The organism is Streptomyces sp. CBMA29 (assembly GCF_014596445.1).
In the GTDB taxonomy this organism is placed as follows: domain Bacteria; phylum Actinomycetota; class Actinomycetes; order Streptomycetales; family Streptomycetaceae; genus Actinacidiphila.
Genome location: NZ_MECL01000028.1, coordinates 56,736 through 107,465, shown reverse-complemented (window position 1 = coordinate 107,465; position 50,730 = coordinate 56,736). Strand labels below are relative to the sequence as shown.

General features: G+C 71.1%; 37 protein-coding genes and 1 pseudogene (1 of these 38 cut by a window edge). 13 read left to right on the top strand and 25 right to left on the bottom strand.

What is annotated here, in order from left to right:
• Nucleotides 1-514 (bottom strand): annotated as a pseudogene (locus BGM09_RS04510) (FUSC family protein); the annotation flags it as partial.
• Between the two features lie 125 nt (nt 515-639).
• Here BGM09_RS04510 and BGM09_RS04505 point away from each other — a divergent pair.
• Together BGM09_RS04505 and BGM09_RS04500 are read left to right on the top strand one after the other, a co-directional pair.
• A complete protein-coding gene (locus BGM09_RS04505; RefSeq protein WP_188280069.1) occupies nt 640-1,236 on the top strand; it encodes an HD domain-containing protein in 597 nt (198 codons plus the stop codon).
• A gap of 172 nt (nt 1,237-1,408) precedes the next feature.
• Nucleotides 1,409-2,389 carry a helix-turn-helix domain-containing protein gene (locus BGM09_RS04500; RefSeq protein WP_188280068.1) on the top strand — a complete coding sequence of 327 codons (981 nt, stop codon included), beginning with the start codon at nt 1,409-1,411 and terminating at the stop codon, nt 2,387-2,389.
• A 519-nt stretch (nt 2,390-2,908) separates the two neighbouring features.
• Here the strand turns inward: BGM09_RS04500 and BGM09_RS38750 are convergent.
• Nucleotides 2,909-3,205, bottom strand: coding sequence for a hypothetical protein (locus tag BGM09_RS38750; RefSeq protein WP_317452527.1), 297 nt, complete (start codon nt 3,203-3,205; stop codon nt 2,909-2,911).
• Between BGM09_RS38750 and BGM09_RS38745 the strand changes: the two genes are divergently transcribed.
• Nucleotides 3,189-3,812 carry a thaumatin family protein gene (locus BGM09_RS38745; RefSeq protein WP_317452526.1) on the top strand — a complete coding sequence of 208 codons (624 nt, stop codon included), beginning with the start codon at nt 3,189-3,191 and terminating at the stop codon, nt 3,810-3,812. The two genes, BGM09_RS38750 and BGM09_RS38745, sit on opposite strands and share 17 nt — an antisense overlap.
• Here BGM09_RS38745 and BGM09_RS04490 read toward each other — a convergent pair.
• Complete coding sequence (locus tag BGM09_RS04490; protein ID WP_188280066.1) at nt 3,785-4,582, bottom strand: alpha/beta fold hydrolase; 798 nt, start codon at nt 4,580-4,582, stop codon at nt 3,785-3,787. The genes BGM09_RS38745 and BGM09_RS04490 overlap by 28 nt on opposite strands.
• A 116-nt stretch (nt 4,583-4,698) precedes the next feature.
• Nucleotides 4,699-5,937, bottom strand: a complete 1,239-nt coding sequence (locus tag BGM09_RS04485) for an alginate lyase family protein (protein ID WP_188280065.1) — start codon at nt 5,935-5,937, stop codon at nt 4,699-4,701.
• A gap of 505 nt (nt 5,938-6,442) precedes the next feature.
• Between BGM09_RS04485 and BGM09_RS37410 the strand changes: the two genes are divergently transcribed.
• Complete coding sequence (locus tag BGM09_RS37410; protein ID WP_223186292.1) at nt 6,443-6,814, top strand: YciI family protein; 372 nt, start codon at nt 6,443-6,445, stop codon at nt 6,812-6,814.
• Nucleotides 6,811-8,067: an RNA polymerase sigma factor gene (locus BGM09_RS04480; RefSeq protein ID WP_317452525.1), complete on the top strand. Its 1,257-nt coding sequence runs from the start codon at nt 6,811-6,813 to the stop codon at nt 8,065-8,067. Before BGM09_RS37410 ends, BGM09_RS04480 begins: the two co-directional genes overlap by 4 nt.
• A gap of 71 nt (nt 8,068-8,138) precedes the next feature.
• Here the strand turns inward: BGM09_RS04480 and BGM09_RS04475 are convergent, their stop codons facing one another.
• From BGM09_RS04475 to BGM09_RS04460, 4 genes are all read right to left on the bottom strand, one after another.
• A complete protein-coding gene (locus BGM09_RS04475; protein WP_188280063.1) occupies nt 8,139-11,216 on the bottom strand; it encodes an alpha-mannosidase in 3,078 nt (1,025 codons plus the stop codon).
• A 177-nt stretch (nt 11,217-11,393) separates the two neighbouring features.
• Entirely contained in the window at nt 11,394-12,392 is a 999-nt protein-coding gene (locus BGM09_RS04470) for a LacI family DNA-binding transcriptional regulator (RefSeq protein ID WP_188280080.1), read from the bottom strand.
• A gap of 61 nt (nt 12,393-12,453) precedes the next feature.
• Nucleotides 12,454-13,467, bottom strand: a complete 1,014-nt coding sequence (locus tag BGM09_RS04465) for an ROK family protein (RefSeq protein ID WP_317452524.1) — start codon at nt 13,465-13,467, stop codon at nt 12,454-12,456.
• Nucleotides 13,464-15,158 (bottom strand): class I mannose-6-phosphate isomerase, encoded by a 1,695-nt coding sequence (locus tag BGM09_RS04460; RefSeq protein WP_317452523.1) that lies wholly within the window; start codon nt 15,156-15,158, stop codon nt 13,464-13,466. The genes BGM09_RS04465 and BGM09_RS04460 overlap by 4 nt, the downstream gene beginning before the upstream one ends.
• Nucleotides 15,159-15,393: 235 nt before the next feature.
• On the opposite strand from BGM09_RS04460, the gene BGM09_RS04455 reads away from it, so the two are divergent.
• The 5 genes from BGM09_RS04455 (at nt 15,394) to BGM09_RS04435 (ending at nt 22,897) form a co-directional block, all read left to right on the top strand.
• Nucleotides 15,394-16,731, top strand: coding sequence for an ABC transporter substrate-binding protein (locus BGM09_RS04455; RefSeq protein WP_188280062.1), 1,338 nt, complete (start codon nt 15,394-15,396; stop codon nt 16,729-16,731).
• The gene (locus BGM09_RS04450) at nt 16,728-17,681 is read left to right on the top strand and encodes a carbohydrate ABC transporter permease (protein ID WP_188280061.1); all 954 of its coding nucleotides are present in this window, start codon (nt 16,728-16,730) and stop codon (nt 17,679-17,681) included. Before BGM09_RS04455 ends, BGM09_RS04450 begins: the two co-directional genes overlap by 4 nt.
• Before the next feature lies 1 nt (nt 17,682).
• Complete coding sequence (locus BGM09_RS04445; protein ID WP_188280060.1) at nt 17,683-18,492, top strand: carbohydrate ABC transporter permease; 810 nt, start codon at nt 17,683-17,685, stop codon at nt 18,490-18,492.
• 14 nt (nt 18,493-18,506) lie between these two features.
• A complete protein-coding gene (locus BGM09_RS04440) occupies nt 18,507-19,712 on the top strand; it encodes a glycoside hydrolase family 76 protein (RefSeq protein ID WP_188280059.1) in 1,206 nt (401 codons plus the stop codon).
• Between the two features lie 71 nt (nt 19,713-19,783).
• A complete protein-coding gene (locus BGM09_RS04435; protein ID WP_188280058.1) occupies nt 19,784-22,897 on the top strand; it encodes a glycoside hydrolase family 38 C-terminal domain-containing protein in 3,114 nt (1,037 codons plus the stop codon).
• An 85-nt stretch (nt 22,898-22,982) separates the two neighbouring features.
• Here BGM09_RS04435 and BGM09_RS04430 read toward each other — a convergent pair whose 3' ends face one another.
• The 5 genes from BGM09_RS04430 to BGM09_RS04410 form a co-directional block, all read right to left on the bottom strand.
• Nucleotides 22,983-24,524 (bottom strand): glycoside hydrolase family 88 protein, encoded by a 1,542-nt coding sequence (locus BGM09_RS04430; protein WP_188280057.1) that lies wholly within the window; start codon nt 24,522-24,524, stop codon nt 22,983-22,985.
• Between the two features lie 47 nt (nt 24,525-24,571).
• On the bottom strand, nt 24,572-26,965 hold the full coding sequence (locus tag BGM09_RS04425) for a polysaccharide lyase 8 family protein (RefSeq protein WP_188280056.1): 2,394 nt from the start codon (nt 26,963-26,965) through the stop codon (nt 24,572-24,574).
• Between the two features lie 167 nt (nt 26,966-27,132).
• Nucleotides 27,133-28,461, bottom strand: a complete 1,329-nt coding sequence (locus BGM09_RS04420) for an SGNH/GDSL hydrolase family protein (protein ID WP_223186291.1) — start codon at nt 28,459-28,461, stop codon at nt 27,133-27,135.
• 128 nt (nt 28,462-28,589) lie between these two features.
• Nucleotides 28,590-29,102, bottom strand: a complete 513-nt coding sequence (gene msrA / locus BGM09_RS04415; RefSeq protein WP_188280055.1) for a peptide-methionine (S)-S-oxide reductase MsrA — start codon at nt 29,100-29,102, stop codon at nt 28,590-28,592.
• 215 nt (nt 29,103-29,317) lie between these two features.
• Nucleotides 29,318-30,127 (bottom strand): phosphatase, encoded by an 810-nt coding sequence (locus BGM09_RS04410; protein WP_188280054.1) that lies wholly within the window; start codon nt 30,125-30,127, stop codon nt 29,318-29,320.
• 306 nt (nt 30,128-30,433) lie between these two features.
• Between BGM09_RS04410 and BGM09_RS04405 the strand changes: the two genes are divergently transcribed.
• Nucleotides 30,434-31,639 (top strand): PstS family phosphate ABC transporter substrate-binding protein, encoded by a 1,206-nt coding sequence (locus tag BGM09_RS04405; RefSeq protein WP_317452522.1) that lies wholly within the window; start codon nt 30,434-30,436, stop codon nt 31,637-31,639.
• 61 nt (nt 31,640-31,700) lie between these two features.
• Here the strand turns inward: BGM09_RS04405 and BGM09_RS04400 are convergent, their stop codons facing one another.
• From BGM09_RS04400 to BGM09_RS04375, 6 genes are all read right to left on the bottom strand, one after another.
• Entirely contained in the window at nt 31,701-35,792 is a 4,092-nt protein-coding gene (locus BGM09_RS04400; protein WP_188280053.1) for a discoidin domain-containing protein, read from the bottom strand.
• A gap of 231 nt (nt 35,793-36,023) precedes the next feature.
• On the bottom strand, nt 36,024-37,532 hold the full coding sequence (locus tag BGM09_RS04395; protein ID WP_317452521.1) for an alpha-N-arabinofuranosidase: 1,509 nt from the start codon (nt 37,530-37,532) through the stop codon (nt 36,024-36,026).
• Nucleotides 37,533-37,690: 158 nt separating this feature from the next.
• On the bottom strand, nt 37,691-38,626 hold the full coding sequence (locus tag BGM09_RS04390) for a carbohydrate ABC transporter permease (protein WP_188280052.1): 936 nt from the start codon (nt 38,624-38,626) through the stop codon (nt 37,691-37,693).
• On the bottom strand, nt 38,616-39,533 hold the full coding sequence (locus BGM09_RS04385) for a carbohydrate ABC transporter permease (RefSeq protein ID WP_188280051.1): 918 nt from the start codon (nt 39,531-39,533) through the stop codon (nt 38,616-38,618). The genes BGM09_RS04390 and BGM09_RS04385 overlap by 11 nt, the downstream gene beginning before the upstream one ends.
• A gap of 5 nt (nt 39,534-39,538) precedes the next feature.
• Nucleotides 39,539-40,819, bottom strand: a complete 1,281-nt coding sequence (locus tag BGM09_RS04380; protein ID WP_188280050.1) for an ABC transporter substrate-binding protein — start codon at nt 40,817-40,819, stop codon at nt 39,539-39,541.
• 90 nt (nt 40,820-40,909) lie between these two features.
• Nucleotides 40,910-41,953, bottom strand: coding sequence for a LacI family DNA-binding transcriptional regulator (locus BGM09_RS04375; protein WP_188280049.1), 1,044 nt, complete (start codon nt 41,951-41,953; stop codon nt 40,910-40,912).
• A 295-nt stretch (nt 41,954-42,248) separates the two neighbouring features.
• Between BGM09_RS04375 and BGM09_RS04370 the strand changes: the two genes are divergently transcribed.
• The gene (locus tag BGM09_RS04370; protein WP_188280048.1) at nt 42,249-44,123 is read left to right on the top strand and encodes an arabinofuranosidase catalytic domain-containing protein; all 1,875 of its coding nucleotides are present in this window, start codon (nt 42,249-42,251) and stop codon (nt 44,121-44,123) included.
• An 85-nt stretch (nt 44,124-44,208) separates the two neighbouring features.
• Here the strand turns inward: BGM09_RS04370 and BGM09_RS04365 are convergent, their stop codons facing one another.
• Complete coding sequence (locus BGM09_RS04365; RefSeq protein WP_223186290.1) at nt 44,209-46,509, bottom strand: FUSC family protein; 2,301 nt, start codon at nt 46,507-46,509, stop codon at nt 44,209-44,211.
• 307 nt (nt 46,510-46,816) lie between these two features.
• Here BGM09_RS04365 and BGM09_RS04360 point away from each other — a divergent pair, with 307 nt between their 5' ends.
• The gene (locus BGM09_RS04360) at nt 46,817-47,023 is read left to right on the top strand and encodes a cold-shock protein (protein ID WP_188280047.1); all 207 of its coding nucleotides are present in this window, start codon (nt 46,817-46,819) and stop codon (nt 47,021-47,023) included.
• Between the two features lie 87 nt (nt 47,024-47,110).
• Here the strand turns inward: BGM09_RS04360 and BGM09_RS04355 are convergent, their stop codons facing one another.
• From BGM09_RS04355 to BGM09_RS04335, 5 genes are all read right to left on the bottom strand, one after another.
• The gene (locus BGM09_RS04355) at nt 47,111-48,088 is read right to left on the bottom strand and encodes a MurR/RpiR family transcriptional regulator (RefSeq protein ID WP_188280046.1); all 978 of its coding nucleotides are present in this window, start codon (nt 48,086-48,088) and stop codon (nt 47,111-47,113) included.
• Nucleotides 48,089-48,141: 53 nt separating this feature from the next.
• The gene (locus BGM09_RS04350; protein ID WP_188280045.1) at nt 48,142-48,564 is read right to left on the bottom strand and encodes a cyclophilin-like fold protein; all 423 of its coding nucleotides are present in this window, start codon (nt 48,562-48,564) and stop codon (nt 48,142-48,144) included.
• Nucleotides 48,565-48,618: 54 nt separating this feature from the next.
• The gene (locus BGM09_RS04345) at nt 48,619-49,110 is read right to left on the bottom strand and encodes a hypothetical protein (protein ID WP_188280044.1); all 492 of its coding nucleotides are present in this window, start codon (nt 49,108-49,110) and stop codon (nt 48,619-48,621) included.
• A 74-nt stretch (nt 49,111-49,184) separates the two neighbouring features.
• Nucleotides 49,185-49,937, bottom strand: a complete 753-nt coding sequence (locus BGM09_RS04340) for an amino acid ABC transporter ATP-binding protein (protein WP_188280073.1) — start codon at nt 49,935-49,937, stop codon at nt 49,185-49,187.
• A gap of 22 nt (nt 49,938-49,959) precedes the next feature.
• Nucleotides 49,960-50,730: the 3' portion of an amino acid ABC transporter permease gene (locus BGM09_RS04335; protein ID WP_188280043.1), read on the bottom strand. It continues 210 nt past the right edge of the window; the window shows 771 of its 981 coding nt (coding positions 211-981); its start codon lies off the right edge, out of view; the stop codon is at nt 49,960-49,962.

Sequence of the window (50,730 nt, the reverse complement as noted above, 5' to 3'; positions counted from 1 at the left end):
GCAGCGGTTCGCGCCGGGGCGCGGGCCACAGCAGGCCGACGGCGATCACCGACGCCGCCCCGGCCAGCAGCCAGCCCGCGAGCCGGTCGGGCAGCGCGCTCACCGGGGCGGGCAGCGTCACCGGCAGCACGAAGGCGACCAGCAGCGCGGTCGAGGCGCTGGCCAGCACCGAGCTGACGACCCCGGCGAACAGGACGAGGAAACCGACGACGAGGGTGACCAGGACGGCCGGCCACGTCGTCCGCGACGCGAGCGTCCCGACGGTCACCAGGACCGCGCCCGCCGCCACCAGCCCGGTCTGCGCGGCGAGCCGTTGGCTCATGGCGCCGCTGAAGTCGACGAAGAGCAGGCCGGACAGCGCGCCGAACGAGGCGAAGGTGGCCATGGCCGGGTTGCCGACGACCTTGTCGCACAGGGCGAACAGGGCGGGCATGACGATCGCGGCGCGTCCGGCGCGGCGCAGCGCGGACAGGTCCGCGTCGCGGGTGCGGAGCCGGTTCAGGACGTTCAGCACGGCGGCGCCCCGTGTCGTCGTGCCCGCCGCGCGGCGTCCGGTTCTGTGGTCATCAGCAGAGCATCGCACTGCGTACGGCCGCCCGCGGGCCCCCGTCGCGGGGTGTCGGGTCATACGCTGCGGAAGTGAATCTTCCCACCGCCGAGAGCGTGCGCGCGCTGCACGAGAAGTACGCTCCGACCCGCGAGTCCCTGTCCCTCGTCCGCACCCACTGCGAGATCGTGGCGCGGATCGCCCTCGACCTGGCCGCGCGTTCGCCCGAGCCGGTCGACACCGGGCTCGTCGAGACCGGTGCGCTCCTGCACGACATCGGTGTCTACCGGCTGGGCGACGACGCGTACGTCCGGCACGGTGTGCTCGGCCATGAACTGCTGCGCGCGGAGGGCCTGCCGGAGGAACTGTGCCGTTTCGCCTCCCACCACACCGGTGTCGGGCTGACGCGCGCCGACATCGAGCGGCAGCGGCTGCCCATCCCGCCCGGTGAGTACGTCGCCGGGTCCGTCGAGGAGCGGCTGGTGATGTACGCGGACAAGTTCCACTCCAAGTCCAGCCCGCCGAAGTTCCTGGACGCCGCCGCGTACGCCGGGAAGGTGGCGCGGTTCGGCCCGGACAAGGTGGTCGCGTTCCGTGCGCTGGTCACCGAATTCGGTGAGCCGGACCTCGAACCGCTGATCGCCGAGTACGGGCACCGCGTCCGGCGCGGTGACGTGCAAAGGACCTGACCGCGGGGTGTGCCGGGACGGCGGCCGGCCGGACGCCGTGCGGGGCTCGCCGGGGGCGCATGGCAAACTCACCGGGGTCGCCGACGCGGCGCCGTACGTTCCGCTTTCCGGGACGGCCGGGGCGGGCACGACGTCGGCGGCGCGATGTCGCGGTGCGGAAGTAGGTGTGGCGATGCTGGCGGAGACGGTCTTCCGCAGCGAGGACCTGGCGGTCGAGGACCGATTCGACGCCTGGCGCGAGTGCATGAACCGTACGCACGCCCCGATGCGGCTGGAGAGCGAGTGCGCGGCCGACTTCACGGCGCATCAGCGGCTGATCGGGCTGGGCGCGGTGTCGGTCTGGCCCGCGACCTTCGAGCAACTGGTCTTCCTGCGCACCCCGAAGCTGATCCGGCAGTCCGACCCCGAGGTCTACCACCTCTCGCTCCTGCTGAGCGGTGAGGCCGGGGTGACCTGGGGCCGGGAGGAGAACTCCTACGCCGCGTTCGACATCCACACCAACGACTCCTCGCGGCCGTACGAGATCTGGACCGGGCACGGGTCGATCTCCTCGGTGGGCGTCGAAATCCCCAAGGTGCTGCTGCCGCTTCCGCAGCACCGGCTGGACAAGGTGATCGGGCGGCACATCACCGGACGCGAGGGCGTGGGCGCGCTGCTCGCGCAGTTCCTCACCCAGCTCGCCGCGGACACCGTGCCGTACGCGCCCTCCGACGGTCCTCGGCTGGGCGCCGTGCTGGTCGACCTCGTGGCGGCGCTCCTCGCGCACGCCCTGGACGCCGAGGCGGCGCTGACGCCGGAGACGCGGACCCGGGCGCTCACCTTGCGGGTGAAGTCCTTCATCCGCCAGAATCTGCACGACCCGGAGCTGACGCCTCGTCATATCGCCGCGGTGCACCACATTTCGCGCAGTTACCTGCACCGGCTCTTCCAGGCGGAGGCCGAGACCGTCGCCTCGTACATACGCCGCTTGCGGCTGGAGGGCGCGCGTCGCGACCTCGCCGATCCGGCGCTGCTGGAGACGCCGATCCATCTCATCGCCGCCCGCTGGGGCTTTCCGCGGGCGGCCGACTTCAGCCGCGCCTACCGCGCCGTGCACGGAGCGGCGCCCACCGACCACCGGCAGCAGTCCGTACGTCCGCGTGCGGGTTCCTAGGGCGTGTCCGCAAAGTCTCGTCCGGCGGCCGGTGTGGACGCATTGCCAAGACGTCAGGCGACCGGCTGCTAACGACAGGCCGGCGCCATGACCGGCAGGCTGGCCCGTGCACGCCCCCGGTCGGGCCCGTCACCCGCGGACCCCGGCCACGGGGCGGCCCGCCCGTCGCCCGTGAGGGCGGTCCACCACGGGCGGTTCGCCGACAGACAGGAACCGATCATGCGCATCGACCCGCCGAAGGCCGCCCGCCGCCGCGCCAACTGGGTGCCGTTGCACGACGACGAGACCTAGGCGGTCGCGGTCCGGGTGACAGGGGCGGGAGCCACGGGGGTGTTCCCGCCCCTCGCCATGCCGTCGCCGGACGGTTTGTGTTATCCGGCCGCGTCCCACGGGGTCTCCGACGTGTACCGATGCACGTGGCACGGCTGGAGGCGGCACGATGGGACGCAGGCGGCGGACGAGATCCGTACGGGGCTGGTGGGGGCTGGTCGTGGCCGCCGTGGTCGCGAGCGGGGTGGTCTACTCCTGGCCGTCCTCGCCGGGCGGTGACGGCTCCGCGAGTACGGAGGCGGTGACGCGCCAGGCCGCGGCTTCGGCTCCGGCGGCCCCGACCGTGTCCGGGTCGCCTTCGGCCTCCGCGCCCCGCGCGACCGCCTCGCCGTCGCCGACCGCGCGCCCCTCGCACCGGCCGAGTCCCAAGCCGTCGTCGCCGAAACCGTCCGCGCCGAAGTCAGCGGCGGCCGGGGGCGGTTCGGGCGGCGGGCGGACGATCACCGTCGTCAACCGTACGCAGGAGACGGTGTGGGCGATCGTCACCGGCACCGCCGCGTATCCGAACGGCCGTGAGCTGCGGCCGGGGCAGAGCACGTCCCTCACCGTGGGCAACAAGTGGGGCGGCCGGATCTGGGGCCGTACCGGCTGCGCGTCCGGCGGCCAGGGCGCGTGTCTGACCGGGGACTGCACGTCGCAGTGCGCGGGCGCCAACCCGCCCACCACACTGGGTGAGTTCACCTTCGACGCGTACGCGGGGCTCGACTTCTACGACGTGAGCATGGTCGACGGCGCGAATCTGCCGATGTACATCAACATCTCGCACACCGTGACCGCCGATCCGGTGAGTGCGACGGGCTGTTACAAGGGCGCGTGCACCAAGCCGGTGGACTGCCCCAGCGCCATGCGGGCCATGTCGGGCGGCCAGGTCGTCGGCTGCAAGCCGCCGTGCGCGGCCTTCGGCGGGGACACCTACTGCTGCCAGGGCGCGTGGGCCGGGCGGGAGAACTGCGTGCCGTCGAAGTGGCCGGTGGACTACACGCAGGTGTTCAAGAAGGCCGCGCCGTACGCCTATTCGTACGCCTTCGACGACGCGGCGACGATGTCGTGCAAGGGGCGGTGCGACTACCGGGTGACCTTCGGCGTCACCTGAGACGCGCGCGGGGCCTCACCCCACCTCTCCCCCAGAAAGTCCTTCAGCAGTTGGGTGACGGCGGCGGGCCGTTCCATGCTGGGCAGGTGTCCGGCCCAGGGCAGTTCGAGGTGGCCGGCGTCGGCGAGCAGTCCGGGCAGCCGGGCGGCGATCCGCCGGAAGTCCGCCAGGTCGTGGGCGCCGGAGACGACGAGGGACGGCGCCCGTACCGCCGCGAGGTCGCACGGCGGGCGGAGCTGGTCGAACTCCGCGGCGGCGAGCTGCACTTCGTAGGCGTTCCGCTGCTGGACGCGTACGGCCTGCCGGGTGGCCTCGTCGCCCTCGGGGCCGATCCAGGTCTCGACCATCAGCTCGACGGCGCCCGCGAGGTCGCCCGCCGCCAGCAGCGCCTCCTCGCGTTCGTCCAGCGCGTCGAGCTCGGCGGAGGCTTCGTGCCCGGCCATTCCCGGACACAGCAGCACCGTCGCGGCGACCCGCTCGGGGTGGCGCGCGGCGATCTCCAGCGAGGTCTTGCCGCCGTAGGAGGAGCCGACGAGCGCCGCCTGCCCGATGCCGAGCGCGTCGAGGAGCCCGATCACGTCGTCGGCGTTGTTGTACGGCGCGTCCGGCGCGGGGGTCAGGCCGAAGCCGCGCAGGTCGGGGCGGACCACGCGGTAACCCGCGTTGACCAGCGGCTGCCACTGCGGGTCCCACATCCGCCGGTCGCAGATCCCGGCGTGCAGGAGTACCAGTGCGGGGCCGTCGCCCGCCGTGTCGTGAGAGAGAGTCATCCGGCAGACGGTACGCACCGCGCCGCGTGATTCCCTCCGGTTTTCGCCCTCCGCGACGAGGGCCGCGCATCCCGATGGGGGTGCGCGGCCCTCGCGTGATTCGGCGTATCCGTCGGTCAGTTGGGGTTCTCGGCGTTCGTGAGGGTCTCCCAGGCCACGAAGAGGTTGTTGGAACCCGCCGGCCGGTTGTTCTGCGTGAGGGTCTGCGTGTTGGTCATCGCGACCCCGCGCCGGGTGTGCAGCGCGTTGAATCCGGTCTCGGTGATCGGGCCGAGGCCGCGGTTGACACTGCCGTTGCACAGCCAGCTCGGCGGCGCCGTACCCAGTTCGTACTTGGACTGGAAGCCGAGCGCCTGCCGCAGCCGCTCGCCGACGTCCGTGCCGTACAGGTCGTCGCCCTGGATGCGGCTGGTCTCGGCGATGTGCGAGATCGCGGAGATGCCGTAGCCGGTGTGCGTGAAGTCGCGGCAGGTCTCCTGGGTCAGCCCGTCGACGAAGGTGGACTGGCCCTGCCAGTAACTGACGATCTTGGCCTTGGTGTCGAGGTTCTGGCTCGGCACCGTCTTGGGCAGCGCTCCGTCCGCGGCGATGTAGACATAGGCCGCCGCGCGGGTGCGGAATTTGGCCATCGCCTTGTCGTAGTCGGTCTTGTCGTCGAGGAAGACGGAGATGCCGACGGCGGCCTCCATCATCGACAGCTCCCAGTTGCCGTTGCTGTTCGAGCCGTTGATGATCTCGGGCAGGTAGACGTTGCGGAGCATGGTGCCGAAGCGCCCGGCGTTCGGCCAGCCGCCGGTGTAGGTCGACTTGATGATGTCGGCGGCCTTGGGCCATGACGAGCCCGCCCAGCCGGTCTGCAACGGGGCGTTGCTGTTGGTGTGCTGGGTGATCGTCGCCGACCACGCGTCCATCAGCTTGATGGACTCCTGCGCGTAGCGCGCGTCACGGGTGAAGTACCAGGCCAGGGCGTCGGTGTAGGCCGCTATCGCGTCCTCTCGCTCGTCCGTGCAGCCGTTGTTGGGGTTGGAGTACGAGCCGCACTCGACGTTCGCACGCGGCTTGGGCGTACGGGTCAGCGAGGCGTATGAGCTGGCCATCATCTGGTTGTACGCGCTCTTCCACGGCTCGGCGTTGGCCTGCACCTTGGCGCGGGCGAAGTCGAGCTGGGCGGCGGAGACGGTCACTCCGGGGTGGACGAAGGCGGCCGGTGCGGCGCTGGCGCGCTGGGCGCCTCCGGGCCAGGCGGAGAAACCGGTTACAAGGGCCGCAGCCGCACAGGCGGCGGTGACCAGCAGAACAGGACGCCGTACGCGGCGGCGGTGGCGCGCGGGCGAGGGCGTGGGGGTGCCTGCCATGCGGTGACCATCCGATCTTGAGTGGGGGCTGTTCGCGAGCGGGGCGTTCCCGGGTGTGCGCGTTGGTGAGCGCGTGTTCCCCGGCGTGCACCCGCATGTTCTTGAGTGTGAACTGAGCTTGCATTTCTGAACACTTGACTGACCGCAGACCATAGGTACGGACTAATCCCTCCGTCAAGCCCCTGCGCCGGGCGGGCGGCGTCATCGACGAAGAAAACGGTTCCACTCGTTTCGGGGCCGGGAAAGTGTTGTCCGGCATGTCCGCTCCTGCGCCGGTTCGGATCTCTTTCGCGCACCGGTCGGAGCGGCGACGGGCTTCTCGACGTCCGGCTGCGAGAATTTTTCGGAGCTGGCCGAAATTCGATGGGCCGCCGATGTCAAGAAGCCGTCCGCGGCTCCGACTGTGTGGTGCACGGACCCGGAAGGGGTTCGGCGTACGGCACACACGTACGACATACGCGCGGGGCATCCGTGGATGGCGTCCGCGCGGGACGAAGGAGTAGCGATGAAGTTTCTGCTGATCATGCACATGAACCCGGCGGTGTGGAACGCGCTGACCGAGGAGGAGCGCAACGAGGTCATGGGCGGCCACGACGCCTTCATCAACACGGTCACCGAGTCCGGCGAGATGATCCTCACGCAGGGCCTGGCCGACATCTCGCAGAGCGCCGTCGTGCGGGTACGCGATGGGCAGCGGGTCGTCACCGACGGGCCGTACCTGGAGACCAAGGAGTACCTCGGCGGCTTCTACCTGATCGACTGCGAGAACCGAGAGCGCGCTCTGGATCTCGCCGCGATGATCCCCGACGCGAAGGTGGAGGGCCTGGGCATCGAGGTGCGCCAGGTGATGTTCTCCAGTGGACAATTGGAGATGTGAGCACCGACACCGTGACCGAGGACCTGCTGCGCGAGCTGACGCCGCAGGTCCTCGGTGTGCTGGTCCGCAGGCACGGCCAGTTCGAGGAGTGCGAGGACGCCGTGCAGGAGGCGGTGCTCGCCGCGGCCGTGACGTGGCCGGCCGACGGTGTGCCGGAGCATCCGCGCGGCTGGCTGATCACCGCGGCCTCCCGCCGGCTGATCGACCAGATCCGCGGCGACCACGCCCGCAGGGCGCGGGAGACGGCCGCGGCGGCCCGGTCCCCCGAGCGGGAGGCGGGCGTCAGCCCTGGTCCCGGCGGGGACGGCGCGCCGGAGGGTGACGACACCCTGATACTGCTGTTCCTGTGCTGCCACCCGGCGCTGACGCCCGGCTCGCAGACCGCCCTGACACTGCGCGCGGTCGGCGGTCTGACCACGGCGGAGATCGCCCGCGCGTTCCTGGTGCCCGAGGCCACCATGGCCGTACGGATCAGCCGGGCCAAGCAGCGGATCAAGGCGGCGGGCAGCCGCTTCACCCTGCCGGAGGCACGTGAGCGCGAGGAGCGGCTGCGGGTCGTCCTGCACGTGCTGTACCTGATCTTCAACGAGGGCTACACCGCGTCCTCCGGGGCCGCGCTGCACCGCGCCGACCTCGCCCACGAGGCGATCCGGCTGACCCGTATGGTCGATCGGCTGCTGCCCGAGGACGGCGAGGTCGCCGGTCTGCTCGCCCTCATGCTCCTCACCGACGCGCGCCGCGCCGCCAGGACCGGTCCCGGCGGCGACCTGATCCCGCTGGACGAGCAGGACCGTACGCTCTGGGACGCCGGCCTGATCGCCGAGGGCACCGCTTTGATCAGTACGGCCATGGCCCGCTCGGCGCTCGGGCCGTATCAGCTCCAGGCCGCCATCGCCGCGACGCACGCCGCCGCGGAACGCACCGAGGACACCGACTGGCACCAGGTGCACACCCTGTACAAGATCCTGGAGCGGATCGCGCCCAACCCGATGGTCACCCTCAACCGCGCCGTCGCCCTCGCCGAGGTCCAGGGGCCGCAGGCCGGGCTCGACCTGCTGGCCACCCTGGACGACGACGCCCGCGTCGAGGGCCACCACCGGCTCCACGTCGTCCGCGCACATCTCCTGGAGCGCTCCGGCGACCTCCCGGCCGCCCGCGAGCACTATCTCCTCGCCGCCCGCGGCACGGCCAGCCTCACCGAGCGCCGCTTCCTGGAGTCACGCGCGAGCCGTCTGAAGCCGGGCGCGCACTGAGCGGGTGACAGCGGGGTACGGCGACCGCGTACCGACGGGCGGGCCAGCGCTCGGGGGTCAGCGCTCGGGCGTCAGTGCTCGGCCGGGGGCGGCGCGGTGTCCGTCGAGGGGGTCAGGCGGAGGGTGACGATCTCGAACGGCCGCAGGCGCAGGGCCACGGCGCCGTCGCGGATCTCGGCGGGCGGCTGGTCGGCCAGCGGGCGTTCCAGCAGGTCGCAGGGGGTGGCGGCGCGAAGGGCGAAGCCAGGGGTCAGGGTGGTGCGGGTCCGGGCGCCGTGGGCTTCGTAGAGGCGTACGACGATGTCGCCGCTCGCGTCGTCGGCGAGCTTCACGGCGCTGACGACGACGCCCTCCTGGTCGACCGTCGCCAGCGGGTCGACCGCGGTGGCGCCCGGCACGCGGCGCTCGGGCAGGTGGATGGCGTACCCCTCGCGGACGGCGTCGCCGATGGACGCGCCGGGAAGCAGGGCGTAGCGGAAGCGGTGGACGCCCTGGTCCGTCTGCGGGTCCGGGAAGCGGGGCGCGCGCAGCAGGGACAGGCGCACGGTGACGGCGGCGCCGGGGGCGCTGCCGCCGGTGGAGCGGGTGACGTCGTGGCCGTAGGTGGAGTCGGTGACCAGGGCCACGCCCCAGTCGGGCTCGGCGAGGTGCAGGAACCGGTGGTTGCACGCCTCGAAACGGGCGGCGTCCCAACTGGTGTTGGTGTGGGTGGGCCGGTAGACGTGGCCGAACTGGGTCTCGGCCGCGTAGCGGTCGGCGTGGACGTCGAGCGGGAAGGCCACCTTCAGGAACTTCTCCGTCTCGCGCCAGTCGACCTCGGTGGAGACGTCGAGGCGCTTGTGCCCGGCGGTGAGGGTGAGGTCCTGCACGGCGCGCGAGAGGCTGAACGAACGCTCGACCCGGACGGTGACGGCGTGGGCCGTCGCGGCGGTCACCTCGACGCGGTCGGCCGCGGTCAGGTCGGTGACGGTGTTGCGGTAGTACGCGTCCACGTCCCAGGCGTCCCACATGTTGGGGAAGTCGGGGTGGAGCTGGAGCAGGTTGGCCGGGCGTCCCTCGGGGAGGGTCTCGCGGTCCGCGGCGAGGTCGTGGACCGACACCACCAGCCCGCGGTCGTCGATCTCGACCCGCAGCAGGCCGTTGTCCAGTACGTGGCCGCCGCCGGGGCGGGCCGAAGCGGTGACCGTCCCGTCGGCGCCGGTGTCGGCGACGCGCGCGGCGCCCCCTGCCGGGACACCGCCGCGGGCGTGCGGGGCCGCGTTGAAGACCAGGGCCCCCTCTCCGTCCTGCGACGGCGCGCCAGCCAGGGCGAGTTGGGCGGCGTCGATGATCGACCGCAGCTCCACCGCGAGGGCGGCGTACGTCGCCTCGGCCTCGCGGTGCACCCACGCGATGGACGAGCCGGGCAGGATGTCGTGGAACTGGTGCAGCAGCACCGTCTTCCAGATCCGGTCCAACTCCTGGTACGGGTACGGCGATCCGGCCCGTACGGCGGCGGTCGCGGACCACAGCTCCGCCTCGCGCAGCAGATGCTCGCTGCGGCGGTTGCCCTGCTTGGTGCCGGCCTGGCTGGTCAGCGTGCCGCGGTGCAGTTCGAGGTACAACTCCCCGACCCAGACCGGCGGTTCCGGGTACTCGGCGCGGGCCTTGGCGAAGAACTCCGCCGGGGACTCCCACTCCACCCGGGCCGAACCCTCCAGGTCGCGCAGCCGGGCGGCCTTGGCGATCATCTCGCGGGTCGTGCCACCGCCGCCGTCGCCCAGCCCGGTCGGCGCCAGCGACCGCCCGGCCATGCCCTTCTCCCTGAAGTTGCGGGCGGCGTGGGCGACTTCGCGGCCTTCCAGGCCCGCGTTGTAGGTGTCCATCGGCGGGAAGTGCGTGAAGACCCGGCTGCCGTCGATGCCCTCCCAGGCGAAGGTGTGGTGCGGGAAGGAGTTGGTACGGCTCCAGGAGATCTTCTGGGTCAGCAGCGCACTCGACCCGGACGCCCGGATGATCTGCGGCAGCCCGGCCGCGAAGCCGAAGGTGTCCGGCAGCCAGACCTCGTCGCTCTCGATGCCGAACTCGTCCAGGAAGAACCTCTTGCCGTGCACGAACTGACGGGCCATCGCCTCGGAGCCGGGCATGTTCGTGTCCGACTCGACCCACATTCCGCCGGTGGGCACGAACCGCCCGTCGGCGACGGCCTGTCGGACCCGGGCGTAGACCTCGGGGCGGTGCTCCTTGATCCAGGCGTACTGCTGTGCCTGGGACATGGTGTAGACGAAGTCGGGCTCGTCCTCAATGAGGGCCGTCATGTTCGCGGTGGTGCGGGCCACCTTGCGGACGGTCTCGCGCAGCGGCCACAGCCACGCGGAGTCGATGTGCGCGTGACCCACCGCGCTGATCCGGTGGGCCGAGGCGTGCGCGGGCGCGGCCAGTACGTCGGCCAGCAGGGCTCGGGCCGCCTCGGCGGTGCCGCCCACGTCCTGGAGGTTGATCGCGTCGAGCGCCCGTTCCACCGCGCGCAGGATGTCCCAGCGGCGGGCCGAGTCGGCGGGCAGCTCCGGCATCAGCTCGCCCAGCACTTCGAGGTCCTGCACGAGTTCCCAGACCGTGCGGTCGAGCACGGCCAGGTCCATCCGGCCCAGGACGTACTGCGGCGCGCGGCCCGCCGTCTCCTTGTCGCCCAAAGCGGTCGGGCGGAAGGGCGGGTTGTCCAGCACGATCGGGTTGGCGGCGGCCTCGACGTGCAGCAGGATCTGCTCGCCACCGGTGACGGGATCGCCGACACGCACCCACTGATTGCGCGGGTTCAGGCCCTTCACCGGGGTACCGTCCGGCCGGTAGACCAGGCCCTCGCACTGGAAACCGGGGGTGTCCCGCTCGAAGCCGAGGTCCAGCAGCGCCTCGACGGTGCGGCCCGCCCACGCCTCGGGCACGGTGCCGCTGACGGTGAGCCAGCTCGTCCCCCACGGCGGACCCCACGGCTCGCCGGGCGCGATCGGCCCGCGGGCCGCGGCGATGCCTTCGGCCACCGGGACCGGCTCGTCGGGCGCGTCCCAGATGCCGACGGTCAGCGGCACCCGTTCCCCGTACACCGCGGGGCGGATGCGCTCGTTGAGGACGCGTTCCAGGCGGGACTCGATGAGGCTGCGGTCGTCGTGCATGTACGGGCTCCGGGGTGTGGTGGGCGGCCGGGTCGAATGGCTGACGGGCGGGGCGGAGACGGGCGGGGCGGAGACGGGCGGGGCGGAGACGGGCGGTGCTCGGCGGGCGGCGGGATCGCAAGGCTCCGGGCGGACAACGCGCATGTTCCCAGGGCACGTTGGGCGCGCGGCGCGCGGCTAGGACACCTCCGGGCCGCGGTCCTCACCGTGGGCGATGATCGTGGTGCGCACCACGACCCGGCGCGGCGGCAGCGCTCCGGCGCCCTGGCGGGCCAGGCGCTCGCCGAGCAACTGGGCGGCGCGGCGCCCGATCTCGTCGGGGTCGTAGTCCACCACCAGCACCGGCACGCTGAGCACGTCGGCGAGGTCGAAGTCGTCGAACCCCGCGAGCGTCGCGCCGGCGCCGTGGTGCCGCAACGCCCGGTACGCGCCCAGGGTGTTGCGGTTGTTGGTGCAGAACACCGCGGTGGGCGGGGCGGGCAGCGCGAGCAGTTCGGCCGCCGCCGCCTCGGCCGAGGCGAGATCCTCCTGGCCGCGCTTGACCAACGCGTCGTCGGGGTCGATGCCCGCCTCGTGGAGGGCCGCGCTGTAGCCGCGGTAGCGCTCGGAACCGGTGTACACCGACGGCGGGTTGCCGAGGAAGCCGATCCTGCGGTGTCCGGCCGCCAGCAGTCGGCTGGTCGCCGCGTACGCGCCGCCGAAGTCGTCGACCAGGACGCAGTCCGCCTCGAAACCGGCCGGGGGCCGGGCGACGGTGACCACCGGCAGGGAGGTGGGCAACTCCTCGGCCAGATACGCCTGGTCGGCCCCCGCCGGTACGAGGATCACGCCGTCGACCCGGCGCGCGGAGAAGTCCCGGACGGCGTCGCGCTCGCGGCCCGCGTCTCCGGCCGTGTTGGTGATCATCACCCGCAGGCCCTCCTCGGCGACCGCCACCTCGATGCCGAGCGCGAGCCGGGCGTAGAAGGGGTTGGCGAGGTTCGTGACGATCAGGCCGATGGTGCCGGTGCCCTGTCCGTGCCGGAAGTTGCGGGCCAGAGCGTTGGGCCGGTAGCCGAGCTGCCGTACCGCGGCCTCGACGCGTGCGCGTTTGCCCGCCGACACGCCGGTGTCGCCGCGCAGGACGCGGGACACGGTCATCGCGCTGACCTCGGCGAGGGTGGCGACCTGTTTCATGGTCGGTGGTGCGGTGGTGAGCGGCGCGCCGGCCACGGTGGTCTCCCTCTCGGCTCGTTGACTAGAGAATAGAGGCATCGTTGTCTTCCGGAACCTCGGCCGCGTACCGCGCCGCGCCGATCAGCCCGGCTTCGGCCGGCCGGGCCGCGGGCAGCGGCGGCGGGAGGTCCGCGGGGAGCCCCGCGCTCAGTGCCGGGCCGATCAGGTCCCAGGAGCCGGTCATCGAACCGCCCACCACGAGCGCGGTGGCACCGAAGCGGCGCAGCCACGGGTCCAGGGTCTCACCGAGGACGGCGAAGGCGTCGTCCAGCACCCGCCGGGCGGCGCCGTCCCCGCCCCTGGCCTCGGCCGCGATCTCCCGTACGTCCAGGTCGCGCCCCGACGCCTGCCGGTAGGCCGCGATCAGGGCCCGCCGGGACACCCGGTCCTCCAGCGGGGCGCCGTGGTGGGTGAGCAGGTCGGCGCGGCCTTCCGGCGGTACGGTCGGGCCGTCGTTGACGGCCGCGCCGTCGTGCAGGAAGGCGGAGCCGACGCCGGTTCCGAGCGTGATGCCGACGACCCTGGCGTGTCCGCGTCCCGCGCCCTCCGCCCACTCGCCGCGCAGGAACGCCTCCGCGTCGTTGAGGAAGACCACACCGGTGCGGGACGGCAGACCGGCCCGCAGCAGAGCGCCGAGGTCGGTGCCTTCGAGCGCGTCGAATTTGCCGACGCCCCGGTAGCGGGCGATGCCCCGGGCGTAGTCGAACGGGCCGGGCAGCGCGACGCCCCAGCGGGCGGGGGGCGCCGGCGGCAGGGCGTGGGCGGCGCGCAGCACGGTGGCGGTGATCCGGTCGGCGCCCGCGTGGCCGTCGAGGGGTTCGCGGTGGGAGGCGAGCACCCGGGAGCGCGCGCCGCCGAGCCGCACGAGGGCGGCGGTCACATGCGTGCCGCCGATCTCCAGGACGGGGACCGACCGGCCCGGGTCCGCGCCCCTGGCGTCGGTGTCCGCGCCGTCCTGCGCACCGGAGTTCGCCTGCGTCCCGGCGCCGGGACGGACGTCTCCCCCGGCGCCGGTGCTCCCTCCACGCTCGCTCACTTCACGAACGCTTTCACGATCCTGGTCTCGCCCGCACCCGTGCCGGTCAGGGTGTACGCGCCGACCGCGGCCGGTATGACCAGTGTCTCGGCGTATCCCAGACGGTGCCGCGCGCCGGATTCGGTGCGGACCACGACGCCCTCGCCCTCGACGACGTTGATCACGTGGAAGCGGCCTTCGGTGCTGTCCGGGGCGGTGACGGCGCCCTGGACGGAGAGCCGGTGGACCACGAAGAACATCTCGGGGAGCTGCCCGATGACCTCCTCGCGCCAGCCGTCGCCCTTGCGCACCGCCTGCGGGGCCTGGACGAGGTCCCGGCCGACGGCCTCACCGGTCCGCTCGGTGTCGAGGTTGCGGAAGGCGTGCTCGACGTGGACGGCGCGCTGCCGGTCCTGGGCGTCGCGGCGCAGCCAGTCGTAGAACCGCAGCGAGTAGAGGTACGGGGTGGCGCTGACCTCCAGCACGACATTGCCCTTGCCGCTGCCGTGCGGGGTGCCGCCGGGGATGAGGAAGAGCTGGTGCGGGGTGGCGGGGAAGGTCTGCACGAACTCCTCGATGGCGAAGGCGTTCCCGCCGGAGTCGGCGTCGTGGGCCCGGCCGCGGAATTCCTCGACGTCGGCGTCGCCGCGCAGGCCGAGGTAGACGGTGTTCTGCTCGCTGCCGACCATCAGGTAGTACGTCTCGTGCTGGGTGTACGGCCAGCCGAAGACGTCCTTCATGTAGTCCGGCCGCGGGTGGCAGTGCACGGAGAGATTTCCGCCGGCCACGGTGTCGAGGTAGTCGAAGCGGATGGGGAAGGAACTGCCGAACATGTCGTGGACGCGCGGGCCCATGACCCGTTCGGGGTGCAGCGCCACGAGGAGCTGGAAGGGGATCTCGACCTGGGCGGTGTCGTCGCCGATGAGGATCCCGGACTCGGGTGCGATGAGTTCGTAGCCGAGCGCGGTGTTCGGGCCCTCGGGGTGGAAGCCGAGTTCGCGGCGGGCCCACTGGCCGCCCCACGGCGTGGTGTTGAAGGTCGGGCGGGTACGGAAGGGGCGGCCGGTGAGGTCCGCGGCGCTGGCGCGCAGGGCGGCGCCGCTCAGTGACACCGGCCCCGCGGGGTCCTGGAGGTCCAGCCAGCGGTCGATGCGGTGGGCGAGGCCGTCGCGGTGCCGGTCGAGGACCGGCCAGTCGATGTAGAACAGCCGACGATTGCGCGCCGTGCCCTCCCGCTGCCCGAGGTTGGTAACGGTACCGGCGGTGACGGCCGCCTCGGCGTACCGCTTGGGCAGATCCGCGTACCAGAGGACGTCGTGTGCGACGAGCGCGGCGCCGGGGCCGTAGACGACGGTGAGTCCGTCGCCGGCCTCCGGGGTGGGCAACGGGCCGAAGAAGTCGGCGAGAGTCGCCTCGGACAAGGCGGCGAAGTGCGGGTCGTCGGCCAGCGGTCCTGACGCGCCGAGCGCTTCGATCTCCGACCAGGGGGCCAGGTGGGAGCGGATGTCCACAAAGGACAGACCGGGGCCGGCCGCCCCGAGGCCCGCGCGCACGGCGTCCCAGTCGAGCGCCCATGGGCCGTCCACCGCCAGGACGCCTCTGGGCTCCGGCAGTTCGGCCAGGGCCGCCTCCCAGCCGCGCCGGGCCCATGCCCCGACGGCGTCGTAGCGCGGATTGGGCTGGTAGGGCAGGCCACTGCCGTCGTGGTGCACGGGGACACCTTTCGTCGTTCGGGTCACTCAGTACGGTATCGGTACCATAACCCATTGCCAGCGATCGGCCTCGATCGGTCGACCATCAATGGCATCCCACGCGGCATTTTCGGGTTTCCGGCAGATGAACCCTTGCCACCCCTCATTGTTACCGTTACCTTCAAGGCGGTCGTGCACCCGGCGGCTGTTTCCAGCCGGGGTCGCACAGGACGGCAGATGACGGAAGGACAGGTCGATGCAACCTGGCCGCGCTGATGACAGGGCGGAGCCCGACGGCTCGACGAGCCCCCCAGACGGTCCCACCCGCCGCGGAGTGCTGGCCGGCGCCGGGGGCCTCGCACTGGCGGCGGCGCTCGCCGGCTGCGCCCGGGGCAGTTCCACCACGAGCGTGCCCGGCGCGGCGAATCTCTACAACGACAACGCCACCTGGTCCGACGGCTACAAGAAGGCCGGCGCGGTGCTCAAGCGGATCAGCGGTTACGACCTGCGCCCGCTGTCCAACGCCTCCACCACCTCCTACCAGGAGGTGGTCCACACCTCGGTACAGACCAACCGGGCCGCCGACGTCGTCAAGTGGGCGTCGGGCTATCCGCTGTACTCGCTGGCACGCTCCGGCGGGCTGACCGAACTCGGCGCCCCGTGGGAGGCCGCGGTCCAGCGCGGCTGGGTCTCCACCGAGCTGAAACCGGCGGTCAGTTACGAGGGCAAGGTGTACGGCATCCCGCTGTACCAGTCGTCGTACGTGTTCTTCTACGCCAAGCCGGTGTTCACCAAGTACGGACTCCACGAGCCGGCCACCTGGGCGGAGTTCACCCACAACGCCGAGGTGCTGAAGAAGAACGGTGTGACGCCGTTCCTCGCCACGCAGAACGGCGTCTGGCCGGCGTTCGAGTGGTTCGAGGAACTGGTCAGCAAGATCGACCCGGACTTCTACACACGGCTCGTCAACGGACAGGCGAAGTACACCGACGACACCGCGGTGGAGGCGCTGACGCTCTGGCGGGACTTCTACGCCAAGGGCTGGATGACCGCGCCCGACTTCGACGGCGCCAACGGCCCGGCGCGGATGAAGGCCGGGAAGCTGGCGATGTTCCTGCACGGCACCTGGGAGTCGGCCGCGATCGGCGCCGCCGGGCTCACACCGGGCACCGACTACGGCGCGTTCATCATGCCCACGGTGCACGACGGCACCAAGCCGTCGGTGATCGCCGAGTCGGGGGTCTTCGCGGTGCCGAGCCGCGCCGCCAACCACGACGGCGGGATCGCCGCCGTCTCCCACTGGCTGGACCCGAGGGTGCAGCGGGTGTGGTCGGACTTCCTCCAGGACAGCTCGGCGAACCCGACGGTGCCCGCGTCCAATCCGGTGATCGAGGGCGTGCAGCAGGACATCAAGCGCAATCGCCGGACCCTGCTCACCCGCTACAACGAGGCGAGTCCGCCCAATCTGATCCAGGGGAACATCCTCGACCTGGGCAATTTCATGATCCATCCCAGCGCGGTCCGCTCGACGCTCGGCTCGATGCAAAAGCGCGCGGACAAGGAATGGGACATCTGGCGGAAGGGCGGCTCATGAGTGTGACGACCGATTCGATCCGTGCGCGGCGCGGGCTGCCGAGCGGCGGTCCGAAGCCGCCGCCCGCGGCGAAGGGACGGACCGCGGCGCAGCTCAAGGAACGGCTGATGGCCGGCGGTTTCCTGCTGCCCGCCGCCTTGTTGGTGACCGCGGTCCTGCTCGCGCCGTTCTGCTACACGCTCTATCGCAGCTTCTTCAGCGACTACACCCACTCGACCTTCAACGGGTTCGCCAACTACCGCGCCTTCTTCACCGACCCGAACCTGCTCAAGTCCCTGGAGAACACCCTGATGTGGGTGGTGGGCGCGATCGTGCTGCCCACCGGCATGGGTCTGCTGATCGCGATGCTCACCGACGCGACCCGGTGGAGCCGCGCGGCCCGGCTCGCGGTGACCATCCCGTACGCGATCTCCGGTTCCGCGGTCGCGGTGGTGTGGAATTTCATGCTCACCAGCGACGGAGCGGTGAACGGCGCGCTCAGGGGGCTTCATCTGGGCGGCCTGACCGGCACCTGGCTGCTGAGCTGGCCCGGCAACACGATCGTGATGATCATCGCGAGTTCATGGCAGGCGACCGGCGTCGCGGTGATCCTCTTCATGGTCGGACTCCAGGGCATCGCGCCGGACACGCTGGAGGCGGCGGCGCTCGACGGCGCCGGGCCGTGGGCGCGGTTCCGCCATATCGTCCTGCCGCAGTTGCGTCCGGTGTCGATCATCGTCATCGGGATGAGCCTGGTGAACGGGCTCAAGGCGTTCGACCTGATCTTCGTCCTCACCCAGGGCGGTCCCGGCCGGGCCACCGAGACGCTGGCGGTGTCCATGTACCAGGAGACCTTCCTGTTCCTGCGGCCGGGCGCGGGCGCCGCCATCGCCGTACTGCTGACGGTCATCGTGCTGCTGGCGTCCTGGACGTATCTGCGCCGCCAAGTACCGACCCAGGGCAAGGTGTGACATGAGCAGAGTCATCCGCAACACCGTCGTCGTCCTGGTGGCGCTGCTCTGGTTCGTGCCGACGTATCTGCTGCTGGTCAACGGGCTGACGTCGGTGGGGAGTTACTCGGGCAGCCCGCGCTGGTACCCCAACAGCTTCGGTCTGTTCTCCAACATCCGCGCGGCGTGGAATCTCGCCGACCTCGGTCCCGCCATGGCCAACAGCCTCTACTACGCGGTGGCCAGTTCGGCCGGCGCCGTACTGCTGGCCTCGCTGGCCGCGTTCGCCGCCGCGATCATGCCGGTACGGCGCCGCGCCCTGTGGTTCTGGCTGATCTACGCGGGCACCCTGCTGCCGCTCCAGGTCTTCCTGCGCCCGCTGTTCCTGGCGTACGCCAACACCGGTCTGTACGACACCCAGATGGGCATGGTGATCATCTACGTCGCGATCGCCATCCCGTTCGCCTTCTTCGTGCTGCGGAACTTCGCGGCCACGCTGCCGTCCGAGGTGATCGAGGCGGCCCGGCTGGACGGCGCTTCCTGGTGGCGGCTGTTCTGGAGCATCTACGTGCCGCTGTCGAAGTCCGCGATGGTCGCCGCCTTCGTCTTCCAGTTCGTCGCCGTCTGGAACGACCTGCTGTTCGGCATCACGCTGGCCACCAGCCGCAACATCCGGCCGATCATGGCGGCCCTGGCCGACCTCCAGGGCAACTACTCCAACGTGGGTCCGCCGGTGGTGCTGGCCGGCGCGCTGGTGGTGTCGCTGCCCACCGTCGTCATCTTCTTCCTCTCCCAGCGGTTCTTCGTCTCCAGCCTCAAACTCAACGCCTGACAGGGAGTCCTGCCATGACAACAGCGCGTACCGCCCGCCGGGCCGGTCTGCTGCTGACCGCGCTGGCCACCGCCGCGGCCGGTCTACTCGCCGCCCCCGTCGCGCACGCCGAGGGCCATCGCACCACCGACTGGGCCGGACGCGCCGAGGCGAGCTACCAAGCGCTCCAGCGCGACCTCTATCTCGGCCCCGCGGGCCACAAGCTGTACCGGGAGACCACCCCGGCGGCGCCGGACGGCAACCCCTACTCGTACCTGTGGGAGTTCCGCGAGGCCACCCAGGCCACGGTCTATCTGCGGAACATCCCGCACAACGCGGGCCGGTACAGCACGGACGTCGCGGACCGTTTCGCCGCCCTCCCGCAGTACGCGGCCACCGATCCGGCCCGTCCCGGATACGACTCCTACCCGTCCGCCCCGCTGGGCACCGGCGGAGACCTGTTCTTCGACGACAACGCGGTGGTCGGCCTGTCGTTCCTCACGCAGTACCGGGCCGACGGCGACCGGGCGATGCTGGCCAAGGCCCGCGCGGCGTTCACCACCGACACCCGCGCCTGGGACGACGATCCCGCCAAGACCTGCCCCGGCGGCATGCACTGGGTCGAGACCGACGCCAACACCATCAGGGCGGCGAACGTGACCGGCCTGTTCGCGCAACTGTCCGCCGGCCTCTACCAGATCACCAGGGAACCGACGTATCTGGACTGGGCGCGCAAGGCGTACGACTGGAACAGGACCTGCCTCCGGCAGTCCCCCGGCCTCTACCAGAACGACCGGGACGACAACGGCACCGTCAACACGACGCTGTGGACGTACAACTCGGGCGCGATGATCGGCACCGCCACCGAGCTGTACCGCGCGACCGGCCGCCGCGCGTACCTCGACGAGGCGGTGCGCGACGCCGACGGCGCCCTCGCCTACTGGACCGCGGACGACCGGCTGTACAGCCAGCCGGCCATCTTCAACTCCTTCCTCTTCCAGGACCTGCTCCTGCTGGACTCCCAGCGCCACGACCCGCGGTACCGCCAGGTCCTCAGCGACTACGCCGACCGGCTGTGGGCGGAGAACCGGGACCCGGCAACGGGGCTGTTCCGCTTCCAGGCGAGCAACGGCGGCGCCCCCGACCCCGCGCAGCCAATCGCCACGCTCAACCAGTCCGCCGCAGTCCAGCTCTTCTCGCTGCTGGCGTGGGACCCCAGGGACTACGACCGCACCACCTGACGGCGACCGCGCCCGCCCCCGTCCCCGTCCCCGTCTCACCGCACACCCCACGCCAAGGAAGCACGCATCCGATGACCTCAGGTCACACCCGCCCCTCGTGGTGGGACTCCACCATCGCCCGTGACGCGCTGCGCGACGGCGCCGTCGCCCATGTCCACCAGCACGGCGGGACGACGGTCCGGCTGTCCCCCGAGCCGTTGTTGCGGCGCGCCGCGTCGGGCGGGCTGACCCAGTCGGTCCGGGTCGACGTCGATCCGGCCCCGCGGACGCCTCTCACCCACGCGGTGCTGCGGTCCGCCGACGGCGCCCCGGTCGACTGCGAGGTGATCGACGGTCCTGCCGGCGCGGTACGGGTGCTGGTGCCGGAGGTCGACGCGGAGGTGTCCGCGACGCTCGACCTGCCGGGGCTCGGGCTTTCCGAGCCGCTGCCGTTGACCTTGCGCCCGCAGCGGCACTGGACCGTGCACCTGGTGCAGCACGCGCACCTGGACATCGGCTACACCGACCCGCAGGGCACCGTGCTGGCCGAGGGCCGCGCGGCGCTCGACACCTGCCTTGAGCTGATCCGGGCCACCGACGACTGGCCGGAACCGGCGCGCTACCGCTGGTCGGTGGAGGGCCTGTCGACCTTCACCGACTGGGCCGCGCACCGGCCGCCGGGGCAGGTCGCCGAATTCGTCCGGCGGATTCACGAGGGCCGGATCGAGCTGACCGCGCTGCCGTTCAACCTGCACAGCGAGACCTGCTCGGTGGACGAACTGCACGAGCTGCTGCGGGACGCGGTCGACCTCCGGGAACGTCACGGGGTGTCCCTCACCACCGCGATGCAGACCGACGTGCCGGGCCAGGTGGTCGGTCTCCAGGACGCGCTCGTCGAACACGGCGTCCGCGGCCTGTCGGTGGCGCACAACTGGGCCGGGCGGGCCGTCCCGCACCTGGTCGGCGGGGCGCGGCTGCCGCGGCTGTTCCGCTGGCGTGCCTCCGACGAACGCTCGCTGCTGGTGTGGCGGACCGACACTCCGCACGGGCTGGCGTACATGGAGGGCTCGATCATCGGCTTCGACGAGTCCGCGGCGGCCGTCGACGACCTCTTCCCCGCGTATCTGACGGCGCTGGCCGCCCATCCGGTGCCGCACCAGGGCAAGGGCGTCCCCGGCTACCCGATCCTGGACGCCCCTTACGAGGCGGACCCGTATCCGTGGGACCTGCTGCACCTGCGGGTGCTGGGCACCTTCGCCGACAACGGGCCGCCGCGGCTGGTGGCCGCCGAGACCGTACGGCGCTGGAACGAGACGTGGGCCTACCCCCACCTGCGGCTCTCCCGGCACGAGGACTTCTTCGCCGACGCCGAAGCCCGCCTGGGCGACCGGCTGGAGACGTTCGAGGGCGACTGGTCGGACTGGTGGGTGGACGGGGTCGGCTCCGGGGCGGCGCCGATGGCGATGAACCGCGCCGCCCAGTCCGCGCTCACCGACGCCCAGACGCTGGACGCGCTGGCCGGGCTGCGCGGCGCCGAGGGCGGACCGGCCCCGGCCGCGGACACCGCCGACGTCTACCGGGCGGCGTCCCTGTTCAACGAGCACACCTGGGGCGCGGGCGACCCCTGGACGTACGGCTGCCGGGGGCACCAGTCCGGGGAACGGCAGTGGCACTGGAAGTACGGGCAGGCCGTGCGGGCCCATGACGGGGCCCTCGCGCTGCTGGAGCGGGCCGGGCACCGGCTCGGTTCCGCGCTGCCGGTGGGCGCGGGCGTCCGTGCCAGCTTCCATGTCGTCAACACCCGCGGCCGGACGCGCACCGACATGGTCCGCTTCTTCCTGCCGGAGAGCGTGCTGCCGCTGGACCGCCCGGTCCGGGTGACGGACGGCCGCGACGGCCGCGACCTGCCGGTGGTCTGCGAGCCGCAGAGCAATCCGCTGCACCGGGCCGCCGGACGCCATCTGCACGTGACGGTGGCGGACGTGCCGCCGCTGGGTACGGTCCGGCTGGACGTCACGGAGGCCGAACCGGCTTCGGTTGAGGATGACGTGGCGGACAGCGCCGTGCCGGACAGCGCCGTGCTGGAGAACGACTTCCTGGCCGTCCGGGTCGATCTGCGCCGCAGCCGTATCGCGTCCGTCGTGGACAAGGCCACCGGCGCCGAACTCGTCGCGGACGACGCGGTGTTCGGCTTCAACGGATACGTCTACGACCAGTACGCGACGGCCGGCGGCTTCAACCACCAGTCGAGCAAGACCGTCGCCGACGACTCCATGCACCTGCTGGCCGGGCGCGAGGTGGCACCCGCGTCCGTACTGGTGGAGCGCACCTCCTCGGCGGTGGCGGAGACCCTGGTGTACGAGTGCGTGCCGCCGGGCGCGGCCCGGCTCCGCACCACGGTCACACTGCCGCACGGCGTCGCCCGGCTCGACATCGCCAACCATCTGGCGAAACCCGCCACCATGACGAAGGAGAGCGCCTTCTTCGCCTTCCCCTTCGCGCTCGACGCCCCGGTGGTCCGGATGGAGGCCAGCGGCGGCGCCGTCGGCACCGGCCTGCCGCTGATCCCCGGTTCCGCGCTGCACATGCGGGCGATCCGCCGCTGGGTCACGCTCGCGGAGGGCGACACCGCCGTGGGCTGGGCCACCCATGACGCGCCGCTCCTCCAGCACGGCAACATCGCCGTCCCGTACGTGCCCTACCCGCCGTCGGTGCCCGGCCAGGAGCCGGGGACGCTGTACTCCTGGGTCCACAACAACATCTGGGACACCAACTTCCCCAGCCAGCAGTCCTTCGAGCAGACCTTCCGCTACAGCGTGGCGGTGCGCCGATACGGTGACCCGGCGTCGGCGTCGGCGCTGGGCATGCGCGCCTCCGACCCCGGCCACCCGCTGCTCGCGGTACGGGCCACGGGCGCCGTCGGCGGTGACACGGCCGAGACGTCCCTCGTCTCGGTGGACCACCCGGACGTCCGGGTGGTGGGGCTGCTTCCCCAGGAGCCCGACGCGTTCCTGATCCGCCTCCAGTCCTTCGCCGACGAACCGGTGACAGCGGACGTGGCGCTGACCGCGCCGTACACCGCCGCGCTGCGCTGCTCCTACCTCGGCGAGAACGGCGAGCCGGTCGCTCCGCGGCCGGACGGCACGCTCCGGGTACGGATCGCCGCCGGAGGCACGGCGGCGCTGCTGGTGATCACGGAACCCTGACCGGCCGCGCTCGACCGACACTCCCCCGCCCGCGGGCTCGCGGGCGGGGAGGTCTGCCGTTGGCCTGCTCGCGCAGAATCCGGGCTCAGCCGTTGACCTCCTCGGAGAAGTAGAGGAAGGCGCCCAGCCCGTGGAAGTCGTTCGTGGCCTGGGAGCGGGCGATGTAGTACGCGTAGTCCCCGACATTGGTGCCGACCGAGATCGAGGTCAGATACGTCAGGCCGTCGCTGTGCAGCGAGATCCGGTCCAATTCGCCGCGCTTTCCGGCGTCCACCGTGGCCTGGTAGGTGGCGGCCGGGACGTATCCGCGCTTGATCGCCGCGTCGGCGGTCAGGGTGAACATCGCCGAGCACGACGTCTCGGTCCAGTTCCCCGCGCTGCTCCCCTTGTCCACGACCTGGAACCACCGTCCGCTGGCCGGGTCCTGGTAGGCGGCGATGCCGCGCACCAGATTGCGTACGGTCGCGGTCAACTGGGCCCGCAGCGGGTGGTCGGCCGGGATCAGGTCGAGGATCTCGGTGGCGGCGACGCCGTACCAGCCCACGGCGCGGCACCAGTATTCGGAGGACAGGCCGCTGTTCGGGTCGGACCAGGTCGCCGTCCTGGACGCGTCGTAGGCGTGCTTCAGCAGCCCGTTCGCCTGTTGCAGATGGCTGGCGTAGACCACGAGCTGCTTGGCCGCGATGTCGTAGGACTGCGCGCTGTCGCCGATGTACTTGCCGTACTGCGCCATGAACGGGTCGGCCATGAAGGTGCCGTCGGACCAGAGCTGGTTGGCGCGGTCGGCGCTGTTGGCGTGCCAGAAGCCGCCGTCACTCGTGGTCGGGTATCCGGCGCCGGGGAGCAGCCGGTCGTGGATCTGTTTGGCGGCCAGGCCGTACTTGGACTCGCCGGTCTCGCGGTACAGGGCGATCATCACCTGTCCCGGCATCATGCTGTCCAGGCTGTTGAAGGTGATGTCGATGTGCCCCGAGGCGTCCACGAAGCGGTCGGCCCACGCCTTGATGTACGCGATCAGGGCCGCCCGGCGCGCGGGGTCCGCGGTGTGCTGGGCGACCTGGTACTGCCCCATCAGGTAGAGGGCGACCGGGTAGCTCCAGCCGCCGACGGTCGCCGGGGTGTACCGCTGCATGGTGGAGTCGACCAGCGCGTTGGCCCAGTCCGTGCTCTGCGGGTCGGAGACGGTCAGCGAGTCGAGGTTGGGCAGGCCGCCCGCCGTGGTGCCGGTCACGCGGATCGCGTTGGTTCCCGCCCGCAGCGTCACCGGTATCCGGGTGACGGCCCAGGTGTTCCAGTCCGTGGTCGCGGCGAAGGCCGGTGTGGAGATCACCGTGCCGTTGACGCTGACGGTGCCGGCGCGTCCCGCCCCCGTCCCGTTCGCGTAGCGCAGGGCCAGCGCGAAGCCGCCCGCGGCCGGCGCGCTCACGCTGAACTCGACGTAGGCGCCCGCCTCGTTGGCGGTGTTGACGAAGCCGGTCCCGGTGTATCCCAGGTGGTCGCGGTCCACCGTGCCGTGGAAGACGGTGGCGTTCTCCGCCTCGTAGAGCGATGACGCCGCGTGCGCCGAGCCCGACGTCACGCCGTAACTCGCGACGAGCATGCCGATCACCACTGCTAAAGCCCTCATGCGCATGTGCGACTTCCTTATCTCGCGGGCCGACGGGCCGCTGGCTGTCAGACGGTGAATCGTGCGACGAAGGTCTTTCCGACCGCTCCCGCGACCGCTACCGACAGGCGGAGGTTGGGCGTGGTGGCGAGGACGGTCACCCCGGGGTCGACGGAGGTGGCGGCCGAGACGGCGCCGTCGACGGTGACGACGACCGACCCGGTGAGCTGCTGGGTCGGGTCGCTCACGGCCACGCTGAGCGTTCCGTTCTTCCGGTGCGTGACGACGGAGGCGGTCCTGTCGACCTGGATTCCGGCGGCCTTGGGCGCTCCGGCCTGCCATACGTTGGCCATGGCCACGCCGGAGCCGGAGCGGCTGACGGCCTGCACGGCGGCGGTGTTCGAGGCGACGGTCACGTCGTTCGACGCGGCGAACGCCGAGGTCTGGGCCGAGGTGGCGGCGGGCAGTTGGATGTAGCGGTAGCTGCCCGCGGTCGGGCTCACGCCGTGGTCGACCCACATGGTGATGAACCTGCGGGTGTACGCGGTGGTGTCGTCGTAGACGCCGCGGTGGTCCATGTCGGTCCACTTGCCGGTGCGGTCCTGGCGCAGGAGGGTGACGTGGCCGCCGACCGGGAAGACATAGCCGCCGAGGTTGTCCACGAAGATCGACCGCGGCTGGACCACGGTCGGCGTGTTGCTCGGCGTCGACAGGACAACGTTGCCATCGACGTGGATGTTCGCCTGCCCGTTGGGGCCGGTGTTGCGGTTCTCGATGACCGACTCGATCGTATGGCCGTCGCCGCTGGTGATCCCGGCGCCCAGGCAGATGACGGCGTCGTCGACGCAGAACCACGACTTGTGGCCCTTGAGGGTCTGGACGGCGAACGACAGCCCCATCCCCGCGGCCACGTTCCCGTCCAGCAGCGCGCCGCCCGCCCAGGTGTTGGTCGAACCGCGGTTCGTGCCGAGCGCGAGGGTCTTGGTGTCGAGCGTGACCCCGGGCAGCCGGTACTTGTCCGCGGCCGGCCAGTACCCGTTCACCCAGTGACCGGGCTGCGTGGGCAGATAGAGGTACGTGGCGCCCTCGCCGGTGTACCAGCCCTGGAGATTCTCCTTGTTCGCGGACTCGTACGGCTTGATGCGCGTGCTGTCCATCGCGATGCCGAACGCGAAGGTGGGCCGCCGGTGCACGATCCGCGCCATCGAGGTCGACACGACGGAGGTGGTGGACTCCGCCGCCGTCGCGATGGCGCTGTCGGCGACGACGGCCCGGCCGAGCGCGACGGACGAGATCCGCACCTGTTCGAGCGGCGCCGCGTCGAAGGCGAAGAAGTCCTGGTAGGTGTCCGCGGTGATCCAGCCCTTGGCCTGCGACCGGACGGTGAGCGCCTGATCGGCCGGGAAGACGCGGGCGAGTTGGAGCAGGGTGGCGGTGGTGAGGCGGCCGATACGGTGGTCGGTCTCGTAGAAGCGGGAGAGCGCGCGGCCGCGCACCATGTCCATGAACGCCCCGCGGTAGATCCACGGCCGGTAGTTCGCCTGCGTCCAGGTGTAGACGCGCTGCACCTGGTCCGTTGTCGCCGCCCACGGGGTGCCCTGCACGGTGACCAGCAGATAGGTCAGGTACTGGAGCAGCGACACCCCGTAGGAGCCGTTGTAGGCGTAGACCGAGTGCTGGATGAAGCCGCCGTCGGGGTAGAAGCCGTCGCCGCTGGTGCTGTACGGGAAGAGGTGCGCGATCGCCGCCATGGCGCTGTCGATGACGGCCGCGTCCTGGCTCAGCGCGCCGCGCACGGTCGCGATGGCGCAGTTCCAGTTGAGGTTGGCACCGGTGGCCGTCCCGCCGTTCACCTTGGTCGGGTCGGGCGCGTAGCGGGTGATCGCGGCCATCGCGGTCGAGACCTGGCTCGCCGAGAGGTGGTCGTACAGGGCGACGCAGGTGTCGTTGAGGGCCAGCGGTATGCCGATCTCGAAGTCCCACCAGTTGTCGTACCGCGCGGTGACGCCGTACTTGTGGGCGAGGAACCAGTCGAGTGCGGACTTCAGGTCCGCCAGCAGCGTCGCATTGCCCGACAGCGACGAGCCCGGCGAGGCGTAGGCGAGGGCGAGTTGGCGCAGCCGTCCGATCACGTCGCGCTGGACGGCCGAGACGGTGGAGCTGTTCAGGTCCGCCCACAGGTAGGTGCGGGAGGTGGAGGTGTTCAGGGTCGACCACAGGCCGTTCGCCGTGTCGGCCATCGCCTGCGCGTAGGCGGAGATCACCTGGTCGGAGGCGTCGTAGCTGCCGATCAGCGTGTTGCCCCACTGGGTGCGGACCGTCGCGAAGTCCGAGGCCGTCGCCGCGGCGGCCCGGCTGGGCGCGACGCCGGCGGTGCCGAGGAACCACGCGGGGGCCAGCGCGGCACCGGCCAGCAGGGCGGAGCGACGGGTGAGGCCGCGGGACGAGTGATCAACGGACATGGAGCACCCTCACGGTTGGGGGGAGGACATCGGCCGCGGGAGCGGCGCGGCCGATCGGGAGACGCTCGGCGCCGTGAGGGATCGTGGCTTCCGGATTCCTGGAAGTCAAGGGATAATACGTATTAGTACGGGGCTGCGCGCCGTCCGCCGCGCCGTACGACGACGGCTCAGCGGAACAGGTCGAGCGGAACGGCGGCGGCCATCGCGGTGTGGCCCGCGTCGTTGGGGTGCAGGCCGTCGCCGCTGCTGTACGCGGCGGCCAGCTTGTCCGGGTCGGCCGGGTCGGCGGTGACGCGGGCGAAGTCGATCACGGCGTCGTACACGCCGCTGGTGCGGATCCAGTCGTTGACGGCGTTCCGTTTCTCGCCGTTGGCCTGGCTCCAGAAGCCGAAGGCGTCGTCCTTGAACGGCATGATCGTGCCGCCGATGGCGGTCAGGCCCGCGGCATGCGCGCGCGCCGCCAACTGCCCGTGCCCGGCGATCAGTTGCTCGGCCGTCACCGTCTCGGACAGCGACGCCACGGTGCCCGGGTGGCCGAGGTCGTTCACGCCGATCAGGGTGATGACGTACGCGGCCGCGGGCTGGGCGAGCACGTCGCGGTCGAAGCGGCGCAGGGCGCTCGGTCCAAAGTTGAGCGCGTACGCCTCGGCCGGGTCGCCCGCGGGCGGATTGGGGTCGTGCAGCAGGCGGTTGCCGGAGATTCCCGCGTTCACCACCGCGCGGTCTGCGGCCGGGCGGGCCGACCGCAGCCGCGCGGCGAGCTGGTCCGGCCAGCGCAGATCGGCGCCGACGGTGCTCTTGCCGCCGTCGGTGATCGAGTCCCCGAGCGCGACGATCGCGGACGCCTGCCGTCCGGCCCTGACGCTGACACCGGACACGAAGTACACCGCCTGCGGCTCGGCGGTCGGCGTGACCGCCGTCGCCGCGGTGACGTTGCCCGCGGCCACGGCGTTCTTCTGGAGGGCGTACGCGTGCAGGCTCGTGGCTGCCGTACGCTCCGGCAGATAGAGGCTCACCACCAGGTCGGCGCCGCCGGGAAGGGCCAGGTCGACCGGATCGCTGACGGCCGGAGCCCCGGCCGGGATCAGTACGGAGCCGCTGCCGCCGAACGTCACCCGGCGGTCGGTGGCCGGGACGATCGCCGTGCCTTGCGCTCCCGCCCGGCGGGCGACCCGGACCTCGCCGATGTGCGCGGCGCTCTCACCGAATTCGTTCGTCAGCCGTAACCGGAGCGCGGAGCCGCCGAGGCTCAGACGCAGCACGTGCCGGACCGTCTGGTTCTCCAGGTGGACGACGGCCGCCGCCGGCGCGGCGTTCGGGGCCCCGGCCCAACTGCCGACCCACTCGACCCCCGGGCCGCCGGGGCGCGCCCGCGCCGACTCCGCGAAGGTCAGGGATCCGGCGCCGGCCGCCGCCGCGGAGGCCGCGCCGCCGATCAGCAGGGCCCTTCGCCCCATGGCGCGCCTCGGCGTGCCGTCCGACGATGAACCCGACATCTGGCCTCCCCGGATACGAGTCGCCGCGCGCACTGTACGCGCCCCGCTCCGACGCTATCAATGGGGCGTCGCAGGGCCATCGGGGAAAGGCCGGAAGCGGTAACCGGCGGCGCCGGGTGCCCCGGGCGTCAGTCCTTGGTACGGGCGGGCAGACGCCAGCCGGGGCGTACGTAGTGGCAGGTGTAGCCGTCGGGGTAGCGCTCCAGGTAGTCCTGGTGCTCGGGCTCGGCCTCCCAGAAGGTACCGGCGGGCGACACCTCGGTGACGACCTTGCCGGGCCACAGGCCGGAGGCGTCGACGTCGGCGATCGTGTCCTCGGCGACGCGCTTTTGCTCGTCGTCCTCGTAGAAGACGGCCGACCGGTAACTGAGACCCATGTCGTTGCCCTGGCGGTTCTTCGTGCTCGGGTCGTGGATCTGGAAGAAGAACTCCAGCAGCGCCCGGTAGTCGGTCCGCTCCGGGTCGTAGGTGATCTCGATCGACTCGGCGTGGGTGCCGTGGTTGCGGTACGTGGGGTTCGGCACGTCGCCGCCCGCGTACCCGACCCGGGTGTCCGTCACGCCGGGCAGGCGTCGGATCAGGTCCTGCATGCCCCAGAAACATCCGCCGGCGAGGACGGCCTTCTGTGTCTGAGCGGTCATCTCAGTCCTCCTCGTGTTCCATGGCGGTAACACACGGCGGACGCCCCGTGTTCCGGGGCGTCCGCGGCGGTGTCTGCGGTGCTTCGGGCACCCACGGGAAGCGTACTGGCCGTGGGCGGCCGGTGTGTCCCGCCGGGGTGACGCGGCTGCCGGCGGCGGGGTCGTACGGGACAGGGCGCGCTCGTACCGGCGCGTTGTACGGGGTCGCGCGTGCCTCAGGCGGTGAGGCCGGCCTCCGACAGCAGATAGGCGGTCATCGGCTCGTACGCCTGCGGGTCCACCACGTGGTCGTCGAGCGGGACGGTCACCGCGATGGTGCCCTCCGCCTCGCCGAGGAAGAGCGCCGGGTCGTTGCAGTCGGCGAAGGCGACGGTCCTGATCCCGCGCTGTCCCGCGCGGCCCGCCCAGCCGTGGTCGGCCACCACCAGGTCGGGCAGCGGCTCGCCCGCGGCGGTCAGCGCGTCGAGAATGGCCGACATCGGCTGCGGCGCGTGGGTGTGCCACAAGGTGGCGCCGTCCTCCAGTACGGCGACGCTGCCGAACTGGCGCACGTCGCCGTAGGAGTCGTCGTCACCCTCGGTGGTGGACAGGCCCTTGGGAATGGCGACGACGGTGGCGCCGGCCGCGCGCAGCGCCCGCGCGACGGCCTGGTGCACATCGAGCAGCCCGCCCGGGTGCCCGGTGGCGACCAGGACCCGCCACCGCTGCCGCGCCGCCTCCCGCAGGACGGCCGCCATCCGGTCGAGTCCGTCCACGGTGAGCCGCGCGTCGATGGTGTCCTGCCCCTGGAGGTGTCCGGGGTCGGCCACCACCCCGACGCGCTCGGCCATCACGGCCAGCACCGTCTCCTCGGTCCACCGCTCCCCCAGTTCCAGCCCCAGCCAGAAGCGCCGGTTCCCCTTCACCAGCTCGCTGTAGTGCCGCAGATTCCCCTGCCGCGGGGTGGCGACATCCCCGGCGATGCGGGTCCGTCGCAGATGGTCGATCAGCTCGTCACGCGAAAAACGTATATCCACCGAATCCATGCCCCCATTGTCCGTGTCCCCCGCCGTCGGCCGACGGCGGGGGTGGGACTGACCTGCGGATTCCCCCACCGCCGCCCGTCGCGCACACAGCCTCGTACGTCCGCGCGCGGGTTCAGCAGGGCTCGGTGGCGGGCGGGCACAACGAGCAAAAGCGCGATCAACTCGCATTTTCCCGCGGACGTCTGGCCGCTGCCGACAGCCGCGACCTAGCGTCTCGCTTCGTCATCACGGCAGGACACGAGGGACGGGCCGTCACGGCCCGTCCGGTGTTCCGTGCCGTTCGCGTCCATCATCCGGGAGAGCACCGTGAGACCACTACTTCGTGGGGCTGCCACCCTCGCCCTCACCTCCGCGCTGGTGGTGACCGCAACCCTGACCAGCACGGCCAGTTCCGACAACAACGCCGACCATCTGACGAACTGGGCCGTCGCCCCGCAAAAGGCCGTCACTCCGCAGACCGACGAGCAGGACGCGTACAACCAGGCCCACGGCCGCCCGCTGCCCACTCCCGAACTCCTCCAGCCCTCACTCGACTCCGGGCTGCGCCCGTACCGGGCCAAGCCGAAGAACTCCCTGCACGGCGACTACCAGTGCGGCGCCTCCGATGTGCTGGCGGACCTCTCCAAGAAGTGGATCAAGGAGTTCGAGAAGCAGTACCCCAAGGTCCACATCGCGGTGAACCCGCCCTACGCGGGCAGCCTCGGCGCGCTGGAGCTGATCAAGGGCAATCTCGACTGCGTCTTCGTCTCCCGTGAGCTGAAGCCCTCGGACATCGACGGATTCCACGACGCCTTCGGCTACGACCCGCTGAGCGTGCCGGTCTCCGGCGGCAGTTACCGTCACTACGGGTTCCTGGACTCCGTCGGCGTCATCGTCAACAAGGACAATCCGCTCGACAAGCTCTCCTTCGACCAGCTCGACGCGGCGCTGTCCACCACCCGGAACCACGGCGGCAAGGCCGCCACGACCTGGGGCGACCTCGGACTCACCGGCGACTGGGCCGACAAGCCGATCCACATCGTGGGCCTCCAGCCCTGGAACGGCTTCGAGGAGTTCTTCCGCCAGCGCGTGCTCAACACCGACGGCAAGCGCGGTGAGTGGCGCCCCGGCGCCGCCGACGGCTCCACCCCGGCCGACCCGGCCGTCCACTGGGAGAAGACCGTCTTCAACATCGCCAAGGACGTCAAGGACGACCCCTACGCCATCGGCTACACCGGCCTTGCCTACGTCGACCAGGCCGTCAAGGTGCTGTCCCTCAGCGAACACACCGGCTCCCCCGCGTACGCCCCCACCTACGAGAACGTCGCCTCCACCGCCTATCCCCTCAGCCGCGTCACCTACTTCAACGTCAACAAGCGCCCCGGCAAACAGCTCGACCCCGTCATGGAGGAGCTGATGCGCTTCATCCTCAGCAAGCGGGGTCAGCAGGTGGTCGCCGGGCAGCAGGTCTTCCTGCCGCTGCGGTCCGGCCAGGCGGCCGGCAGTCTGCGGCAGATCGACACCGCCCCCTGACCCTCGCTCCCGCCCGGCCGGCGGCGGTGGAGACCCCACCGCCGCCGCCTCACGCCCGGGGTCAGAGCCGGGTGAGGGTGGTGGGGGCGGTGTAGGACTCGGTGCGCAGGGCGGGGCGGGAGGAGGGGAGGCCGGCGGCGGGGAAGGTCAGGGTGAGGGTGCGGGACTCGCCGGGCAGGAGCCAGAGGTAGTTGTCGCTGTAGAGAGTGGGCAGGACGCGCTCGCCGGTGTGGTCGTCCAGGAGGGACAGCCGGACCATGGCGGCGACGGCGGAGCCGCGGTTGCGGACGGTGGCGGTGAGGCTGCGGCGGGCGCCGGAGTGGGTGAGGCGCCCGAGGTCGGTGGACAGGCGGGTCTGCTTGGCCTTGTTCAGGACCCGCATGTCCTTGGTGTCGCGGTAGCGCCAGTAGGTGTTCTCGGACAGCACGCGGCCGAGCGGATCCTCCAGGCGGAGCCGGAGCAGGTGGAAGGACGGCAGGGTGTCCATCCGGTCGGCGGTGAACGCGGTGACCGACGACGACGGCGCGATGTTCACCAACTTGCGCTGTTCCGGGACGAGTCGGCGGCCGTCGAGGTCGTAGTAGTCGGCCGTCACCCGGGCGCCGGTGACAGCGTGCGGGGTGTGGTTGACCGCGATGACCTGCCACTTGTCGGGGTCGGCCTGGACATGCAGCGCCTCGCACGCCTTGCGGGCCCCGTAGTAGGTGCCGTTGACGTCGAAGTCGTAGTCGTAGGTCTGCCACACCGTGCTGTGCCACGCCGGGTGGGACATCCACAGCATCAGGCCGCTGGCGTCCTTCCACAGGTTGGCGTTCCACGCCTCGAACATGGCGCGGGTGTTCTCGTAGTTGACGAACTGCGCCTTGCGCGCGAAGTCGTCGAGGCCGGTGGCGGTGTCGAGACGGGCCTCGATGGCGGCCTGGTAGTTCTGCGGCGCCTGATTCCCCCGCGTGCTCCAGTCGTGGTAGTACCACGCTCCGCCGACCGGCCACTCCGGCTCGTCGCCGACGAGATTGCGCATGCTGGCGGCCGTGGACACCACCGGCATGCCGATCTCGGTGTGGAAGCCGAAGCTTCCGCTGCCGTACGTGGACGGCGCGTAGTACCGCGCGGGCTCCACCCATCCGTAGGGGCCGCCGCCGGTGATGATGCCGCCCGCGGAGTTGTTCTGGTACATCACACCGGGCGCCTGCGAGGTGACGGCCTCGCGCATGCCGGTGTCGATCGCGGCGGGCGGATTGCCCTCGTTGGCCCCGCACCACACGACGACGCTGGGGTGGACGCGGTAGCGCCGTACGGTGTCGCGCGCCAGGTCGTTGTACGCCTGGTGGTCCGGCGGGTCCATGCCCCACGCGTTGGGGAAGTCGTTCCACACCAGCAGACCGTGCTCGTCGCAACTGGCGAAGAACTCCTCGCGGTTGCTGCTGGCCACCCAGTTGCGGATCATCGTGAAGTTCATGTCGCGGTGCATCCGCACCGCCGCGTCCATCCGCGCGGCGGGCATCCGGCGCAGCAGTTCGTCCCAGCCCCAGTTGCCGCCGCGGCAGAAGACCCGGACGCCGTTGACGCTGATCTTCAGCGGCTCGGGCGTGTTGTCGACGGACTTCACGTCCGTCCAGGTCTTCGCGTCGGCGGACACCTGGATCGTGTACGTCTTCGGGTAGGCCGCTTCCCACACGATGGCGACGCGGTCGAAGCTCTGGGGCGAGCCGAGGTCGACCTGGATCCACTGGTCGTCCAGATACTCCGACGACCAGCGGGAGCCGGGGTTGCCGTCGGTGGCGTTGGACGCCGGGGCACCGGAGTCCTCGGAGGAGGCGCTGGCGGTCTTGTGGAGTGCCAGGTCGGTGCCGGGCCTGGCACTGTCGACCACGGAGAGCGTCCACAGCGAGTTGCCCCAACTTGTCGCGCGGGCACCGCCGTTGATCCGTACGTAGCGGGCGGTCACCGCGCTGAAGTCCTCGGTCTGAAGGCTGGCGTCGCCGCCGTTGAAGGGCAGCGGGACCGCGGTGTTGTCGACGGACCTCGCATCGGTCCAGGCCGAGCCGTCGGCCGAGACCTGGACGACGTACGTGCGCGCGTACGCCTGCTCCCACGTCAGGTCGACGCGGTCGAAGGCGACTTGGGCGCCGAGGTCGACCTGGACCCACTGGTCGTCCTCGAAGGACGAGGACCAGCGGGTGCCCTGGTCGCCGTCGGTGACATTGCCCGGCTGGTGGTCGTCCTCGTCGACCGACGAGGCGGTGGCCGTCTTGCGCAGCGCGAGGTCGGTGCCGGGCGCGGCGCTGTTGACCACCGACAGGCTCCACAGCGACGAGCCCCAGGCGGTGGCGCGGGTCAGGCAGCGCACCCGTACATAACGCGCGGTCCGCGCCCCGAGGTCGACGGACTGCGTGTACGCGTCGCCGCTCGCGGTGAAGGGCAGCGGCACGGCGAATTCGTAGCCGAACTGCCGGATGCCGAACCGGGTGGTGCGCCGGTCGCTGGTGCGGCCGTCGACGGTCGCGGTCAGCGTCAGGTCGTGCAGGGCGGCCTCGCCGTAGCCGTTGGGCCACCACAGCCTGGGGTTGCGCAGCCGCAGTTTGCCGTACACGGACGGGGTGAAGGTGACGTCCTTGCCGCCGCCCGCGGGCACGGTGACCGTCTGGGTCACCTTGACGTCGTCGAAGGCGGCGGTGACGGTGACGCGCCGCTCGGCGGTGTCGGCGTTGCGCACGGGGACGACGATCGTCACCTCCGCGCTGCGGGTGTCGGGCAGGCCGGGCAGGACGGTGTCGACGCGGGGGTCGCCGATGACGGCGTGGCCGGTGGAGCGCAGCCGTACGTGGTTCCAGATTCCGGAGACGCGGTCCCGTACGGCGGGCATCCAGTCCCAGCCCGAGGAGGCCAGGTAGGTGGGCGAGTTGCGGTTCATCATGGTGGCGCCCGCGTCCACGAAGGCCAGTCCGGCCGGCCCCTTGTCGCCGGGGCTGCCGGGGAACGGCATCGGGGTGATCTTCACGGCGAGGGCCTGTTCGCCGCGGGCGGTGAGCAGCCCCGTCACGTCGTGGGCGGAGCGGGCGAAGGGGTAGGTCAGGCCGCCGACCCGCTTGCCGTTCAGCCAGATGTCCGCGGTGTGGTTGACGCCGTCGAACTCCAGCCAGATGTGGCGGCCCGAGCCGGTCGTCAGGTCGCGGGGCAGGTCGAAGCCGCGCCGGTACCACCACGAGTGGCGGGACAGCGCCTCGGGGATGTGCAGGTTGTTGAGACCGGACACCGGGTCGGGCAGGTGGCCCTGTTCGACCAGCGAGGCCAGGACCGTGCCGGGCACGGTCGCGGGCAGCCAGCGGCTGGTGTCCACCGACGGACGGGACAGGTCGGCGCCCTCGCCGCCCGCCCAGTCGTCCATGGTCAGCGTCCAGCCGGACTCCAGCGGTACGGTGCCGTCGGCGGCGGTCTTCAGCGCGGGGGCCTGGTGGTGATGGGTGCCCCAGTCGGTCCAGCCGGTGGCGGCGGGGCGGTGGGCGCGCGAAGTGCCGTACACCGCGAGGCCGTTGAGGCCCAGCGGGTTCGCGTTGGAGCGCTTGCGCACGGTCAGCCGCACCCAGCGCGCGGTGACCTTGCGGTCCAGCGCGATGTCCACGACTCCGCCGGTGCCCGAGGTGGTCCGGTACACGGTGGTCCAGGCGTGCTGGTCGCGCGAGGTCTCGATGACGAAGTCCACCGCGCAGCTCGACAGGATCTCCTGCCCTGTGGTGCTGTCGCGCGGATTGCCGCTGTCGGAGGGGGTGAAGACCGGGTCGTTCACCGTGGCCTCGAAGGTCAGCTTCACGGAGTCGACCTCGCAGTCCGCCTGGAGGTCGACACAGATCCACTGCGGGTCGCCGGCCGCGGCCCGCCAGCCGGTGCCGCGTACGCCGACGGTACCGATCCCGTCGACCGCGAATTCGCCGGGCGTGGGCGCGTAGTCCGTGGACGACACGGTGATCGGACGGTAGGCGGCGAGTTCGGCCCGCGCGGCGGCGGTCCCCGACGGCGCCGCGGGCCCGGCAACGGGGGCCGGGGTGGAAGCGGAGGCAGCCGTGGGAAAGGCGGTGCCCAGGCCGAAGCCCGCCAGGAGGGTGGAGCCGGTGGCGACGATCCTTCGCCGGGAAAGGTGCGGCTGATCCGACATGTCCAAAAAGTCCAATCCCACATGAGCCGACGGAACGATCGGCCCGGCTCTCAACTCAAATGACAACGTTGCCATAGGCTGTAATCCCTACCGGCTTCTGTCAAGACCTGCCGCGATGTCCGGATCTCGGACGAGGGCCGAAAAGGTCGTGCGGATGCGTGGGAGCCGCCGCCCTGCCCCGCGCGCGGCCCTGGCGGGCGGCGCGGGGACGGAGTCGGAGGGGCCGGTGGATCAGCTCGTGACCGGCGCCGTACGGATCATCGTCCACGAGACCGGCGGAAGCTCGGCGGACAGCCCGCCTGCGTCCACGAAGTGCCGGGTGCTGGAGCGCGGCTCGACGCGGCCGGGGGCCGTCTTGGAATTCGTGGCGAGCAGGTCCTGCCCGCCGAGGACGACGTGCTCGATGACGTCGTGCTCGGCGCCGGCCATCCGCAGCCGCAAGGTGGCCGCCTGGGTGTCGTCCCGGTTGACGGCGAAGATCGTCGTCTCGCCGGTCTCGGGGTCGCGGGTGGCGGTGACGTCGACGGCGGCGACGTCACCGAGCGTCGTGGAGTGCAGCACGGGTGAGTCCGGCTCGACGCGCAGGACCTCACCGCGGGCGTGCCGGGCGGTGAGGGCGAAGGGGTAGAAGATCGTCTGCCGCCAGGCCCCGGTGTCGGGTTCGGTGCGGATCGGCGCGATGACGTTGACGAGCTGCGCGAGGCAGGCGATGGTCACCCGGTCGCTGTGCCGGAGCAGGCTCATCAGGAGGTTGCCGAGGACTACGGCGTCCTCGACGGTGTACTCGTCCTCGATCAGCCGGGGCGCCTGTGCCCATTCGAGGTTGTCCTGGCCCTCGAACCGGCTCTCGTACCAGAGGTTCCACTCGTCGAAGGAGAGCTGGAGCTTGCGGCGGGAGCGCTTCTTGGCGGCGATGTGGTCGCAGGTGGCGACGACTCCCTCGATGAAGGTGTCCATGACCTGAGCGGAGGCGAGGAAGCCCACCCGGTCGTCGCCGTGCTGCTCGAAGTACGCGTGCAGCGAGATGTAGTCGACCACGTCGTACGCCTCGTCCAGGACGTCGGCCTCCCAGGAGCCGAAGGTCGGCATCCGTTCGTTGGAACTGCCGCAGGCGACGAGTTCGACGGACGGGTCGATGCGGCGCATGGCCTTCCCGGTCTCGGCGGCCAGGCGGCCGTACTCGGTACCGGTCTTCTGGCCGACCTGCCAGGGCCCGTCCATCTCGTTGCCCAGGCACCAGGTCTTGATGCGGTGCGGTTCGCGGACGCCGTGGGCGATGCGCAGGTCGGAGTAGCGGGTGCCGCCGGGGAAGTTGGCGTATTCGAGCAGGTTGCAGGCGTCCTCGACGCCGCGGGTGCCGAGGTTGACGGCCATGATCGGTTCGATGTCGGTCTGTCTGGCCCAGGCCATGAACTCGTTGAGCCCGAAGGTGTTGGGTTCGAGCGAGCGCCAGGCCAGGTCGAGGGCGACCTGGCGCTCGTCGCGGGGGCCGACGCCGTCCTCCCAGCGGTAGCCGGACACGAAGTTGCCGCCGGGGTAGCGGACGGCGCTCACGCCGAGTTCACGGGTGAGCTTGATGACGTCGAGCCGCAGTCCGTCGACGGCCGACTCGGGATGGCCGGGCTCGTATATGCCTCCGTAGACGCACCGGCCCATGTGTTCGACGAACGAGCCGAACAGGCGCGGCGGAACCGGGGCGATGACAAAGGCGGGGTCGATGGTCGCGGTGCAGGTGAGCACTCCGGTCTCCGGTTTCTCTGTGATGTCTCAGCGACATGGCCATGACGGAAAAGGGCAGGCGGGCGGAAAAGGGCAGGCGGAAAGAGCGGTACGGCGCGGGGGGGATGGCGGGGCGACGGCCGGGCGCGGAAAGGCTGCGGGGAATCGGCCGGGCGGCGTTATTTGATTCCCGTGGTCGCGACGCCCTGCACGAAGAAGCGCTGGAGGACGAGGAAGGCGATGGCCAAGGGGCTCAGCGAGATCGCGGCGCCCGCCATGAGCGCGGCGTGGTCCACGCCCGACTGGCTGGAGAACAGCGTCAGAGCCGCGGGCAGCGTCTGCATGTCGACGTTGTTCGTCACGACCAGCGGCCACAGGAAGTCGTTCCACAGGGCGGCGAACTGGATGATGAACAGCGAGGCGAGGGCCGGTTTGGCGTTGGGCAGGATGATCCGCCAGTAGACCGTGAAGTCGTTGGCCCCGTCGATCCTGGCCGCGTCGTCCAGCTCGCGCGGCAACTGCATGAAGAACTGGCGGAGCAGGAAGATGCCCAGCGCGCTGGTCGCGCGGGGAATGATCAGGCCCTGGTACGAATTGAGCCAGCCGAGGTGGAACAAGGTCAGGAAGACCGGCACGAGGGTGACCTGGAAGGGCACCATCAGCGTGGCCAGGATCAGCAGGAACACCACGTTCTTGCCCCGGAAGCGCAGCCTGGCCAGCGCGAACGCGGTCATCGAGTCGAACAGCAGCAGGAGCACGGTCGTGCCGCCCGCGAAGACGAACGTGTTGAGCACGAGCTTGCCGAACGGGAGTTGGCCGAGCACCGCGTGGACGCCGTGCAGGGTCCAGTCCCGCGGGATCAGCCGGGCGGGGTCGGCGTAGAGGTCGGCGTTGGTCCGGAAGGCGACGCCGAGCATCCAGACGAACGGGATGATCATCGCGACCGCGCCGACGGTGATGGCCGCCCAGGACAGGACCGTGCCGCACCTGGCGCCGTACCGGACGGCGACCTTGGCCGCGGGCCACAGGCGTACCGGCCCGGTCGGCCGGGGGCCGCTCCCGTACGGGCTCGCGCCGCCCCTCGCAGGGCGCGGCCGGAGTGTGTCAGTCGGCATCGCGGAACCTCGACAGACGCAGTTGGAGTGCGGAGATCGCCAGGATGATCACGAAGAGAATCCAGGCGACGGCGCTGGCGTAGCCCATCTGGAATTCCACGAAACCCTTCTGGTACAGGTACATCACGACGGATTCCGTGTGGAAGATCGGCCCGCCGCTGGTCATGGCATAGACCAGGTCGAACAGTTGCAGTCCGGTGACCGTGGCGATCAGCGTGGTGAACAGCAGGGCCGGACGCAGCGCGGGCAGGGTCACATGGCGGAATCGCTGCCACGCGCCCGCGCCGTCGAGCGCCGCCGCCTCGTACAGGTCGGGCGGGATCTGCTGCATACCGGCGAGCAGCACGATCATGGTGAATCCGACGTTCTTCCAGATGCCCACGACGATGACGGTGGGCAGTGCTAGGGAGGTGGATTGCAGCCATTCGGGAGGCGTGACGCCGATTCCGGAGAGCCAGGCGTCGACCAGGCCGACCTGCGGGTCGAGCAGGAATTTCCAGACGATGCCGCTCACCACGAGCGAGGCGATGAAAGGGAAGAAGTACGCGGTGCGCAGCAGCGCCGAATACCAGGTCGTCCTGCGCAGCCGGGAGGCGATGGCCAGAGCGATCAGCACTTGTCCCACGGAGACGGCGGCGGTGTAGATCACCGTGACGCGCAGCGCGTTCCAGAACCGCGAATCGTGGTAGAGCGCCGTGTAGTTGTCGAGACCCACGAATGTGTGGTGGGCCTCGCCGACGGTCCAGTCGTGCAGGCTCATCCAGCCGGACTGGACGATCGGCTCGGCGATGAACACGCCGATCAGCAGGACGCTCGGCGCGATGAACAGATAGGCGCTGTTGATACGGGGTCTGCGCCGCCGTACGGGTGCGGGCTTCCCGGCGGAGGGGAAGGGTGTGCTCGACATGACGGCTACTTCTTGCAGCCGGTGAGCGAATTGATCGCCTTGGCGGCCGAGTCGGCGGCGGACTGGACGTCGGCGCCGCGTTCGATCTTCTGGATGAGCGGGACGTAGACGTCGCTGTCGATACGGGTCGAGTTCGGCTGGCCGGCGAGGTAGAGCTTGGCGTGCGGCAGCGCGGCGGCGAACTGCGCGACGGTGGGATCGCCGTTGACGGCGCTGCCGAGGTCGGTGCGGGCGGGCGGGAATCCGGAGACCTTCGAGAACTGCGTCTGGGCGGTCTTTCCGGTGTACCAGGCGAGGAATTCCTTGGCCTCGGTCTGGTGCTTGGAGGTGCGGGCGATCATCAGCGGGACCGTCGAGGCCAGTGTCACGGGACCCGCGGAGCCGACCGGGACCTGGGCGATGCCGAGGTCGACACCCGCGGACCTGAAGCCCGCGGCGGCCCACGGGCCGTTGATCTCCATCGCGGCCTTCTTGGCGGAGAACAGCGTGTCGGCGTCCGCGCCCGCCTGGCCGACCGGGCTGATGTGGTCCCGGCTGACCAGGCGGCTCCAGCGGGTCAGCGCCTGGACGCTGGCGGGGCTGTTGACGACGGCGCAGTTGTCGGCGCCGACGATGTCGCCGCCGCTCATCCACTGGAGGATCGGCCACATCTGGATCGTGTTGTTGTCGGCGAGCGAGAGGCCGTACTGGCTGGGCTTGCCGCCCGGTCCCTTGGTGAGCTTCTTGGCGTCGGCGATGAACTCGTCCTCGGTGGCGGGCGGCTGGCTCAGCCCTGCGGCGGCGAACATCGCCTTGTTGTAATAGAGGACGAGCGTGGCCATGTTGGCGGGCACCGCGTAGAGCTTGCCGTCCACGGTGAAGGCGGACTTCACGGCGGCGGGGAAGGCGGCGGAGTCGATCTGTCCGGTGCCGGCTCCGACCGCGGGGTCGAGCGGCAGCACCGAGTTGGTCTTGATGTAGGTGAAGATCGCGCCCGGGTCGGAGCTGGGGGTCGCAAGGTCGGGGCCCTGGCCGGTGGCCCAGGAGGCGGGCAGCTTCTGGCCGATGGTGGCCCAGGGTTCGGCCGTCATCGTGACCTGGATCTTGGGGTGACTGGCGTTGAACTCCTTGATCAGCGCCTGGTACGAGGGGGCGTCGGGGCCGGTGAAGCCGGTGAGCATGGTCAGCTTGACCACGCCGCCGGACGTACCGCCGCCGGCGCCGTTGTCGCCGCAGCCGGCGAGGAGGAGTGAGACCGTGGTGGCGGCGGCGAGTGCCGCGGCCGTTCTCCCGAATCTGACGTACATACCGATCGTTCCATTCCGTTCGGTGCCCCGCGTCGTCGCGGGACCTGAGGGTCGGCAGGGCTGTCTCCTTGGGCTGGGCGGGGCGGTCGCTCAGCCGGGGTGGCTTCCGCAGGACTCCCGGATCACGAGGTCGAACGGCAGCACGGTGTGGACCGGGTCGGGTGCGGTCCCGTCCACCAGGTCGAAGAGGATGGCCGCGGCCTTCTGGCCGAGCGATTCCGCGGGGACGTGGACGGTGGTGATCCCGGGTGTGGTGAGCCGGGAGACGCCGAAGTCGTCGTATCCGGCGAGCGCGATGTCCTCCGGGACGCGCAGCCCGCGGGAGCGGATCTCCAGCATCGCGCCGTAGGCCATCTCGTCGTTGGCGGCGAAGATCGCCTGGACGTCGGACATGCTGTCCAGCACCTGCCGTGCGGCGAGCCTGCCGGACTCCTCGCTGAAGTCGCCCACGGCCAGGGTGTGGGTGCAGGGCCGTCCCGACTCGGCCAGCGCGGTGCGGAAGCCCTCGTAACGGTCCACCGCGGTCTGGTGGTTGAGCGGGCCGCTGATGTGCGCGATACGGGTCAGCCCGTGGTCCTCCACCAGGTGGCGGGTGATGGCCGCGGCGCCCGCGATCTCGTCCACCCCGACGCTCACCGCGTGCGGCAGGTGGACGAACCGCCCGATGAGGACCACCGGCAGCGCGGCGTCGACCATGCGGTTGACGTTGGGGTCGTTGATCGACGCCGAGGCGACGATCGCCCCTGACGCGGCCTGCGAGCGCAGCACCCGCTCGTACGCCGCGACGCCGTGGGTCTCGTCGGGGTTGGTCGACACCATGAGCGCGGCGTCGCGGGTGTTGGCCTCCGCGGTCACCCCCACCAGCAGGTGCATGAAGTAGGGGTGGCCGAAGACGTGCTGGCCGGTGTTGGGCACGACGACCGCGATGGAGGTCGAACGGCCCGCCCGCAGTGCCCGCCCCGCGGAGTTCGGGACGTAGCCGAGCCTGGCCGACGCGGCCCGTACGGCCTCCTTGGTCGCCTCGCTGATCCGCGGGTGGTTCGACAGCGCCATGGAGGCGGCGCTCTGGGAGATCCCCACCGCCGTCGCGACGTCCTTGAGCGTGACGGTGGCGCGCTTGTCCGCCGACGCCATATGGCACCCCTCTCAGCAAGAAGCCACCGCCTGAAGCAGGGAACCACCGTCGGGAAAATGTGCCGGCCGGATGTGGTGCGCCAAGGGTTGCTCTAACGATTCAGCGCCTCGGACGCTAAGTTACGGCGAACCGCTCGTCAAGCCTTCGGGACAAGATTGTCCGGGCGTATTAGCGCAGGGTCCGAGGGTTGACGGGCACGACGAGACGCCTCTAGCTTCGAAGTCGCTGAATCGTATGAGCAGTTCGCATCTCTCACCGTGTTCCGTGCCATCCCCCCACGGAGAAAGGTCGACGATGACCGCTTCGACGACGACCGCTCGCGACCACCGACCATCTGTACGCCACCTGTTGAGGCGCTTACGCGGCGTCCTGCTCGCCCTGGGCGCGACCTTGACCCTGACCCTCGGCCTGCTGGTCGGCGTCACCGGTCCCGCGCACGCCGCCACGAACCAGCCGTGCGACATCTACGGCACCGCGGGCACCCCCTGCGTGGGCGCCTTCAGTACCGTGCGGGCGCTGTACGGCTCGTACAACGGCGGCCTGTACCAGGTCACCCGCGTGCGGGACAACGCCACCCTCGACATCGGGCCGACCGAGACCGGCGGCTACGCGAACGCCGGGGCGCAGAACGCCTTCTGCAACGGCGCGGTGTGCGTCATCACCAAGATCTACGACCAGTCGCCGCGCCACAACGACCTGACCATCGAGGGCTCGGGCACCGCCGGGGCGGCCGATGTCGGCGCCCTGGCGAACGCGCTGCACGTCACGGTGGCGGGGCACTCCGTCTACGGCGTCTACGTGCCGCCGGGTGTCGGGTACCGCCATGCCGTTGGTTCGGGTGTCGCCGTCAACGGGCAGGCCGAGGGGATGTACATGGTGACCAGCGGTACCCATGTCAACCGCGACTGCTGCTTCGACTTCGGCAATGTCGAGGCGATCCCGAACGACACGGGTGCCGGTCACATGGACGCGCTCAACATGTCGTTGGCCCACGCGTGCAGCCCCTGTTCCGGCGACGGGCCGTGGGTGCAGGCCGACCTGGAGAACGGCATCTTCCAGGCGGACACCAACGCCCACAGCGTCAACGGCGGCAATTCGAGCCCCTTCGTCACGGCCGTGCTGAAGAACAACGGCCAGACGTCCTTCGCCCTCAAGGGCGGGAATTCGCAGTCCGGCGGGCTCACGACCTGGTGGAACGGCGCGCTGCCACCGGGCTACGCGCCGATGCGGCAGGAGGGCTCCATCGTCCTCGGCACCGGCGGCGACAACAGCAACCGCGCGGTCGGGTCGTTCTTCGAAGGCGTCATGACCTCCGGCTATCCCACCGACGCGGCGGACAACGCCGTACAGGCGAACGTCGTGGCGGCCGGATACGCGGGCGACACGGCCGGGGTCGCTCCGGCGACGGTCGCCGCGCCCGGCGGGAAGTGCGTGGACGTGACCGGTGACGACGTCGCGAGCAAGGGCGCCGCCGTCCAGCTCTGGGACTGCCAGAGCGGCGCCGCCGATCAGCACTGGGTCCACGAGCCCGACAGTTCGCTGCGGACGCTGGGCCGCTGCATGGACATCAACGGCAACGGCACCGCGAACAACACCCAGGTCGAGCTCTGGGACTGCAACGGGGTCGGCGGGCAGAAGTGGGTGCAGCGGGCCGACGGCTCGCTGTTCAACCCGCAGTCCGGCCGCTGCCTCGACGCGACCGACGGCGCGACCGCCAACGGCACCCGCCTCCAGATCCACGACTGCAACGGCACGGCCGCGCAGGTCTTCACCGTCAACGGCGGATCGATGATCGCCGGGCCCGGCGCGAAGTGCCTGGACATCACGGGCGACGACAGCGGCGGCAATCTGTCCGCGGCGCAACTGTGGGACTGCCAGTCCTACGCCCGCGACCAGCACTGGGTGCACACGTCCACGAACCGGCTCACCACGCTCGGCCGCTGCCTCGACATCGCGGGCAACGCCACCGCGCAGGACTCGCTGGTGGAGCTGTACGACTGCGACACCGCGGTGGGCGGCCAGGTGTGGGTCCAGCAGTCCGACGGATCGCTGCTCAATCCGCAGTCCGGGCGTTGCCTGGACTCTCCGAACGGCGCCACGGCCAACGGCACCCGCCTGCGGATCCACGACTGCAACGGCACGGCGGCGCAGAGGTTCGCCCTGAACTGACCGCGCCGCCGCCGAGGCCCGGTGGTACGGGAGCGCGAGCCCCGTACCGCCGGGCCGTCGGTGCCACGGCTCAGACGCGACGGATTCAGGCCGCCCGGCGGCTGCCGGTCCTGCCGCCCGACGTCGCGACCGTGACACCGAGCGGCCGGGCGAGGCCCGCCACGCCCTCGTCCAGCCGCTGGAGGTGGCGCAGCACGCGGAAGGTGACGGAGCCCGAGCGCGGTACGGCGGAGCCGGAGCCCTCCAGCATGGAGGCGATGCTGGGCTCGGTCCGGATCGCGCCCTGCGCCGTCCCGTCCGTGGCCGTCGTACCGTCCTTGTCGTCCTTGATCTCCTCCACGTGGGCGATGAGCACGTCGAGGTTGTGTTCCAGGCGTACGCCGACGGCCGCCAGCCGGGGGTCGGCGGCGATGCTCTTGCTGTACGGGACCAGTTCGGCGGTCGCCGCGAGCGACCGCGCGTGGTAAGCGCAGGTCTCCAGCAGCGCGACCAGATAGCGAGCGGTGCGCCTGCGGCCCCGCAGCGGGGTGATCGGATGGGTCAGCGGGTGCGTGGAGCGGCGCAGGTCGTCGAGCGCGGTGTCCAGTTCGCGGGCCATGTCCAGCAGGTCGACCGCCGGGCCGCCGCTGAGCTGGGCGACGGCGGCGGTGGCCACGTCGCGGAGCTTGGCCAGGACGGTGATCAGTTGTTCGTCGGTGCGCAGATCGGTGTGGACCGGGAAGATCAGCACCGCCGCGATGACCCCGCAGGCGGCGCCGAGCGCGGTCTCCTCGATGCGCAGCACGAGCACCGAGACGCTGTACGTGTGCAGCAGGCTGTAGAGCAGGCCGAGCATCGCGGTGACGAAGAACGACATCAGCGCGTACGACACCGGGGCGGTGAAGAACATCGCGAAGATCAGCACCAGGACGAGGGTGAACGCCGTCCAGGTGTGGTTGCCGACGACCCCGGCGAGCAGCACACCGGCCACGACGCCGCACACCGTGCCGATCAGCCGCCGGTAGCCCTTGACCAGGATCTCGCCGGTCGAGGAGGTGTTGAGGAAGACCACCCAGCAGGTCAGGACCGCCCAGTACCAGCGCTGCGTGGACAGGAACTCGCCGCCGATGATGGCCAGCGCGGACCCCGCGGAGACCTGGACGGCGGCGCGGGTCGTCCGGCGCCCCAGGCCGGTGCGGTCCTGCTCGCTCTCGCCCTCCCCCGCCAGCGCCAGGTCCTCGGCCTCGAACTCCTCGCGGGAGCGGATCGTCTCGGGTGTGTCGTCGGACTCGTCGCCCGGCCCGTCGAGCGCCAGCCGCAGGCCGAGGACGGCGCGCGCGGCCTCGCCGATGCCGCGGAAGGCGTCCTGGACGGCGAGCGAGGCGCGCGGCAGATTCTCCTCGTCGCGGTAGGCCAGCAGGCGGTTGCGCACCTGGGCGACGGCGGTGCCGGGGTCGTCGGTGCCGAGCCGGGTCACCAGCAGATGCAGCGCCCGCAGCTCGGCGCGCAGTTTGCGCAGCGCGTCGTCCTCGTCGTCGGTGCGGCGCGCGGGTGCGGGCAGCGGCGCGTTCGGCAGGTGGAGCGTCAGGGTGTCGGCGCGTTCCGCGCTGCGGGCGGTGAGCAGGAGCAGGCCGAGGCGTTCGACGGCGATCTCGGCGTCCGCGACCCGGCGTTGCAGCAGGGCGGCGGCGGCCTCGTCGTCGGTGCCCACCTCCAGTGCGCTCTGGATCATCAGGGCGGCCTCGTGCAGCCGGGCGACGTCCTTGCGCAGGTCGCCGATGACGCTCTCCAGCCGGTCGGAATCGGCGTCGAGGAGGTCGATCTGGGAGGCGACGAGTTGGGCGGTTCTGGCCCGGAACGCCTGGCGCAGCCGTCCCAGGGTGCGTTCCGGGGTCTCGGGGACGAGCGCGAACCGCATGACGGCGCTGCACGCGAAGGCGACCGCGAGCGAGAGGTAGAGCGACGGCAGACCGGCGCCGGTCGCGTGGACGAACAGGGAGAGGAAGTAGATCTGGAAGCCGATCATCCCGAGCGCGGTGCCGCGTTCGCCGAAGCGGCGGGCGTAGGCGGCGCCGAAGATCAGCAGGATGAAGGCGAGGTCGCCGATGACGATGTGCGGGTTGAGCAGGGCGCCGAGCGACACCGAGGCGAAGGCGGTGGGCAGCCCGAGGGCGAGGGTGACGGCCTGGTCGCGCACCCGCTTCTCGCGGATGGCGAAGGTGGAGACCATGGCGGCCATGGCGCCCGCGACCATATGGGTCACGGAGATGTGCAGCAGGGACAGGATCAGCAGGGCGAGACCGATCGAGCCGACCGTCCGCAGTCCCGCCATCAGCCGCAGCAGGCCGGGGTCGGAGGCCGAGTAGCGGTCCCAGACCCTGTGGCGGATCCTCCGTGCCGTTCTCATCGTGCTGCCGCGTTCCCTCGTCAAGACCGGATCCCGCCCCAGCATCCCACGAGCGTGCCCGGCCGGTGCGACCGCCCACCCCCTGCCGGGTCAGTGTTGCTCCGGACGACGGGTCGCTCAAGGGCCGGTTTCCGGCCGCGGCGCGGCGCATGTTCGCCCTGCGCGGTCATCCGCGCGATCGGCGTGCATGCGGCGCGCCGCGATGGGGTACGTACGGCTGCGGGTGCCCGTAGGCGGGCATCCACAGGCCGCGGATCCACCAGGTTCCGCGACCGGTGCGGACCACAGACGCAGAGGACTCACACGCATGGCCAACGGCACGGTGAAGTGGTTCAACTCCGAGAAGGGCTTCGGGTTCATCGCCCAGGAAGGCGGAGGCCCCGATGTCTTCGCCCACTACTCCAACATCCAGGGCAACGGATACCGGGAGCTGACCGAAGGCGAGCCCGTCACCTTCGACGTCACCCAGGGTCAGAAGGGCCCGCAGGCGGAGAACATCGTCCGCGCCGGCTGAGCCGTACACGGTCCTCCGGATCCGGGTCCGCCGTCACGGCGGGCCCGGACCCGTCCGTTCGCGGGCGACCGCCTCGGTCCGACGGCCTCAGTCCTCCGGCAGGAAGAAGTCGTGGTCCGCGGCCAGTTCCTCCAGCGCGTCGAGGCGCTGCTGGGTCCGCTCGGGGTGGACGTCCGCGAGCAGTTCCAGCAGGGCGGCGGCCATCTGGACGGGGGCGATCTGGGAGTCGAAGACGAAATGCGGATTGACCGGCGCGGGCAGCAGCACGTCGGCGTGGGAGGCCAGCGGGGTGAGGGTCGAGTCCGCGAGCAGGACCACCTTCAGGCCGGACCGCCGCGCCGCCTCCAGGGTGAGCAGCGCCTGCGTCGGGTAACGCGGCATGACGATGGCGAACAGCGCGGACGCCCCGGCCAGCCGCGCCTGCGTGACCTTCTCCAGCATGTGGCTGTCGCTCCCCCACAGCGCCATGACGTTGGGGTGGATCTTCGACGCGAAGAACGAGAACCACGAGGCCATCGGCACCGAGCCGCGGAAGCCGCAGACCGGCATCGGCGCTGAGTCCGCCAGCAGCCGGGCCGCCTCCTGGAGCGGCGCGAGGTCGGCGAGGTGATCGCGCAGGTAGCGCAGGCTGTCGATGCTGTGCTCGACGGCGAGCTGCATACGGTTCAGCGCGGGGTAAGCGCCGCCGGCCGCGCGGTCGGGGCGGGGAGCGAGGACGATCTCGCGGATCGCCTCGATCATCGCGCCGTAGCCGGAGTACCCGACGGCCGTGGCGAAGCGGATGACCGACGCCTGACTGACCCCGGCTCGCGCGGCCAGCTCACCGCTGGACAGGAAGGCGACCGAGGGTCCGTGGTCGCAGATGTAGCGGGCGATCCGGCGCTGCGCGGGCGTCAGCCGGCCGGACTGGAGCTGCGTCACGAACAGCGAGTCCAGCGCGGCCGGGATGGCCGCGCCGCCGCCCGAGCCCGCGGGGTCGGTGCCGTCCGCGGGCTCGGGGTCCGTGTGGCCCGGTCCCGGCTCCGCCGTGTCCGTACGGCCGTCCGCGGGCCCGCTGACCGGCATCCGCCAACCCCTCTCCTGTGCGCCACGCGCGGTCGGACGCCCTCCTGCCCGCCTCACGCGAGCGAGAGTTCCACCAGCGCGCCCTGGCGCAGCCACGTCTCCAGACCGACCAGGCGCATCTGGAGCGCGCCTTCGACGACCTCTCCGATGTAGGAGATCTTAAGCGGCTCGTCGGCGGTGTCGTCACCGTAGACGATGCAGAACTGCTGCCGCGGGCTGTAGAAGCAGACGGCGCCGGTGGCCTCGCCCTTCTCCTCGCGCCGCATCCGGCCGACCTGCTCGGTGCGGTACATGTTCTCCCAGGGCGCGACGATCGGCAGCGAGAAGAAGACCATGTCGCCTATCAGCTTGCCGTGCTGGAGCGTGCTCTTCATGGGCAGCTTCTCGCGCAGGACGGCAGCCAGACGCGGCACCTTGTCCTCCCAGACATCGATCAGGCAGACCTGTTCGCCGCCTACCGTGAACCGCAGTTGCATGATGACCTCTCCGAACTCTCTTCAGGGATTGTGACGTTGGCTGCCGGTCGCGGTTCAGACCGCGGCGCGGTCCTTGCGCGGGAAGGCGTTGCCCAGCGCCCACGGATAGACCGCGTCCACGCACATGTGCAGGCGGTTGGCGTACGAGATGGCCGCCGCCGTCAGCCGCCGCAGATCGGCCAGCGACTCGACGGCGCAGGCTCCCGCCACGTAGCGGTGGATCAGCGCGGCGGCGTGCGGCAGTCCGACGAAGTCGAAGAAGTCCGCCTTGTAGCCGATGATCTCGGCGATGACCGCTTGGAGCGTGCCGAGGTCGGCGGTGTCGGACTCGGCGACCTGGAGCAGCCCCCAGAGCATTTCGTCGGCGAGTGTGCGGGCCTCGCCCTCGGCGAACATCAGGGTGCTCAGGTACTGCCCGCGCGCCCCGGTGCCGCGCGGCACCTCGCCGCGGCCGAGCGCGGCGACCTCCTCCGGGACGGTGAACCAGATCGCCTCGCGTTCCGCGTCCAGTTCGCGGATGAGGGCGTCGATGTCGACGGTTGACATGGGGGTCCTTTCGTCGGGGGTGAGCACGGTGGTCGGATGGGAACGGTGGTCGGACGGGGCGGGCGGGCGGGAGTTCAGAGCACGGCGTCGAGGAACTCGCGGGTACGGGCGTGCCGCGTGTGGTCCAACACCTCCGCGGGCGTGCCGTGTTCGACCACGACGCCCTGGTCGAGGAAGGTGACGAACGAGCCGATCTCGCGCGCGAAGGCGATCTCGTGGGTGACGACGATCATCGTCATGCCGGACTCGGCCAGGTCCCGCATGACCGCGAGCACCTCACCGACCAGTTCGGGGTCGAGCGCGCTGGTCGGCTCGTCGAAGAGCATCAGCTTGGGCCGCATGGCCAGGGCGCGGGCGATGGCGACGCGCTGCTGCTGTCCGCCGGACAACTGCGCCGGGTAGTGGCGCGCGCGGTCGGCCAGACCGACCCGCTCCAGCAACTCCATCGCCTCGGCACGGGCCCGGTCGCGGGACAGCCCGCGAACGGTGCGCGGCGCGGTGGTGACATTGTCGAGCGCGGTCATGTGCGAGAAGAGGTTGAACCGCTGGAAGACCATGCCGATCTCGGTCCGGTTGCGGGTCACCTGCCGTTCGCGCAGCTCCACCAAATGGTCACCGGCGACGTGGTGGCCCATCAATCGGCCGTCGACCACGATGGCGCCCGCGTCGATGGTCTCCAGCCGGTTGACGCACCGCAGGAACGTCGACTTGCCGGAGCCCGAGGGGCCGATGAGACACGCCACCTCGCCCTTGGCGACGGTCAGATCGACGCCTTGGAGCACCTCGACGTGTCCGAAGGACTTGCGTACGCCGCGAGCGTCGACCATCAGCCGCCGCCCGTCCTTGAGTTCACCGCTCATCGGGCAGCTCCTCTGTCTCCCGCGCCTTCGTCGAAAGCGGCCTCGACCGCTGCCGCTTCGGCCACGGCGACCTCGGCCGCACCGACTGGGCGCGGTCGAAGCGGCGTTCCAGGAAGCTCTGCGCGACCGAGAGCACGCTCGTGAACAGCAGGTACCAGAGGCTGACCACGATCAGCAGCGGGATCGTCTGGAAGTTGTGCGCGTAGATCGACTGCGCCGAGTACAGAAGGTCGGACAGCGAGATCACGCTGACCAGCGAGGTCGTCTTCAGCATGCCGATGAACTCGTTGCCGGTCGGCGGGATGATCACCCGCATCGCCTGCGGCAGCAGGATCTTGCGGTGGGTCTGGGCCGCGCTCATGGCCAGCGCGCGGGCCGCCTCCAACTGCCCCTCGTCCACCGATCGCACACCGGCCCGGACGATCTCCGCCATGTACGCGGCCTCGTTGAGCCCGAGGCCCAGCAGCGCGGCGGAGTACGGGGTGATCAGCGCGGTCGAGGAGCCGGAGGCGAACACCGGCCCGCCGAACGGCACTCCGATCGACAGCTCGGGGAACAGCGCCGCCAGGTTGTACCAGAACACCAACTGCACCAGCACCGGTGTGCCGCGGAAGAACCAGATGTAGAGGTGGCTCACCCCGGAGGTGAAGGGGTTGGCCGACATCCGCATCAGCGCCAGCACCGCGCCGAGCACGATCCCGATCACCATGGAGAGCGCGGTCAGCCACAGCGTGGTGACCAGGCCCCGCAGGATCGAGGA

Coding starts and splice junctions, on each gene's coding strand:
- BGM09_RS04345 (WP_188280044.1), bottom strand. CDS start 49,110: ATGTCAACCGTCGACATCGACGCCCTCATCCGCGAACTGGACGCGGAA.
- BGM09_RS04400 (WP_188280053.1), bottom strand. CDS start 35,792: ATGTCGGATCAGCCGCACCTTTCCCGGCGAAGGATCGTCGCCACCGGC.
- BGM09_RS04410 (WP_188280054.1), bottom strand. CDS start 30,127: ATGGATTCGGTGGATATACGTTTTTCGCGTGACGAGCTGATCGACCAT.
- BGM09_RS04370 (WP_188280048.1), top strand. CDS start 42,249: ATGACCGCTTCGACGACGACCGCTCGCGACCACCGACCATCTGTACGC.
- BGM09_RS04375 (WP_188280049.1), bottom strand. CDS start 41,953: ATGGCGTCGGCGGACAAGCGCGCCACCGTCACGCTCAAGGACGTCGCG.
- BGM09_RS04380 (WP_188280050.1), bottom strand. CDS start 40,819: ATGTACGTCAGATTCGGGAGAACGGCCGCGGCACTCGCCGCCGCCACC.
- BGM09_RS04430 (WP_188280057.1), bottom strand. CDS start 24,524: ATGAGGGCTTTAGCAGTGGTGATCGGCATGCTCGTCGCGAGTTACGGC.
- BGM09_RS04490 (WP_188280066.1), bottom strand. CDS start 4,582: ATGACTCTCTCTCACGACACGGCGGGCGACGGCCCCGCACTGGTACTC.
- BGM09_RS04355 (WP_188280046.1), bottom strand. CDS start 48,088: ATGCCGGTCAGCGGGCCCGCGGACGGCCGTACGGACACGGCGGAGCCG.
- BGM09_RS04365 (WP_223186290.1), bottom strand. CDS start 46,509: ATGAGAACGGCACGGAGGATCCGCCACAGGGTCTGGGACCGCTACTCG.
- BGM09_RS04435 (WP_188280058.1), top strand. CDS start 19,784: ATGACCTCAGGTCACACCCGCCCCTCGTGGTGGGACTCCACCATCGCC.
- BGM09_RS04425 (WP_188280056.1), bottom strand. CDS start 26,965: ATGTCCGTTGATCACTCGTCCCGCGGCCTCACCCGTCGCTCCGCCCTG.
- BGM09_RS04450 (WP_188280061.1), top strand. CDS start 16,728: ATGAGTGTGACGACCGATTCGATCCGTGCGCGGCGCGGGCTGCCGAGC.
- BGM09_RS04385 (WP_188280051.1), bottom strand. CDS start 39,533: ATGTCGAGCACACCCTTCCCCTCCGCCGGGAAGCCCGCACCCGTACGG.
- BGM09_RS04455 (WP_188280062.1), top strand. CDS start 15,394: ATGCAACCTGGCCGCGCTGATGACAGGGCGGAGCCCGACGGCTCGACG.
- BGM09_RS04500 (WP_188280068.1), top strand. CDS start 1,409: ATGCTGGCGGAGACGGTCTTCCGCAGCGAGGACCTGGCGGTCGAGGAC.
- BGM09_RS04440 (WP_188280059.1), top strand. CDS start 18,507: ATGACAACAGCGCGTACCGCCCGCCGGGCCGGTCTGCTGCTGACCGCG.
- BGM09_RS04475 (WP_188280063.1), bottom strand. CDS start 11,216: ATGCACGACGACCGCAGCCTCATCGAGTCCCGCCTGGAACGCGTCCTC.
- BGM09_RS04350 (WP_188280045.1), bottom strand. CDS start 48,564: ATGCAACTGCGGTTCACGGTAGGCGGCGAACAGGTCTGCCTGATCGAT.
- BGM09_RS04420 (WP_223186291.1), bottom strand. CDS start 28,461: ATGTCGGGTTCATCGTCGGACGGCACGCCGAGGCGCGCCATGGGGCGA.
- BGM09_RS04470 (WP_188280080.1), bottom strand. CDS start 12,392: ATGAAACAGGTCGCCACCCTCGCCGAGGTCAGCGCGATGACCGTGTCC.
- BGM09_RS04485 (WP_188280065.1), bottom strand. CDS start 5,937: ATGGCAGGCACCCCCACGCCCTCGCCCGCGCGCCACCGCCGCCGCGTA.
- BGM09_RS04390 (WP_188280052.1), bottom strand. CDS start 38,626: ATGCCGACTGACACACTCCGGCCGCGCCCTGCGAGGGGCGGCGCGAGC.
- BGM09_RS04340 (WP_188280073.1), bottom strand. CDS start 49,937: ATGGTCGACGCTCGCGGCGTACGCAAGTCCTTCGGACACGTCGAGGTG.
- msrA (WP_188280055.1), bottom strand. CDS start 29,102: ATGACCGCTCAGACACAGAAGGCCGTCCTCGCCGGCGGATGTTTCTGG.
- BGM09_RS04445 (WP_188280060.1), top strand. CDS start 17,683: ATGAGCAGAGTCATCCGCAACACCGTCGTCGTCCTGGTGGCGCTGCTC.
- BGM09_RS04360 (WP_188280047.1), top strand. CDS start 46,817: ATGGCCAACGGCACGGTGAAGTGGTTCAACTCCGAGAAGGGCTTCGGG.
- BGM09_RS37410 (WP_223186292.1), top strand. CDS start 6,443: ATGAAGTTTCTGCTGATCATGCACATGAACCCGGCGGTGTGGAACGCG.